The sequence below is a fragment of the Petrotoga sp. 9PWA.NaAc.5.4 genome (genome assembly GCF_002895485.1).
Classification (GTDB): Bacteria; Thermotogota; Thermotogae; order Petrotogales; family Petrotogaceae; genus AZRK01.
Window position 1 is genome coordinate 1 of record NZ_AZRK01000017.1, and the last position, 42643, is coordinate 42643.

Below are 42643 nucleotides of genomic sequence, written 5' to 3' on the forward strand. Positions count from 1 at the left end.
AAGGAGGTAAAACAGTTAGAGTGAAACAAAGCCAAGGGAAAGATTAAAACGCTGATAAACAAAGGAAAAACACACGATGTGATGACACTTTCAATAAAAAAAGAAAAGGCAAAATCGAATCTTTTCAAATATTCATGCCTATTTTAAGAATATTACATTCATGTAACTGTCAAAGTCAGGAGCCTGAATTTGTGTACTCACTGATAAATCAGAGACCTTGAGAACATAGCCGCCTTCTTTGGCAACCTGTTTCAATAGTAATTTTGCTTCTGAACTAACGGAAAGAGTCAAGTCAGGCTGAGAGCTCTTCTCTTCTCCGATTGCTTTTGGAACGGTTTAGCCCACTAATTTTGGACATTTTGCACTGAATTCTTTGATTCTCATACCGTTGCTAATGAATGCTCCATAAAACCCATCTGGTATCCTTTCATGTATCATGCCTAATTTTTCTACTGTTTCTTCAAATATCTTAGATACAAATTTCGGCCCAGTGCCTGTCCTTATCTTAGGTAGGTTCATATCGCTTCCAATATCTCTTTTTTCTAATGAATTCTTTAATACCCTGCAAGAGAACATCGTCAAGGCTGTGGTTAATGCCCGACGCCATTTCACTAGATGAAATGAATTCTGGCAAGACTGGAGGAACTTTAGGAGGAGCTCATCAAGAAAGCTAGTAACAAGCTGGACTACGACGCCATCGTTAACGAGATCTTCCAACTTCGGGATCAGAAAGAAAAGTCCGAGATCGACAGCCAAAGCCGTGAAGAAGCCATGAACCGGATCAAAGAACTGCAGAACTTCATTGGTCAGAAGGAAACCAACATCACGGAATTTGACGAGGCTCTGCTCAGAAGGCTCATCGAGAGAATCACTGTCTTCGCCGACCACCTTACAATGGAATTTAAGTCCAACGTGAGCGTGAATATTACAGAATAAAAAAACTTCTCACCACCGTGAATTTCCGAAGATGGAGATCTGTTTTTGTTTCCTTTTTATATAATTTCTTGAAGAGAATCAACAACTTCAGGAATCATGGCTTTTGAAATAGGTATTCCCATAAGATAGGTCACATTCTCACATTCATTAAGGCTGCTATGAGCTGTGGTTGAATAACACCTAAATTCATTGTATGGATATGCAATAATTGTCTTCTTTCTTTGCATAGTGTTGAATGAAGAATATGCTAGCACCTGGTGAAAATCCTCCTGAAACGTATTATGTAATTCTTCGGAATTACTATCCCAATTGTACATATGAGACTTGTATTTTGCATCAACGATAACTTGATTGCCTTCTTTAATCATCACTATATCGGGCTCTAAATACTTCAACGCCCATGCGGGTTTCTTTCCACTAATGCTATAGTGCGGATTATTTACGATTCTTGTTCCTCTTTTATGAGCCAATAGCGTAAAAAGATACTGTATGTATCGCTCAAAGAACCGAGAATAATCTATCCTCCACGCACATCGAATATCTGATGAATTCGCAAGAATTAGATTTGCAATATTCTTTAGTTCCTTAATAATCATTGGATCCGAAGAGTGTATAGTTATATGATCTGCCGGAATTATTGCACCTTTATCATAGCAGCGCCCGAGTCTCTTCAAATCATTAGCATAATGCATTCTCAATGAAATCGGCGTTTTTAAAGACTTTAGCTCTGAAATTGCTAAATCCAGTACATACTGAAGAACCATCCATTCGATATGATCGGTAGTCAAAAGATTGATTTTGTTAGGATATTTAAGCGCATTGGCAGGATCAAAGGAGTCTAATGAATATCGAACCCAATCAGTGTTCCGCGGTCGAGATTGCGTAAGGTTTCTATTAGAAAACTTCTGCCAATGGAAACGCTCCGCCTGTTCATAAATGTCTATATATTTTGCGCATTCGATATACTTTGGCGGAGCTACTGCCGCATCAATGCTAATAGGCATAGAATCATCAAATTCTGGCGTAAAATTTTCATCGCGAAGAAGGGGAAGGATATCATCTATTTCTTCTCCGTAGCGACCTGTAACTTTAAGATAACCGCTAACCAAGCCACTACCAGCAGAACGAATAGGAATTACCCCTGAATACTCCGAAGAAGCTAGACGCAGTGAATAGTTGAAGCTATCATCATAGTTTCCTCGTGCTTCAATACCGAGAAAATCAAACGCCTTTCTATTAAGGCTTATAAGCTTTTGGATATCTCTTTCAAATCTCCGCTTATCTCCAGACAGCAAATTTTTCAACTTATCCATCGAAAAGCCATCACTGCTTAGAACTTGAAGCGTTAAAACCGTGTTGTCACTCATATAAATCGATTCCTAATTTATCGTATACGTAGTCACTAAATTCTGATACAGCGTTCTTTAAATAGCCCTCGTCAAAATATTCCTTCATCAAAGGGACCAGTTCATATCTTAAACGTTGCCTCCATGCATCCTCGCTTTTAGCGACAAAATATGATTGTCCCGGCTGCAAATTTAGTTCTTCACTTGACGCATACCTGCTAAATATTTCAGAAAAACGATTGAATTCATCAGTTAAAAACAAATTATCTCCCTGGACTTCAATCACATGAGGCCTCAGAGTGATCCAAGAAAAACGGCGCCTAAGCGCGAAGTCCACTACAGCCAAACTACGGTCAGCAGTATTCATGGTTGCTATTACATATAAATTCTCAGGTAGCTTGGTGATTTCCTTGTTCCCAATTTTTACCACATTCTGCCTGTGCCCCGCATTCTTTTCAAACAAATAAAATATTGGTCCAAGAACGTTTGACAGGTTGGCTCTATTAATTTCATCAATGATCAATAAAGTTGCTTTGCCTGATTCATGTGCATACTCAATAGCGTCCCACAGAATTCCGTAATGCTCTTCATATGATAAATTATCTCCTGTTGTCTTGGGTTTAATTCCATATACAAAATCAGAATACGCCGTTTCAGCATGAAATTGTTCAAAATAAGTCTTTCCTGTCTCACCGCTGAAATGCAGCTCACCGATCTTGTTCGCGGTCCATGTTTTTCCTGTTCCAGGGGCTCCTTGGAGAACTATGAACCTTTCATTTAAAAGTTGCTGATAGATGGCAGCCTCTGTATAATCATCTAAATCCTTAATTGCCGGAAGATATTTATTTATTTCGTCTCTCTGCTTTTTGTTATTTCCAACATTCCTGAAAGTGGCATAGGTAGCTAACCATTGCCAGACAATTTCAAGTGCCTCTTCTTCTGCACCATTCTGTATTTCAACAATCTGACAAGCAGAAAGTACTGTTTGATATTTACCTATAACTTCGCGCAAATCATCAACATCCTCTAAATGATTTATGACGGCTGAAGAAGTCTCAATATCAGAGAAATCCACCTTAAAAAATTGTTTGCCAGCATATTTCCTATCACGAAGCCTGGAAAAAAGTCTTCTCAGCCAAGGCAGAGTTGCTACAGTGTAATCCTTATTAAATCCAAGAGAGCCAACAGCAAGGGCGATAACAAAGTGAGTACATTCCGCATTCGGAAAAATAACTAAACTAAAATCACTGTATGCGCCGGTCGACTCTTCATTAGCATTAACCAATCCAAAATAAGCACCCTTCCTGAAATCTTCTTCTTTTTCTGGATGGATGTTTTTGCGCCATACCGCATTCTTCACCTTCCTAGGTTGAGAATCGAAGCAAAAGCCCATGTCCTCGCTTTTTTGTTTTACACTTCTTATGAAGTTTTCTAATCTCATAATTGAAAAAGCCCCCTTTATTTGCCTAAATATATTTTTTGCCCGTGCTCTGCGCTAATATAACTTCCCAGCCTTGACATCCATCCTTGACACTCAACACCCGAAAAACATTTATCTTAGCGCCTCAACCCTTGACATCTATCCTTGCTACTCAACCCCATCACATTTTCTGTCTTTTCTGAAAAATGCTACCAACGTTGATACGTTCCCACGGACAAGTCCGAAAATCTGATGCCTACTTAATCCCGATTACCGAAACGTCTATAAATCAAGGGATTCCGGGCTCATTTTTCCTCAACCCTTGACATTAATACTACCGTCTCAACGTGGCGCGAGTTGATGGAATTGATGTCTGTGGGCTATTTTAGAAACCATCTGTATGTGGGAACATGTCAATAGCTTTTTGGCTAATTTTTGAAAAACCGCCGTTCAAGGAAGCATATCAACTATGATTTTTTTGATTTCCCCATATTTCAAAGTCAGCCAATCCTGCTGTAATTCTCTTATACGTAGGAATTGCTAATTCATAAACATTATTGTTACTTAGCTTTTTATTAGATACTTTATCAATATCAAAACCTGGTTGAGCAACAATTATTTTGCACTTCCATTGATTTACTTTAAAAGTTGCTGCAATTTCATCCAATAACTGCTAAGATCCAAATATTATTTTTGATTCACCATGAAGTCTTTCCTTAATACGCTCAAACATTAATTCCGAATATACCCAGTGAATACTTCTCATTGCTTGAGTAAATACAATATCACAGTCACTTTTTCGGCAACCCGGCTTGTCTGATTTAGATGGTTTACAATGAATAAAGTGAATAATATGGTTTGAGCCTTGTATCCATATCAAGTCAGATATTTCATGCGCACCATCATCAAGAATAAGAATATCAGACTGTTTATCAAAGTCGGCTTCTATAAATTTTATTGTTTTATTAATTACAGGTAGTTCTTTGGGATTCGGCTTTCTCTTATACGCTTCTGATTGAATGTTACAATTGCTCCAATCTTTCTTTATCCAAACTTCATCGGGTATATCCTCAATAGAGCTATTATGAATAATCTTTGTTCGTCCTTCAATTATGTAACCTTTTGGCATAATTAAAGTTGATGGGAAGGTGTTTATGATCTTCTCTAAATCTGCTGTAATAACATCATTTGCACTCTTGAACAATCTTATAGTTATTGCCTTATTTGAAATAACAGTCCACAATAACGTATTATTAAAGTTCATAATCATTTGGCATGAGAATGATTCCAGTGTTAAAACGCAAGTTAAAATGCCGCTAGTAGAATCAAATGATCGAACCTTAATATTGGGTACAACATTCGGATACGTTTTTCCACCTTCTATACTAATTATCAAAACTCCGTTCTATAAAACACATTAGCTTGAAGTATTGCTATTGGTGCTTCCTCAAGTTTATTAATTGGAGATGCGCTTGCAAGAAAAGATAAGCCCGGTAATGTAGAACAGTCGATATTCGAATCTAGTAAATCAGCTAAATTATCACACCAAATTTTATATTCATCGATGGTACCTCGCTTCATAGGCCAAACTTTGCTTCTCTTAGTTGCAATACCCCAAGTCTTCTTTTCTCCCATATTCATGAGAGCATGTCCAACTCCAAAAATCCTCCCCTCAGAATTCCGGATAGTATCTTGAACGCTATTTCCAATAAATGTTTTATAGGAAGGGTGTGCGGTACCCGGCATAACTGCATTCTTCATTCCAACCATAATATAATTTTGGTGATCAAATTCAGATAGTGCTTTATACAACTTTGAATATGAAATCCTACTCATACTTCCTATATATGGGCTCTCAGTAAAAGAATCAAGCGCTTCTTCACTGGAAGTCAACTCAAACAAAAGATTCTTTTCAGGAATGTGGTACAGAATATGAACATCTAGATAGTTCTCAATATAAATTTCTCTATTTGCCCACTCAATAGGTTTATCAATTACTGTAATCACTACTAGCGGACTATTGATGTCTTTTTGTGATACATATGAAACCCTATATGGAGATGCACTTTTGACTTTGAAGTCCGTATTAAATGAAAAGTCGTCGGAAACATCATAAATAAGAGCGCTAAAATAAATATTTAAGTCTGGTAAGATAAAATCTGGTTCATCGATTAAGGCAGAGCGATAATATTGTGCTCTCTTCATGCTCTCATCAATTAGTTGTGGTACAAGCTTAGCCCAAGTCCCATCAGAGTTATATAAACGGCTAACCTCTCCTTTAACCTCATCTTTATTGGCAATTAAAATAGCATTTCCACTTTGTTCTAATGGTTGGCGTGAGATTCTACCCAAAAATTGGATGGTATAAGGAATAGATTTCGGTGTTGCATGTAATACTGCGATTTTTAACAAAGGTATATCTAATCCTTCGCTGGCCATTCCAACACTTATTAATCCATCAAGTTTACCCTCCTTAACTTCATTAACAACACGTACATTATCACGATCTTCTCAATCCGAATGTACAATATCAACATTTAAACCTGAAGATTTATAGCGTTCGAGCAAGTACTCTGCATGATGAATTCTATCTGTTCTTATCATTATGGAAACTGGATTATATTTTTTTTGCTCAATGAATGTTTTCTTTGCAGCTTCTATTAATATTGAATCGCTTTCATATGTATCCAACCCAGCTTTAACCCCTAAAAAATCAACTGGCCTTAAGATACCACCATCAAAAGCTTGTTTAAGCGAATAATGATAAATCAATTTTGCTTCCATCGCTTTTCTATCTCGCCGAAATGGTGTAGCCGTTAAAAAAATTCTCTTTACATTATTATAATATGAGTTAATTGCTTTCCAAGTAGGAACTGCTTAATGGTGTGCTTCATCCATAAAAATAGCATCTATAAGTTCAGCTGAGATAGGAAACACTTTTTTATAATATGGGGATATACTATTAGGGTGTGCAACAATAACATCGTGTTCTTGAAAAATTTCCGCCCACTTATCTGTTGACTGAATATGCTTAACCTCAAATACTTTTACTTTCGGGAAATCTTCTGACAGGCATCCAATACGCTTTAAAATTTCTAAATTATAAAATTGTTCACTAATTTGTGTTCTTAATACTTTTGAAGGTTCTATAATTAGAATCTTCTTAAGATTCAACTCAAAACACGCCGCCATCATTATTGCACTTTTACCTGACCCAGTTGGTAAGCTAATAAGAGCTGCTACTTCAGGTGTATTTAAAATGAAATAACTTTTCAGAGCCCAAATAGCACCTAATTGGCATTTTCTTAAACCGCTTCCCGTTCTAGGCTCAAGAATAAATCTTTCTTTATATTCGCTAAAGACAGACATGCTCCCCCTCCAAACCAAATTTATATTTTGCTTACCCACCTAAATTCACTTACTGATATATTTCATCTGCTAATCCTTACTAAACTTATCTATCAAAGCAAAGATATAAGCTGTATTTCTTGATTTTCTACTGACCTCATGTCTAACGCCCTTTCTCCATTAGCCCAGCGATCATAATATGAATGTACAAATAAAAAATTTTTTTTTGATTGATGTTAGTATATTATAGTGGACAAAGAAAAAGGGGTGATTATGTTGGAAACCACAATGAAAAAAATGGCCAAAATAAAGATTAAGGTTCAAATACCTGGTTAAATCTTTCTGTTGGGTCAGAAAAATGGACTTTTTCTTTGTCGAAAAATTCAGGATTATAATCTTTTCCAACCCATTTTATAATTTCTTTATATTCTTCATTTTTAGGGTTTTGTAATATTTCTAACATTCTTAAATAAGCAGTTACTCCACCACAATCTTCTGGAAGGCAGGCCCTTTTTCCCTCTATACAAATAGGATAGTCTTTATTTTTCTCAGCAGAATGAATTTCTCGTAAAGTGATTTGATGAACTCATTCATCGCCAAAATCATAAATATATATCGCGTTTTTATTATTAGGCGTAAAAAACTGTGAAATTTTCATAAGAAACTCAGAAATTAAATTTTCATCATAATCTTCTAAAGATATGCCCAATTTCACTTCTGTTTTAAAAGCAGGTTCCTTCATGAAAAAAGTATGAAGATGATAATCACTCCATCCCATTGCATCCTGTATTGCTACATGAAAATCCAAAAAGTGTAATATTCAGGGACTTCAATTATTCTATATATTGGTGGTTTTATATTTTTCAGTTGAATTTTGAGCTAATAAGCATACTTAAACCTTTTTGCTGCCACATTTCTCCACCTCTATAATAATATTATTTTTGTATGGAAAACAACTTTTTCAAGATAAAATATAACATACTTTAGGTTCATTACCAAACTTCCTGTAAGTGCTATTCTTTATTACGGTTCTTTTTTCTTATCTTGAGAGTATATTACAATTCCCGGCTTATGGTTTGAATTTGAAAAACAGTAAATACTGACTGGTTCCCCTTTATTTGAGAATAAATAAGAAGGTTTTGTTTTTAACAAAAATACGTTGATCTCATTCCTTTAGTTTTATTTTACATTCTTTTTTCCTCCAATTCCTACAAAGGATGCTTGCTCGATATTTTCTAATTGTTTTACATAACTTTCAAAGGTTCTTTTTATTTTTTGGTATTTTTCTAAATTATCTATTTTATTTTGAATATTATCTTGATTTTCAAGCATTTTTGTTTTAGTTTTATTGTCAATATTTCTTATAAAGTTAGTGATTAAGACATCTAACATACTACTTAATTCTTTTTCTTGAAGTGAAATCCCTTCTTCTATAGCTTTTGTTATGGATCTTGTTATGTATATTCTATTAAACAAGGTCTTGTTTTTAAATTTTATAGATTTAAAAGTATCTTCTATAACTTTATCTAATTCTCTTTGAATATCTTGCTTAAAATCTTCGAAATATTTTTCTATGTCTGTTTGTAATTGTATTTTTAAATAAGGTTCATCCTTTACTTTTTGAGCGAGTTCTTCTTTAGAAAACAACTTTTCAATTCTACTACTATAATCTTTTAAAATATAGTTTAAATTTTTGTTTAGTGTATCTTTAATCATCTCATTTATGTCTTTTTTGAATTGAGTTAGCTCATCTTTAATTAAATCCTTCACTTTACTTTGAGTTTTATATAAACTTATAATTTTATTTTTCAACAACCCCAATTTTTTTGAATGATAATTTATAATTGGATCACCTATCGATCTTTCAATATTTTCTTTTAACAATTTATAGTTATCTTTTAAGAATATATCAATTGCTTCAAAATATTTTCGATAAGCTTCTATCGTATTTATTTCTTTTTCTAAGATATTTTCATTGTTGGTTATAGAATCACGAATTTTATTTATTATCGTTTTTAACTTCATACTCTTCTTTTCATCGCTTCCGATTTCTTTAAAGATATATTCTCTAACTTCTTTAAAACCGCTTCCTTCTTGAGATTCCATTTCTAAAGCTGCAGATGTTACAAAAATCTTGGGATCTTTTATGCCAATTTCATTACATTTAGCAATTAATTCTTTTTTTGAGGTTTCAATTTCTTCTTCTTTTGCTCTATCTTTTTGTTGTAAAATGAAGATAATGTCTTTTTTGAATTGATATACAATTTTTTTGATCAATTCCCAATCACTTTTTGTATATATATTTTTTGCTTCGAAGATAAACATGACTAAATTGCAGTTTTCTAAGAAGTCATACGTAATTTTTTCGTGTTTCTCCATAATAGAATCTGTTCCAGGAGTATCTATTATTTCTATTCCTTCTAAAGATTCAATATCTTTATATACTATTACAACATTGTTTTCTATTTCTGGTTCTTTATTGCCTTTTCTCGCTATTGTTATTTTGGAGGTTTCTACTGCAGCACCTGACTTAAAAATTTCTTCTTCACCTTTTTTAACACCAAGTAAGGCATTCAAAAAGCTACTTTTACCAGATTTTACTTTTCCAATTGCAACAAAATTAAAAGGAGTTTCAAACTCTTTTTTTATCTCAGCTATTTTTTCACTATCCAAAATATGGTTTTGATAAACTAAATTAAGATACTCATTTAATATCTTATTTAGCTGGGTTTCTTCTTTTTTGAATTTATTACTTACTAACGGAGTTTTCATTTTGCACCCCCCATTTATTGTTGTTTCAATACCCACTTTAGAAATTCTAAAATCCTTATTATATGTATGTTTTAGCGCTGATTTTTTTACAAAATACCTCTCTGCTTCTAATCCTCACTAATTCTTAATTTCTTTAACTTCTTTGCTACGTGTAGCTACGGAGAGAGAGGAGGGCTCCGCCCTGAACCCGTTATAAATTCAAAAGCTTATTTTTAGAAATGCTCCGTTTCTAAAGTTCCTATCTAATCTTCACTAATTCTTAATTTCTTTAACTTTTTCGCTACGTGTAGCGAAAAAGAGGGAGAGGGCTCCGCCCTGGACCCACTTTAAATTCAAATGCTTATTTTCTGAAAAATTATCATTTCTAAAATACCTATTATACCATAATAGTAAAGGTTTTGATTTTGAAAGTAAAATTCGTCTTCATTTAAGGGGTAGATGCGACCTAAATTTCAGTTCGACACTTGGAGACGTGTGTATAGTGTGGTTTCTAATTATGGTGATTACATTGAAAAATCTATTATGGTATAATTTATGTATCTTATATGGTAAATATGTTCCTTCGAAAATGGGCAAGATTATTTTTGATGCAATATTTACAAAGAGACATTTTTATAAGGTTTTAGAGTAAATGGAGGAAATAAATATGAGCAGCAACAAATTTGAAAGGTTAACTTTTAAAAAAGATGTCCTTGAAGAATTATATAATTTGATTTCGAGCTCAGAGATGTCACAGCCTCCAGAAACTTTCTTGAACGAAAATGGAAGTTTATATTATTTAAAAGCAAGTCAAGACCCGTTTTTTCAAGAAATTCTAAAGACCTCTATTGAAGAATTTCTGAATAACATAAAAACCAAAGATTTAATCGAAGTTGAAAGGTACGATGATTCTATTTTTGATAAAAAGTTTCTATATTTAGAAAAATCGGAAATTCCTGAAATAGCTACGCTTGAAGATAAAATACTCAATAACAAGGCAAAAAGAAAGTTAAATGAATCTTTGATCAAGGAAAAAAAGAGTTTTGATTTCATAGTCAAATATTACGATGAAAAGGTAGGCATTCCTATAATTGGCTTTCAAGATTTGAATTCGCGGTATATTTTTGATCTGAAAAAGGCATTCTTTTTTGAAAGTTCTATGTTGAAAGTTTTAAAAAAAGGAGTCATTTTAAAACCTAAAGAATATTTCGATTACTTCATTATCGGTGAGATTGTGTTTGTAAGAACGTTGTACTTTTTTGAGAATAAGTTTAAGTTTTATAAAAAGTATGAAGAATCAAAAGATCTTTTTTTCAATAAACTTAAAGAAAATAACAATGTCATTGGAAAAGATATAACTTTGAAAGGCACAGATTATTTTGACAAGTATGTCTCTGAAAGGAAGACCTTTGTGAAAAAGATACACAACATTTTTAAAATAGGCAATTATCAAAATTTCGATTTTGAAAGGTTAGAAAAAGTGATAAAAGATTTCAATCTAAAAATAAATATTGATAAAAATAATAAAGAGATTATTTTAGATAAAGAAACAAATATAAAAGACTTTTTAGAGTTGCTTAATGAGCTTTATTATGTTTCAGAACTTTCAAACAAAAAAATGAAAGCAAATGAGGCAAATATAATTTAGAGAATTATAATTTGATCGTGGTCTGGTCGAACCAAGTTGATACAAGTATACTATTTGTTAAGGCCGTTATATTTTTAAAGCAGTTTTTAAATGTATGGTATAATTTAGTTGAAAGGCAGAAGAACTAAAAGAGATATTAAAGTAATTTTATTTGGAATGGAAAGGTAGAGCGTTCTTACAATGAGTATGATAAAAAATCAAAGGAGGAAATTATGAGCGTTAATTATCCGGAATTTCATAAATCAATCATAGGTACTTTAAAAGACAGTGGTTTGATTCATCATGATCATGTGCACCCGATGCTAATCCTATGGGTCAACTTTACAGAAAAATCAAAAGATGAATTTCTTAAAAAAATCAAAGAACAAGATGAAGATTTATATAATGAATTAAAAGAATATTTGGAAGGTTTTGATATCGAAGAGGAATCAATTCCAATAGATTTTCCTATGGATTTCGCAAGTGAAGAAGAGTTTGATAGCTTTTTTGATTTCATAAATGAGATTCAGAATATAGTTTATATACCTGGGTACTCAGTAGTTAGTGAAATCAGTTTATCGCAAGAGAAAGAAGATCAACAAGATGATGAAGGGTTTCCTGCCTTGTTTAGTGAAACAGAAGATAATGTGTGCTATTTAACGGTTTTTGATTGGGATTTAAATGAGCTTGAGGAATATTCTGGTGAATTTGATGCTGATGATGAAAATATTGTTGGTTTGAGATTACCCATTTTTTAGTTTTCATTGATTGTGTTTTTCCTAAAATTTTAAAGTGGGCAATTGATATGCTTTTGTTAATGAAAAAGGTAATTGGAGTGTGGTAAAGCATGTCTGATAAAGTTACATTAAAAATACCCAAACCCTTATATGACAAGCTAAAAGCGATAGTTGAAAATACAGGATATTCAAGCGTCACTGAGTTTGTTGTGTTTGTACTAAGAGATTTAGTTTCTTCTGAAGAGATTCAGAAAACAAAAAGTGACAAAGAACAAGGTAAAGAAATAGAAAATCTCACAGAAGATGAAATAAAAGTGATTAAGAAGAGGCTAAAAAATTTAGGATATATAGACGAATGACTTGTTTTAAAAGATGACAAGGAGTTTTTTATGGGCAAAAAGCTAATTATAATTGGATTAGACTGTGCTTCACCTCAATTGGTTTTTGAAGAATTTTATGAAGACTTGCCAAACTTAAAAAGGATAATGGAAAACGGAATATACAATGAAATTGAATCAACAATTCCTCCGATAACAATTCCTGCATGGATGAGTATGTTTACTGGTAAGGACCCTGGGGAACTTGGAATATATGGTTTTACAAATAGGCAAGATTATGGGTACAATTCTTTATCCTTAGTTTTTTCCAAGCGTTTAAAAGTTAAAAAGATTTGGGATAAATTCAGCGATATTGGCAAAAGAAGCATTGTAATGGGAGTACCTTTAACTTATCCTCCACAGTCAATAAATGGATGTATGATCTCGGGCTTTTTAACTCCTTCTTACAAATCTGACTATACTTACCCAAAAGCTTTAAAAAATGAGTTGAAAAATGTTGTAGGCCATTACATTTTTGATGTTGAAGAGTTTAGAACAGATAATAAGAAAAAACTCTTAAAACAAATATATCAAATGACTGATAATCATTTTGCAATAGCGAATTACTTAGCTAAAAACAAAGAATGGGACTTGTTTATAATGATCGAAATAGGTAGTGATAGGATACATCATGGTTTTTGGTCTTTACATGATAAAACACATCCTAAATATGTTTCCAGCATATACAATTCAGCTATAAAAGATTATTACATTTATTTGGACAATTGTATAGGAGATTTTTTAAGAAATATAGATGGAAACTATGATGTGATAATTGTCTCAGATCATGGCATAAAACCTATGTATGGAGGCATAGCGCTAAATGAATGGCTTATAGAAAAAGGATACTTAGTTTTGAAAGAATATCCACAAACTCCTGTGATTATAAATAGGTTGATAAAAGAAGGTAAAGTCGATTGGAGCAAAACCAAAGCATGGGGATATGGTGGTTATCATGGAAAGTTATTTTTCAATATAAAAGATAGAGAACCACAAGGAACGATCGATAAAAAAAATATATATACTTTAAAAAATCAATTAATTCAAGAATTAAAAGAAATAAAAGGTGAAAATGGGGAATCATTGAATACAAAGGTTTTTGAGCCACAAAACATATACAAAGCCGTTAACAACATTCCCCCCGATTTGATAATATATTTTGATGACCTTTACTTGAGGTGTCAAGGTACTGTTGGAAGTAAGAGCTTATATACCCATGAAAATGATGTGGGACCAGATGATGCAAACCACGCTCAAAAAGGTATTTTTATAACTAACAACAAAAATCTAAAAGTAAACAAAATAACAGATTTCTTTGATGCCGTATTAGCATTATATGGATAAAATAATCATTCTAAGGCTTACAAAAGTAATTAAACATCCCACCATTGTCATAAGGGCTTTTGTGGGTACTTTCTTAGTTACCAAAGCAGCTAATGGAGCAGCGACGCCTCCACCTATTAATAAGCCAAAAGCTGCTGTCCAATTAAAAGCAGTAAGAAAAACGGTGAAGGTAATTACTGTGGAAACAGTTACAAAAAACTCTGCGGCATTGACTGAGCCTATGGTTTTTCTTGGATTTTTCCCATCAGAAACCAACGTTGCTGTTACAACCGGTCCCCAGCCACCGCCACCTATGGCATCTAAAAAGCCACCTACAAGGCCTAAAAAAGCGAAGTGCCTTCTTTTTGTAATTTTCTCATCCGAGTGTTTATGCATATTTATGACTTTAAATAATATGCGTATCCCCATGAGAAGTAAATAAATTCCTATAAAGGGTTTTATTTTGTTTCCATCGATGTTTGAAAGAATATATGTGCCCACAACAGCTCCGATTACACCAGCAACCACAAGTTTTTTAAATAAACTCTTATCAACGTTTCCTAACTTGAAATGAGAAACTCCTGAAATTAAAGTTGTGAAGGTCTCTGCAAAATGAACCGATGCACTCGATACAGCTGGAGGAATGCCAAAAGCTAACAATAAAGAGTTAGAGAATACTCCATATGCCATTCCTAAGGCTCCATCGATTATCTGAGCAACGAAACCAACTATAATATAAATCCATATAGAATCCATTTACTATCCCTCCTGTAGTATGCTGAAGTTATTTACTTTAGAAATTCTAAAACTTAAATTTTATTTATATTCTAAGTTTAAATTTTTAAAAAAATATCTCTATAATTCTAATCCTTACTAACTATGAATTTCTTTTAACGTAATTGGTATGCTGCGGTGAAAAAAGGGATAGGGCTCTGCCCTGAATCCATTTAAATTCAAAAGCACTTTTCGATATTAATTTTCCTCGTAAAAGGGGTGTCAGGCTGAAAGTCTGATATGTATGGAATTTCCTTCGTTAGAGGTTTTGATTCATCTTTGACCTGTTTTAAATTCAAAAGTTTATTTTATTAATTAATTACCAAATTGGACAGGCATGCTTGAAGTGCAGGGTATAGTTTTATTTTTGATTTTTAAATTAAAGCGAGGTATGCAACTGCCGAATCAGACCTTATAATAAGTATCACTGTGCAAAATAAAAAACTCTTATAAGAATATTATACTCCAATTGGAGTGTTGTGTCAATTTAAAAAAATTATGAACAAGAACAAAGTCACGGGCTCAGGTTTAGAGTAGGTGCTATCAATTTGAGTATTTTCTTTTGTGTTATGTAAAGATACTATAGGGACTTTAGAAATGAAACTTTTTCAGAAAACAAGCATTTGAATTTAAAATGGGTCCAGGGCGGAGCCCTCCCTTCTCTCTTTTGCTACAAATAGCGAAGAAGTTAAAAAATTAAATAGGAACTTTAGAAATGATAATTTTCAGAAAACAAGCATTTGAATTTAAAATGGGTCCAGGGCGGAGCCCTCTCCCCTCTCTCTTTCGCTACACATAGCGAAGAAGTTAAAGAAATTAAGAATTAGTAAGAGTCAGAAGGGGGGAGGTAGTTTTGAATTTCTAAGGTAAGTAAAAGATGCTGATATTGGAGGAATGAAGATGGTCTATGCGATTATAGTAGCTGCAGGAGAAGGAAAAAGAGCGGGATACGAAATTCCAAAGCAATTTCAAAAATTGAATAATAAGACAGTTTTACAATTAACTGCAGAAAAGCTGCAAAATTCGAATGAAATAGATAAATTTATCGTTGTGACTCATAAGGATTATCTACAAGAATCGAAAATGGAAGTTTCTCATCTAAACAAATGTTCTACAATTTTGATCGGAGATAAAAGTAGGCAAGAAAGTGTCTTTGTTGGGCTTAACTACTTGAACAATTTACCAATAAAACCAAATTTTGTAGCTATTCATGATGCAGTGAGACCTTTCACAGATAAAAAGAAGATACAGGAGGTTGTAGATAAAGCTAAAAATTTAGGCGGAGCTATTTTGGCTGAAAAGGCACAATATACTATGTCTATAGCAAAAGAAAGTAAGTTATTTAAAATGCTCGATAGGAATAATATTTATTTACACCATACTCCACAAGTATTTGATTTTGAAAAGCTTTTTTACGCATACAAAGAAGTAGAAAATAAGCTTGAATATTTTACTGATGATGCTTCAATTTATGTATCAGCTGGTTTTGAAGTTTATATTGTAGAGGATTATAAAACTAATATTAAGCTTACTACTAAAAATGATTTTGAGATTGCCCAATGCCTTATAAAATCTGTTTATTGACTTACTCTTCTAAAAATGTTTCGAAAAGTTTTACTCCTAAATCTATAGCTTCATCTGGCGGTAAAAATTTAGGAGTATGTAAACCGAAATGTTCTCCTTTGGAAGTTCCAAGCCAACACATTAAACTTTTATATTTTTTAGAAAAAAATCCAAAATCTTCAGCCGTCATTTTCAAGCCACAATCGATAAATTTAAATTTTTCTGAAAGTTTATGAGAAAAGTTGTCGAATAACTCTTTGTTGTTCAGAACTTCGGTGTAAAAAGAGCCTTGACTTATACTAAAATCCACACCTGTAATTTGAAAGATACCATTTAGAATGTCCTTAAGATTTTGAAAATATTCTAAAGCCTTTTCTGAATTTGTTGTTCGAACGCTACCTTCAAGATTAGCTTTGTCAGGTACTATATTTATAGCTCTACCGGCAGATACTTTTCCGATACCAAAAACAAATGGGACCAGAGGATCTTTCGGGATTTTTTCAATTGAATCTAAAAAAAGCCTCAGGGCATTTAAAGCATTTTTTGAATTTTGTGGAAAAGCTAAATGAGAGGCTTTCCCATGAAAATCTATAAAAATTTCCATTGATGAGGCAAACATTACACCTGCAGTTGTAGCAACTGTTCCTAAGGGATATTCATCAGTTACATGTAGTGCAAAAGCGTTTTTGATATTAAACTTTTCTAATATACCGCTTTTAAGAATTTTTTCAGCTCCCCCACCACTTTCTTCAGCAGGTTGAAATAAGAATAGTATATTCTTTTTTATTTGTTTTTCTAAAACATTTATAAGGAATCCATACAATATCGCAGTATGAACGTCGTGTCCACACGCATGCATGAAATCATTTTTCGATTTAAATTCTACGTCAGTTTCTTCTTGAATATTTAAAGCATCTATATCTGCTCTAAATAATAAATATTCGTTGCTATCTAAAGGCGCATATTCAACTATCAGTCCTGTTTGAAGAGGTTTATAAATTCTTAATGACTCATTGTAATATTGAGAAAGTTCTTTTATGTTTTTTTCTAACAACTGAGTAGTTTCATATTCTTGAGCAGATAATTCTGGATTTTCGTGAATTACATGTCTTATTTCATAAGGACTTAAACTCAACTCAATATCAACTCCAGTTTATTAAGCATTTCTTGAATTTCTTCGGTTTTAATAGTTAAAGGAGGCAACAGTCTAATTATTTTGTTTTTAAGGACATTTAGTAACAAGCCAACTTCTAAACCTTTTTCTTTAAGATGAGGATCTTCCTCTTTCAATTCTATTCCTAACATTAATCCTTTTCCACGAATATCTTTTACCTTTTCAAAGTTTTTATTTTGTAGCCAATTAATTATTGACTCTCCTTTTTCCTTGACACTTTCAAGTACATCGGGTATATGGGTTAAAACAAATTTTGCTCCTGCTAAAGCTACAGGATTTGGAGCAAAAGTGGATCCGTGTTCACCCTTTTCAAAAGCTTGAGAAATATTTTCTAAAAATAAAGTAGCTCCTAAAGGTAAGCCACCACCTAAGGATTTTGCTAACGTTATTATATTAGGATTAAGGTTAAAATGTTGGTGTGAAAAGATTTTTCCTGTTCTTCCAAGACCCGCCTGTATTTCATCACAAACCAAGATGAAGTTGTACTTTTCTTTATAAGATTCAATAGCATAGGCAAATTCCTGTGTGATTGGTATTAAACCACCTGAACCTAATATCGGTTCTACAAATACAGCTAAAGTTTCTTCTCCAAACGTTTGAAAATATTGAGTAAGAGTTTCAATATCATTAAATTTTAATTCAATGGTATTTGGGATCAATGGCTCAAATGGTTCTCTCAAATTTTTGAAACCATTTACAGATAAAGCACCAAGTGTTCTTCCGTGGAATGCATTTTCAAAATACACGATTTTGTTTCTTTTAGCAGTCACTCTCTTTTTTACAGCTTTTAAAGCGGCTTCTGTAGCCTCAGTTCCAGAATTGGTAAAATAAACAGTCCCATTTTTGCCAGTAAAAGAAATTAACTTCTCAGCAATTTCTACGGCATCCTCATCAAGGAAAAAATTAGATAAATGCATATATCTACTCATTTTGGCTTTTAGTACTTCAAGTAGTTCGAGATTAGAATGGCCAAAATTAACGACTCCTATGCCAGCAAAAGTATCTAAATATTTATTTCCATTTTGATCGTATATATAACATCCTTCTGCTTTCTCTAGTTTTAAAGGAAATGCATCGTACATTTTTAATAAACTCATAAATTAAACTCCTTTACTAAGGCTTCTATTGCCTTTTGTTTATGTTTCTGTGGGATTAAACAGGAAATTTTAATTTCAGAGGTTGTGACCAGAGAAATAGGAATATCGTTTAACGCTTTAAAAAATCTTGAAGCTACACCTTTTGCTTTTCTCATTCCTATACCAACAACAGAAATTTTAACTAAACCGTTTTTGAAATCTATACTTTTCTCATCGACATCTTTTAAAATTTCTTTCAATTTATTTTCTAAGTTTTCAGCTACATTTTCTACTATACTGAAAGAAAAGTTTATTTTGTCGTTATTATTTATTATTGAAATCATGTCAATGTTAAGATTTATCTTTGCTGCAATTTCAAAAATTTTATTTACTAACAAAATATCAGAAGGTATATTTAAAATTGTAACTTGAGTTTGGTTATCATCAGCACTCAATCCGGTTACAACAGGTTCTTCCAAAAAATAATCAGAATAATTGTTTACCACGTAACTTCCCTCCTCCTCACTAAAAGAAGACGCACAGTATATTACTATGTTAAATTTCTTTGCAATTTCAACAGATCGTGAATGTAAAACTTTTGCGCCTAAAGCAGCCATTTCAAGCATTTCATCGTAACTGACATATTTTAATTTTTTGGCTTGCGAGTAGAGCTTCGGATCTACAGTATATATACCTGCATAGTTGCTATATATTTCGCACGGTACTTTCAGTGCTGCAGCCAAAGCTACAGCAGAAGTATCTGATCCACCTCTTCCTAAAGTTGTTAAATCTCCTTCTTCTGTAATACCTTGAAAACCTGTTACAACGATTACATCATAATTTTGAAGATTACCTAAAACGATATCTTTATTGAAATTCTTTATTTGTGCCTCATTAAAATCAGAAGTAGTTATTATCCCCAATTGGAAAGCATTAAAAGATTTCGCTTTTATACCCATTTCGTTTAATACCATAGCTACTAAAGAAGCACTAACTTGCTCACCTGTTGTTAAAAGCATGTCTAACTCTCTTGGTTCAGGATTTTGAACGAACTCTTTTGCTAAATTAATCAATCTATTTGTGGTATCCCCCATGGCTGACACAACTGTAATTACTTTAAATCCTTCTTTTACTCTACTTTCAATTCTTTTGGCTACATTTCTTACCTTTTGTACATCTGCTACAGAAGTTCCTCCATATTTTTGTACAATAAGCTTCACGAATATTCACCCCGGATCACATAAGTATAAATAAGATCAATCGATTTTTCTTAATATTTCTATCAATTGAGTTTTTGATTTCGTTTTTTCATCAACTTTTTTAATGAATTTAGCTGGCACACCAGCAACAACAGAATATGGTTCTACATCTGAGATAACTACAGAACCAGCAGCAATTATTGCGCCTTCAGCTACTTCTACTCCTTCCAATACAACTGCATTTGCTCCTACCAACACATTATCTTGGATAATTACAGGTTTGGCACTTGGAGGTTCTATAACACCTGCTATAACAGCTCCTGCTCCTATATGACAGTTTTTACCTATAATAGCTCTTCCTCCAACAACTGCGTTCATATCTATCATCGTGTTTTCTTTTATTACAGCACCTATGTTTATAACAGCACCCATCATTATCACGCACCCATCACCAATTTCAACCATGTCTCTTATAATAGCTCCTGGTTCAATTCTTGCGTTGTATTTAGAAAGATCAGCTAAGGCAATAGCAGAATTTTTTCTGTCCATTTCTATTCTATATCTTTTTATGAAATTTTTATTTATTTCGTAGAAAGTGTTAAATTCTTTCAATTCACAAAATAAAATACCGAAATTGTTATTTCCATAGTATTCAAAATTAGAAAAATCAATATTTTCTAAATTTCCATTAATATAGACCTTTATTGGAGTCTTTTTTTTAGCATTTGCAATGTAGTTTATTATCTCGTTTGTATCCATATTGTCCTCCTTATATTCAAAGTCTATGCTCACTTTAGAAATTCCAAAACTTAAGTTTTGCCAATATTTTAGTTTTAAATTTTTTCAAAAATACCTCTGCAGCTTTAATCTTCGCTAATTCTTAATTCTTTTAACTTTTTAGGTACTTGTACCGAAGAAGGGGAGAGGGGCTCCGCCCTGAACCCATTTTAAATTCGAATACTTATTTTCTGAAAATTTTCATTTCCAAAGTATCTATCAAATACTTACTAACTATGAATTTCTTTAACTTCTTCACTGCGTGTAGCTAAAGAGAAGGGGAGAGGGGCTCCGCCATGAACCCATTTTAAATTCGAATACTTATTTTCTGAAAATTTTCATTTCCAAAGTATCTATCAAATACTTACCAACTACGAATTTCTTTAACTTCTTAACTGAGTGTAGCGAAGGAAAAATGAGGGCTCTGCCCTGGACCCGTTATAACGTCAAAACCTTGTTTTTAGAAACGCTTCGTTTCTAAAGTATCTCTTTAATCTTCGCTAATTCTTAATTCTTTTAACTTCTTTGGTACTTGTACCGAATAAGGGGAAAGGGGCTCCGTCCTATAATTTCAAATGTCTGGACTGCAATTGAATGTCTCTACGTTTTACAAGGATATAAATCGACAAAATTTATTGATAATTTTCTCCGAATAACACGTCTGTAAATGTATAAAAACCTTTATCTTTATTAATTATAAACTCAGCTGATTTTAAAACTCCTTCTACAAAAGCCCTTCTTGATAAAGCACGATGAGAGATTGAAAGGACTTCTCCTAAATTTGCCATATAAAGAGTATGATCACCTGGGACATTACCAAGTCTGAGCGAACTTATAGGAACTTCTTTATTAAAATGTTCTACTATCATCTTCGCGGTACCAGAAGGTTTATCTTTTTTGAATCTATGATGAATTTCTGAGACCTCAAGATCCCAACCTTCTTCGTATCCTTTTAATAAATCTACGATTTTAAGGAACAATTGAATGCCAATCGAAAAATTATAGCTTTGAACAATTGGTATATCGTTTGAAATATCCTTTAATTGTTCGAGTTGCTCGTCAGTTAGTCCTGTAGTTCCTACGATCAATGGAATTGAGAAATTCTTTACATATTTAATGGAGATTTCTAACACTTCTGGCAAGGAAAAATCTATAATAAGTTCAGGTATATCTTTATAAGTTTCTCCATCTTTATCGTATCCCCATACAAAAGGATGTCCTTTTTCTTCAAAAACCTCTTTTATCTCCTTTCCCATCCTACCTTTATATCCAACTATCCCTATCTTCATATTAAACCCAACCTTTTTAGTTCTTCATCAATAATGTTTTGCGTTTCTTTGGTACATGTTGTCAAAGGTAGTCTTAGAATGTTTTTGCAAAGATGTATCTTTGATACAGCATATTTTATAGGAATAGGATTCACTTCTTTGAATAAGAGTTTATGGAGTCTCATGTATTTATTATTTAATTTTCTTGCTTCTTCATAGTTATTGTCAAGAAGGTGATGAGTTAAATCGACTATTGCTTTTGGAACTACATTAGACGTTACAGATATGACACCATCGCCACCTAAAGCCATTATTGGTAAAACTTGATCGTCATTACCGGAAAAAACTTTGAGAGAATCAGGTTTTATTGCAAATAGTTCTGCAATTTGAGAAATATCTCCGCTCGCTTCTTTAACTCCAATAACGTTTTTAGCTTTTTCATGAATTTCTACTACTGTAGTTGGCAAAATATTCAAACTTGTTCTTGACGGTACATTGTAGACAATAATTGGTAAAGTGGTTCTTTCAGCTATGTATTTATAATATTCTACCAATCCTTTTTGAGTGCTTTTATTATAATAAGGTGTCACTATTAATAACCCATCAGCACCAAGTTCTTCAGCCATTTTGTTGTTTTTTAAAACATGGTTTGCATTATTTGTCCCTGTTCCAACTATTACTGGGATTTTTTTATTTACTGTTTCTAAAACTAATTCGATGATCTTTCTTCTTTCGTCTTCTTCAATAGCTGGAGCTTCTCCTGTTGTACCTAAAACTATTAAGCTGTCTATCTGATTTTCAATCTGAAATTTAACGAAAGATTTTAATGAATCGTAATCAACTGATTTATCTTCATTAAAAGGAGTGATCATAGCTGTACCTGTACCTTTAAACATGAGTTTTCCTCCTTTAATTTTAGTTTTTGCTCACTTTAAATTTTTATAAAATGTCTCCGACATTCTAATTTTGAGCTTTTGTCTGTTCTTTAGCTTGGTTGACACTTCGATACGGGAGAAAGAGCTACACCCCGGATCCATTTAAAATCAAAAGATTATTTACCGGTTAATTTTCTAATTTTGTAATTGGTATCTTATAAATTCAACCTTATATCTTTAAAGTAGCAAAATAGTCATCCAAAGTTTCAGCTCTTCTTATCATTTTAAAAGTTCTTTCGTGTGTAAATAAAAATTCTGCAGATCTCAATTTCCCATTATAATTAAACCCCATAGCATGTCCATGAGCTCCAACATCATGAAAAATCAAGGTATCTCCTACACCTAACTTTGGCAAAATTCTATTTTCCGCTAATTTATCGTTGTTTTCACACAGCGAACCAACTACATCATAAGATTCTGTCTCTTGTTGAGAATATATTTTATTCAGAACAGTGATATGGTGGTAAGCTTTGTACATGGCCGGTCTTAAAAGATTCGCAGAATTAGCGTCTATTCCTACGTATTTTTTATAGGATTCTTTTATATGTAAGACTTTTGATATTAGATAACCGTTTGGTCCAGTTATATATCGACCGTGTTCCATGTAAATTTTGGGCTGATTGATGTTGTTTTTTATTATTATATTATCGTACATTTTTTTGATCTCGCTGGCAACAAAGTATATGTCTAATTCTTTTTCTCCCGGTTTGTACGGGATTCCAAATCCTCCACCAAGATCAATAAAATCAAAATCTATTTTCAAATTTTTATTTAATTCTACGGCCAAATTAAACATAATTTCTGCGATTTTAACAATGTTTTGAGGATTTAATTCGTTTGATACGGCCATAATATGCATGCCAAAACGTTTTGTTCCATATTCTTTTAGTTTTTTAAAGCCTGTTATCAAGTCTTCTTTTGTAACTCCAAATTTTGATTCTTTAAGATTACCTATAATATAATTGCCAAACTCTCCTCCAGGATTATATCTTATGGAGACCAATTCAGGAATTTTAAGGTTTTGTTTTAATGCTTCGATGTGACCTATATCATCTAAATTCAATGTAGCATTTAAAGATAAAGCCTTTTCATACTCTTCAATTGGTGTATCATTTGATGTAAACAAGATGTCCTCATTTTTAAAACCTACTTGTTCAGCTAAGACTAATTCTGCCATAGAACTACAATCTACGCCACATCCTTCTTCTTTTACAATTTTGAGAATATGAGGATTAGGAGTAGCTTTTACAGCAAAAAACTCTTTGAAATTAGCCCATGAAAAAGCGTCTTTTAAAGATTTTATTCTTTGCCTTATGCCATTTTCATCATAAACATAAAATGGAGTCTTTGTTTGACTTATTAATTTTAAAAGTTCTTGCTCTGTAAAAGGAAGCACTTTTTTCAACACTTACACCTCAATTACCTTTAATATTTAATTCTTTGTGTTTAAACAATATTCTCAAGGCATTTGTAGCTGCTCCAACTCTTATGTTATCTGCTACTATCCACATTAAAAAACAATTTTTTTCGGGTTTTCTCAATCTTGATACATATGTTGTATCACTGCCTGCCACTTCGTAGGGAGTTATAATTTCTTCTGTGAATTGTACATTGGGAGTTGAATTTATAAGCTCAATTAATTCAGAAAGTTCTACATCACTTTTAGTTTTAATTAGAACTGATTCTGAATGCCCATAAACAACTGGGACTCTCACTGTTGTTGGATAAACCTTTATATTATTATCAGAAAAAATTTTATGGGTTTCATTTATCATCTTGACTTCTTCAGAAGTAAACCCATTATTTAGTTCATCGCCTATCAAAGGTATAACGTTATTTTTAATTATTTTAGGAAAATGTTTTATCTCATCTATCCCTTTTTGTTGATTGAACAACTCTATTATGCCTTTGTTACCTGCACCTGAAACGGATTGATAAGTAGATACTACTATTTCGTCTAATCCAATTTTTTTATAAATTCCATTTAAAGCTAACACCATTTGTATTGTGGAACAGTTTGGATTTGCAATTATACCTTTATAATTTTTAAGTAACTCTCCGTTTATTTCTGGAACAATCAAAGGAATTTTTGGATCCATTCTAAATTGAGAAGAATTATCTATTATCGTGTTGCCATATTCTTGGGCAATGGGAGCAAATTTTGCTGAAACTTTTGCACCTGCAGAAAAAAATATATAATCGTATTTTTCTTTCATATGATCTTCGGTCAAAGTCTCTACTCGATATTCTTTTGAACCTACTTTAATTAACTGACCTTGAGACCTTTCGGAAGCGAACAAACGTAAGTCAGTTATATCTTTTGCAAGGCTAAACTCCTCAAATAGTTTCAAAAAAGTTCTTCCGACTTCTCCTGTTGCACCTACAACTGCGATTTTCAATAAAAGGCACCTCCATTATCTGTTAAAAATAAAAACCTCTCAAACTGGGAGAGGTTTTCGTTAAAAATTATCTTTTAACTTAGCGGCTCTCCACGTTTTTTACGTGACAGTTATGTAAGTATTCCTCACATACCCAGGAATATAAAGATGAGGCTTCTTTTATATTCCTTCGGCGACCTCGCCTTTCACTTCTTTCTTTGCCTCAATTATGAAAGAAGTTACTCTTCTTGGCCGCACCTCCGCTTCTTTTGTTCTTCCTTTAGAATAACATAATCAAGTAACTAATTTATTATAATTTGATTAAAATATATTTTCATAAAGATATTAAATTTTTCTAAAATACTTGACCAAAACCAAACCAAAATTGGCCGTCCAAATCTTTATCCCATCCGTATCCAAAGCTGATTTGTCCAAATAAAGGTACTGTTATCTTTAAACCTCCACCAAATGACCATAGTGGATCGGAAAATATATCGGAAAGCTCTGTTGCATTTCCATAATCAAAGAAAGCAAAAGCATCTAAAGGAATTTGCCCTTTTGAGAGTTCATAAACTAATTCTGTATTGAAAAGTAATAATGAATCTCCCTGTTTTTCATAAAAATTATAAGTTCTTATTGAGTTCATACCTCCAACTCCAAAATCTGGGTATAGATTACTTTGATCTGTAACAGAAGCAAATCTAAGCCGCGACCCCCACGTGAATTTATAAAAACTTTGAAAATATTTGGCTTCTATATTAGCTCCTAAGTAATAATTATCCATATTGTCTAATTGAAAACCCAGCAAGTCGTTGACTCTAAAGTAAATACCTTGATAAGGCCTGTAAGGACTGTCAACAGTGTTATATAAATATCCTATCGATGTATCTAAAGTATTCAATTTTTCCGGTTCATCTTTAAAAGTATAATTATTGTACCCTAAAGAACCTGTTAAATATGAAAAATCATAAATTTGATATCTTGGAGAAACAGAAATACTAAATTGGTTGGTTAAAAGTTTGTTCTCAAATCCAGAATGTAATATTCCATCGTTTGTCAATGTGTACTTAATTGTTGCTCCTAAATCTAAGTCACTACCAAGCAACTTTATTATATTGTAGTTGAACCCAAATTCATATCTGTTATTTAGCGGAGTTAAATTAGTATAAACGTCGAATGTTTGTCCATATCCAAATGGATTAGCCCACTCAACTTCTAATTGTCCACTAAAGCCTTTATACCATTCTTCTCCATCCGGCATAGTCCATGTTATTCCTCCAATTAACTTTCCTAATTTCTCTTTTTCAACGGGGGTAATTCTAAACCCAAAAATGTTTTCTTCTTCTTCAATGAGAAATGGAACTATTTGAACATTATCAAAGAACCCTGTACCAACAAAAGAAATATAAGTATCCTGCAATTGTTTTTGATTGACAACATCACCGGGTTTTATTTTCACTAGGGATTCTACAATATACCTTTGTGTTTTAGCGTCTTCTTCTTGCGTTATTTCAACTTCTCCTACTTTAGCTTCCTTTATTTCAAAGATCAAGGTTTCATCTTGAAAATAGGGAGTTATCTGTGTAAATATGTATCCTTCGTTAAAATATAACTGCTGAATTGCATCATAGGCATATAAAAGATCTAAATTATAATTACGCATACCTATTTTTAAATGTTTTTGAATTTCTTCGTCTAATCTAAATTTTGGAATACTTTCATTACCGTTATAAACCACTTGGGATAAGAAAATTGGTTCTGTATCAACAATTTTTCTTAAATTTCCTTCAAGTATTAAAATTAACTCTCCACCTTTATTTTCTGGAATATCTATTATTTCAAAATATAACTTAGTATCAGGAGTAAAAAAAGGCATTTGATTTAGAGAAGAAAGAATTTGTTGAATCTTTTGAAAACTAGGGTATGTTTCTTTAACGTTGGGTCTAAACAAGAAAAATTTTTGATTCCAATCTTTTCTAAAATTAAAACCAAGTCTATCCTTTATTAATGATTTATCTAATTGAGAGATTTCGCCTCTAAGTTCTAAATCCCAAAGAGTATACTCTTTTACAATAAAAACAAGAGTTGTATTATCATATTTCTTTTTGTTTATTTCAGTTGATTCAAGAGTTAATCCTTCACTATTTATTTTTAGGTTGGATGATACATCGACAAATTGGTAACCATTTTTTATATAAAGGTCTTGAATATTTTTTAAAGAATTTTGAAAATCATTTAAGTTAATAGGAATTCCTGGTTTAACAGTTATCGTAGACTCTATATTCTTTTTGTCAATTAATTTATCTCCCAATATTTCGATTGCTATTTTTTGTGGTGTAGGATTTGGTACAAATATAATTTCTAACAATCCCAAGTCTTCATTGAAATTATAGGAGACCGAAGTAAAATAACCTATATTTAGAATTTCTCGTACAGCTAACCTAATATCAATTTCACTAACGTAATTCCCTTTTTTGATTCCAAAATTTGTTAATACTTTCTCAACATCAGTAGCAGCATAAGAAATATCAATATTATAGGTTATTTCGTTCAAAACAGTTATGGAAAAACTAACAGTAGTTAATAGCAAAACCATTATGAGGAATAAAGCAGCTTTTTTCACTTAAAAAACCTCCTAATTAAATTTGATTTTAATATTAGTCTGAACCCGTTTTAAATTCAAAACATTATTTTTTAAAGTCTCTAAATTTCATTTTTTAAAACATCACCTTTATATTCATACTTCAAATATGCTTCGTATGTCCAAGGACATAACTTTTTGAAAAATTGTGCCAATGCTTTGGCATATTCTTGAATCTCCCATTGTGCATGGGTACTAGCCCTTAAATCTAAAAAGTGCATTAAAGCCCTTACATTTGTGGTTAAATAAAATTCTGTATATTCTCCAACAGGCAAAACAATTCTTGCCATTTCTCTTGCCACACCTAATTTTAAAAGGTTTTCATAGGCATTATAAACTTGAGTATATGTTTCTTGAATAATTTTTAAAGCTTCATTTTTTGTATTTTCATCTTCATACTTTATACTGCTTTGTTTATCAGTAGGATCTTCAATTCTTATATGTTGCGGGACATAAAACTCATTAGCATTTTTTGATGTGTATCGTCTACTCATTTCATTAGGAGACATACCAATTCTATGTCGAAACCATTGTCTGACTACAAATATCGGAGCTTTTACATGAAATGTAAAAGTGATATGTTCAAAAGGAGACAAGTGACCGTGTTTCATGAGATAACTAATGAGATTTTTATCTCGCTCTTCTGTAGAAATATCTTTGCCATGAGAAACACGTGCGGCTTTCACTGCTGAGCGATCGTTACCCATATAATCTACGAGAATTACAAATCCTTTGTCTAAAACTTTAATATAGTTATTTTCTTCATTTAGCTGCATTTTCTTGTTCTTTCTCCTTTCCAAATATATAGATAATAAAAATTATAAATATTGATAGAATAAATAAAGGCAATAATGTTGAAAAGAAATTTCTTAATTCGTATTTTTTATCAATTTCTTTTAATATTTGCAAAGCAGCTTCGTTGGTTGGATCAAAAATAACAGCTTTTGTTAGAAAGATTTTTGATAATTCCAGATACTCTTTACTATTATCTTGGTATAAAGTTGTACCGATTTTGGCAAGAGCACCGGCATTTTTCTGATCGTAATTCAACGAAGTATAATAATAGTTTACCTTCTGAGTAAAGGTGTTAGAAATATCTCCTAAAAGTTCATAGCTTTTAGATAAAATATTTTTTTTGTCAGAGTTTTTAACCAACCATTCGGCTATTCTTCTGGCTTGAGTTTTTTGATCAAGATAATAATAAGAATAAGCAATTATAAGCATTATATTTTCTTCGGTATAAGGTTGATTCGTATAAACAGGCGCTATTTGTTGGATACGTTGATAATCTGACAGTTCATAAGCCTTGGTTATTAACAATTGTTGAATTTTTTTGTTATCTGGAAATAAGGAAAATGTTTGGTTCAACTGTGAGTATATTTCCTGCTTTTCTTGTATCGAAGCATTGTTCCATCTTATAATAGATTCATAATAAGAAGAAAATGGGTTAATTCCAACATTTTCTTTTATTATATCAATAGAGCTTAAAATATTCTTAGATAGTTCATAAGATTCAGTCTTTTTCCATTCATCAAATAAAAACCACACATTTATTGCATTAACAATTACAGAATTTGGATAGTTTTTTAATAATAGATCAATTTTATGAATGGTTTCTTGAGAATTTCCCCATCTATATTCGCTTAAAACATTTAAAATAGCTTTTTCATCAGCTTTTAAATCTTGGTTTAAATATGGAACTGTTTGATCAGCGATGTTTTTGTATTGAATGTTACCAGTTTGATAGTACTTTAAGTAAAGACCTAACACGTTTAATGATTGAATAGAAGAATTTAAAAGTTCTTCAGGATCTAATACAAAAACAAATTGGTCTAATACTCCTGAATAAAAAGTTATAGGAATTTGTAAGAAAAAAATAATCAAAAGTAAAAAAAATAATAAACGTTTCATTTTTTCCTCCTGCTAAAGTATAAATTTTACTCACTTTAGAAATTGCAAAATTCTTATTATATGTATGTTTTAGTGTTATTTTTTTACAAAATACCTTTCCAATTCTAATCTTATTTAATTCTTAATTTCTTTAATTTTTTTGCTACGTTTAGTGAAAGAGAGTGGGAAGGGCTCCGCCCTGAACCCGTTATAAATTCAAAATTTTTCTTTTAGAAAATTCTTATTTCTAAGTTCCTATCTAATACTTACTAAATATGAATTTCTTTAACTTCTTCGCTACGTTTAGTGAAAGAGAATGGGAAGGGCTCCACTCTGAACCCGTTATAAATTCAAAATTTTTCTTTTAGAAAATTCTTATTTCTAAGTTCCTATCTAATACTTACTAAATATGAATTTCTTTAACTTCTTCGCTACGTTTAGTGAAAGAGAGTGAGAAGGGCTCCGCCCTGAACCCGTTATAAATTCAAATGCTTATTTTTAAAAAATTATCATTTCTAAAGTCTCTACCTAAAACGCTAAATAACCAAGAAATTATTGATGAATTTCTGTTTGATAACCATGCGGTACTATTTCGTCGCCTTCCAATTTAAATATTACTTTTGTAACAGGAACATTAGGCACAAACTTCTTTTTGTGAATAATAATCTCAACACCGGGATAGACAATGCGGCGAGCAACTATAAATGCACTTTCTTTTGAAGATTGAATTTTTTGTTTTAACAATTCTAATCTTTCTTTTATTTCTTCTAATTCTTCCAACAAAAGTTTAAAGGTATTAACAGATTTTTTATAATACTCCAGTTTTTGAGTATCTAACATATTTTTTTCTTTAAGTTTTTTTAAGCCTGTGAGAATAGAACTTAATTTTTTCAAATTATCTGTAATCAAAGCTACTTTCGTTTCTAAGTCTACCAATTCTTGATTCAATTCTGGAGATATACCTACTTCACATATAGTCTTAACATTCCCTTCGCTACCCAAGATATCTGCTTCTATAAGGTTTGTTGCTAAAACAGTTCCACCAGAAATACGCCCATTGTTACCTTCAACAATTATGCTTTTCCCAGATTTAACGTTTGAATTAACTATGGAAGTCTTTACTATAACAGATTCAGAAACTTCTACTTGTACGTTTTCAATGTAATTACAGTATAAGCTTCCAACTTTAATTAAACCTTTTCCCCCTCCCTTTATCCCAAAAATATGTGCTTCTCCTTCACAAAGTATCTTTGCAGCTTCAACTACACCTTTAATTTCAATGTATGTTTTAGCTTCTACTACAAAACCAGGTTTAACATCACCATTAATTACAATCTTTCCTGGAAATCTTATATTTCCAGTAGAGTAATCAACATTTCCATCAATTTTATGCTCATCTGAAACATCTAAAAAGATTTCTCCATTTTTTTCTTCCTTGCTAATAAATTTACCATCGATTTTTGATATTACTTTGTTTTCTATTAATTCAACATTTTTCCCAAGTTTTAGTTTTAAATCTTTTCCTAGTATTCCTTCAACAACTTCGCCTCTGACATTTTTACCGTCAGGACCTTTCTTAGGAGGAATAACTTGTGCTAATTCTTCTTCAGTATATACAATTATCAATTGATTAGTTTCTTTTAAATCGATATCTTTTTGAATAAAATCTGTATTATTTAACTTTTGTAATAGTTTTTCGTGATACACTAACCTTGCATCTTCACCAACTCGAGGGGGATCTCCGTAAGCGATGGGGTATTCAATATTATACTTTGGAGCTGATATTATTTCATCTATGACTTCTCTCCTTATTCCGTGTATTATTCCTTTTTCTTTTAGAAAATTCTCGATTTCTTCAATTGTAGGAGGTTTACCATCATCAATAAGTTTTAAAGAAGCTACCATCGCATCTTCTGATACTTTAATTTCATATTTTGACATGGGAATACTCCTTTGTTCACCATAATATGATTTTTACTTTCCAATTGTCAACTTTATATCTTCCATTTTTTTTAATACCAAATTCTGCTGCAATATTCTTTTTCATTAATATTATTTGAGGTTTTAAGCATTTTAGAATTGAATAACCCTCATTTTTTAACAAGTTGTAAGATATATCTTCGGGGATTTTTAAAAGATCTTTTTTGTAAAGCTTTTCAAAAAGTTTTTCCGTTATAGTTTCTCCTAAAATTTCCTTAATTTTGGCATAATTTTTTTTCTTAGATTCTTCTTCGTATTTTTCAGATTCTACGGATGAAAAAAAGCATCCACAATAATTTTGACGATAAATATTATAACTTTTGCATATTTTTGATGCCTCTTTTATGCCATTGTTAGATCTAAAGTTTTCATATACAAAATTTGTTTTATTGTTATTAATTTCTTGAGTTATTTTCATTATGTCTTTATGAGATTTTCTTGGAGAAGCTAAAAGGGTAGAACTATAAAAATCATAGTTAAACTTTTCGGCGAAAGCTTTTGTTTTGCTTATTCTTAATTCCATGCACTTCACGCATCTTAATGCTTTATCGTTTTCCAAACCCTTTATTATTTCATAATATTTCTCGGGTTCATAAGGACCTTCTAATAACTTAAAATCCCAAAATTTTTGGAGTTTTTTCACTTCACTTAATCTTTTATAATATTCTTCTTGCGGATAAATATTTGGGTTATAAAAGAAAACAGTTGGCTCAAATAATTTTTCTTTAAGTTTTTTATAAGAAATTGTTAAATCAGGAGCACAACAAGTGTGAAGTATTATTTTCAAAAAATTATCATCCCTTCTATTTTTTCGATAGTAGAATTAGGAATACCTATTTTTTTTAATTCATCTACGGATTCTATATTCTTAATGGACCTGTATTCAACAATTCTTTGTGAGGTTACTTTACCAATACCAGGCAAACTCTCTAATTCTTCTGAGGAGGCAATATTTATATTAATTTTATCAGTTTTAACTGTATAAGAGTTTTTTGAAACATAAATATAGTCTTTAATATTTGAAAAAGTTTTTTCTCCTATTCCAGAAACATTTTTTAAATCTTCTATTTTATTGAAACCATAACTTTCTCTATACTTAATAATTGCAGATGCTTTAGATGGTCCTATACCTGGTATCTTAATTAAGTCTTCTACGTTTGCAGTTAACAAATCTATTTTTAATGATTCTTGATTCATATCAGAATTCAGAGTGTTTTGATGTTGATTAAGCGTTATAAAACTGATTGTAAAAACCAAAATTATACTTAAAAAGGAAAACAGTAATTTCTTTTTCACATTTTTTCAGTTCCATTAAAATAAACGCCTTTAGTAAATCGGTCTTTTATACTTAGACCAGTTAGTTCGTATATTTTTTCTTCATCCATGTTTCTCATATATTGCTGGGCTTCATTTAGAGTCTCAAATATTCCTACTAATATAGACCAGTAATCTTCATTACTTGTTTGAAATTTTCCATTGAATACAATAGCAGGAATGCCCGCTTTTCTTAAAGCGATTGTAGGAAACATTGCGGGAGCAGGCGTGGTGTATAAATAAATTTGGATGGAGAACATATACTGTTGAACTTGATTTTCTTCTAAACTGTAATCTTCTCTGTATACATAGTATTTATTTCCATTTTGAAAGATGAAATAAGGTATACTTTTTTCTAAAGCATATAAAGCTTCCTCAAAAGCTTTTTGTTTATTATCATATATCTTAACGGCTCCTTGATTTACCGGTTTAATTAGTGTTAAAGAGTTATCTAACAGTTCTTCATAAGTTAGTTCTTTTATATTATATTGTTTTTTTGCTTCTATTTTACCTATGTTTAATTCAGGTAACGTTAGAATAGGTTCAAGATTCAAGCTACTACCCTCTAAAGGCTCATAACTTGATAGCAAAGATTCATTTTCTAAAGCAACTATTTTCAAAGACAAATTATTCATCTGATTTTTTAGAAACAGAGTATAAATAGTTAGTAAAAAAGTAACTAACGGCAAAATAAAAACAATTAAAATAACGATAGTAGCTGGGCCTGTTCTGCTTTTCAATATTACACCCCTTTCATCAATACCTTAAATTCGGGAACGAATTCCATCAACTCGGATAAATTTAAATGCAAATTAACAAAACCATTTTGCGTGATCAAAGTTTCAAAAATAGGAATATTTTGACTTTTAAGTTTTATTATCTGAGAATAAAAAGATTTGGATAAACCAAAACTTTTAAGATCTTTATATATGTTTTCAAACATATCTTCGTCAATATATCCTAATTTAAGACTTACATATGAAAGGAAAACAAATGTAATATATTCACTTTCAATGAATTCCACATTTTTTTTATGTTCTGTATCTATTAAATACTTTACAAGTTTAGTTCCTGGAAAAACCAAATCGTTTGAATAAAGCGATAAAACAAATTTTATTGCTTGGTATAGATACTCTTCCAAATCTAACCTTAAAAAATTCTTTGAATACTTAAAAGACAATTCAGCAAATTTCTTATCGAATAACAATCCTAAGATGTATCCTAAAATAAAGTATTTTTTCATGTTGTCTTTTTCCAAATATTTACAAAAATATGGATCAACATAAACTATATCTGGATATCCATTAACTTTCAAGAAATTTTTCGTATAATTCATGTCTAAATAAAATTCTCCAGAAACTGGCAAATATATCATAGATGATAATGTCGTGGGAACAATCGTTAATCGACCTTTCGGGAAATCCAAAGTATGAAATGTATAACCTACTTGATCTATTAAAGAACCTCCACCTACCACTACCAAATCATTATAATTGCCTTTTATGATAGTTTTACACAAATCTAAATATTTATCAAAATATTTAGCTTCTTGCCCGCCGGGAATAAAAACAATGTTCTCATCTTCAAGAAAGTTCATATGTTTTTTTAATTTAGAGTCGATTACCATTAGTGTGCCATATTTAGAAACATACTTATTTAAGTAATCTTCGTAATAAGCTAAGTTAATATTTATATTAATTTCTTTTTCTATACCCTTTGAAAAATTGATACTCTTCATAACAAATCTTCCTTCAATTTTGCTTTTCTATTCTCGCAATTTTTTCTATCCGCTTTTTATGTCTTCCACCATCAAAATCAGTATTCAAAAATGTGTCTACTGTAAGCTTAGCTAAATCACTCCCCATAAGTCTTCCTGCTAATACTAAAACATTAGCGTCATTATGTTTCCGTGCAAATTCTGCCATAGTGGGGTACAAACATAAAGCGCCTCGCACACCTTTTACTTTGTTGACAGCAATAGACATACCAATGCCTGTCCCACACAGCGCTATTCCAAAATCTACCTCTTTGCTTGTAACCATAAGTCCTAAAGGTTCTGCATAATCTGGATAATCAACACTTTCTGAAGAATTTGCTCCCAAATCGATAACATCAATACCCTTTTCTATTTTTAGATAATTTTTTATAGTTTCTTTCATTTCATAAGCAGCATGATCAGATGCTATCGCTATTTTCATATTTTATCCTCCAATTATTATGTTTATAGATCACACTTTTAAACATCGTTTTTACAGTATTCTAATCAATCCAACCATTTTACCTTGTATTTTTAATCTATCGAAACTTATTTTTATTTCTTTCATCTCTTTGTTTTCTGGAATCAGCAAGACTTCTTTTTCGTTTATTTTTTTGTATCTCTTTAAAGTAGCTTTATTGTTATCTATTAAAGCAACTATTATATCTCCGTCTTCTGCATAATTTTGTCGACGAATGATGACAAAGTCTCCGCTTTTTATTTGAGCATCTACCATAGAATTTCCTTCCACTCTTAACGAAAAATATTCAAAAGTTTTAGGAAAGAAAGTCGTTGGCAAAGAAATGTAGTCTGTAATTTTCTCAATAGCCTCAATGGCATCTCCAGCCGCTATTTTTCCGGAAACAGGAACTTTTAATTCCGTTGTATAAGTTTGACCAGATTTTGAAGTCAAGGTTATACTTCTTGAAACATTTTTTCTCTCGATATATCCTTTGCTTTCTAATGTAATTAAATGTTTATGGGCTGCTCTTGGACTTTTGAAGTTGAAATGTTTCATTATATCTCTAATACTTGGAGCAAATCCATTTTCTTCAATATAACTTTTTATATAGGTTAATATCTGTGCTTGTCTCTTTGTCAACTCTTCCATCTTAGATTCTCCTTTTTCAATTCTTCAATCGTCTTCGTTTTTTACTTCAATTGCGTTTACTACGTAGTCATCCTCATCTAATCGAACTACAATTACACCTTGCGTTATTCTTTGTAAAACATTTATATTATCAACATTAACTCTAATTGCCTTACCTTTTTTTGTGAATATTAAAATATCCTTACCGTCCTCAACAGCCATAGCAGTAACTATTTTTCCGATTTTATTAATATCTCGGACCGTTTTTAATCCGACTCCCCCTCTGTTTTGTGGTCTGTAAGAATCGAATGCTACACGTTTTCCATAACCCTTTTCTGTTATTAAAAGCAATTTTTTATCATTTGTTATTTTCACAACATTTACCACTTCATCGCCTTTTCTCAATCTTATAGAAGTAACTCCCATTGCTGCTCTTCCCATCTTTCTTATTTGAGATGACGTAAAATTTAAAGCCATTCCTTCTTTAGTTATTACTAACAAATTGCTTTCTTTGCTATCTTCTAATAGTATAGCATCTACTACAGCATCGTTTTCAGATAGATTGATAGCTTTTATTCCAGAACTTCTGGCATTAACAAACTCTCTTAAAGACGTTCTTTTAACCTTTCCCATCTTTGTAAAAATAAGAATATCTTTATCATAATCGCCGTCTAAGGAAATAGAAATAAGGATTTTAATAGTTTCTCCCTCAGTTAAACCAATATAGTTGGCTATGTGGATACCCTTTGAATTTTTGGAACTCGTTTCTATTTCGTAAGTATTTATTTGGTATGCCTTTCCAAGGGAACTTATAAGCATAAGCTTAGACAACATATTTGTAAAAACTATTTCTTTAACGTCGTCGTTTTCTGAAATCTTGATTCCTTTAGATCCTTTGCCGCCTCTTCCTTGAACTTTATATTCTGATATGGGAATAGCTTTTATATATCCCCATTTAGTCAATACAATAACTACATTTTCATCTTTAATAACTTCACTCTCTTCTTCAAAATTTGATTTGTTGAATAAAATTTCTGTCCTTCTTGGATCACCAAATTTTTTGCTAACTTCATCTAATTCTTCTTTTATTATACTCATTAATCTTGTATTATTTTGTAATATTTCATTTGCTTCGTTTATTTTGTTGTATAAATCTGTCAATTCATTTTTTAAATTATCACTTTCCAACCGAGATAAACTTATCAAACGCATGTCAGCTATAGCTTTTGCTTGTTCTTCACTTACACCTATAGTTTCTTGAAGATTTTTTAGAGCTTCTTGTGGATTTTGTGAATTTCTTATTATTTCTATGACGGTATCTATACCTTGTACCGCTTTTATCAATCCTTCAACAATATGGGCTCTTTTCCTTGCTTTATCTAAGTCAAAATTAGTTCTGCGTGTTATAACTTCTACTCTATGGTCTATGAATGATTGCATCAATTCTTTTAGATTCATCAAAGTTGGTTGAGACTTGTTAATGACGTTCATTTGAACATAAAAATATGATTGCAGATTGGTATGTTTGAACAAATCATTTATTAATCTCTTTATATTAGCGTCTCTTTTTAATTCAATAACTAACCTTGTTCCGTCTTTATCGCTCTCGTCCCTGATATCCTTGATACCCGACTCTTTCTTTTCTTCCTTTTTCTTTATCTCATATTTTACTATCTGCTCTATAATATCTGTCTTAGAAGTATTATAAGGGATTTCATAAAATACTATAGCAGTTCCTTTGTCGTTTTCTTCTATTTTATACTTAGCCCTTATTGTAATTTTTCCTTTGCCATTTTCATATAATTCTTCTAAATTTTCACCATCTACAATACTTCCACCTGTAGGAAAATCAGGACCTTTTAAATACTTCATAAGCTCTTTCACAGAAGCTTGTGGATTGTCTATAAGATATTTTAATGCGTTAACTAATTCAACCAAATTATGTGGTGGAATATTGGTAGTCATTCCAACTGCTATACCACTTGAACCGTTCATCAACAAATTTGGAACTCTTGTCGGCAAAACAATAGGTTCTTGAAGGGATCCATCAAAATTATCAAAAAAATCTACAGTTTCTTTTTCTATATCTTTGAGCATGTATTCTCCAACTTCATCCATGCGGGCTTCCGTGTATCTCATCGCTGCAGGTGGATCTCCGTCAATAGATCCAAAATTACCTTGACCTTCTACTAAAGTATACCTCATAGTAAAAGGTTGAGCCATTCTCACTAAAGCATCGTAAATAGCAGCGTCTCCATGTGGATGGTATTTCCCCATAACTTCTCCCACAATACGGGCACATTTTTTAAAAGAAGAATTATGTTTTAGGTTCAGTTCACTCATTGAATATAAGATTCTTCTTTGTACAGGTTTAAGGCCATCTCTAACATCTGGAATAGCCCTACTTATAATAACACTCAACGAATATAATAAATAAGAATTTTTTAATTCATCTGTAAGGTCTTTCTCAAATATTTGATAATCCATTTATTACATAACCTCCGTTACGAAATTTTGGAACCTGGTTCTAAATCTCTATCCAAGGTTAATAAACTTAAATTTCCTTGGGAGTCTTTTGCTGCCAACAGCATCCCTTCTGACGTTTCTCCCATAAGTTTAGCCGGTTTAAGATTAGTAATTACAACAACTTTTTTACCAATTAATTCTTCAGCAGAATAATAAGATTTAATACCAGCTATTATTTGTTTGTCTCCCAACTCTCCTAAATTAATAACTAATCGTATCAATTTGTTCGATTTTTCAATATTTTCTGCTTTTATTATTTCACCAATTCTTAAATCAACTTTTTTAAAGTCATCTATTTCTATTACGTTGTTAGCATTGTTAATAGTTTCCATTTTTTCCTCCTTACCTGTTTTTTCTTGTTGAATAACTCTTTTCCATTCGTTTGAATCAATTCTTTCAAAAAGAGGATTACCTTTATCTATCTTTATTCCTTTTCTCAAAAGTCCTAATTTTATATTTTCAAAATGAATGTGTGCCGAATCATATCCAATCTTTTTTAATATGTCTTGAGATGTTTCTGGCATTATAGGATAAATTAAAATCGATATAATTCTAATGCTATCAGTTAAATTATATAGAACCGTTGATAATCTTCCTTTTTTGCTTTCATCTCTTCCTAAGATCCATGGTTCAGTGAGGTCTATATATTTGTTTGAAAATCTTATTATTTCCCACAAATTTTCTAAAGCCTGAGTAAATTGGTAAGTTTCCATGAAGTTTATATATTGATTTTTCTTGTTTTCTATTAGTTCAAAAAGTTCATCATCTATTTTATCAGATTTTTCTGAAATTGGAATTACACCTTCAAAATATTTTTCAAGCATTGTTAAGGTTCTGTGTATTAAATTACTCAGATCATTTACTAAATCAGCATTATATCTAACTATTAAATTCTCTTCGGAAAAATCTCCGTCTTTTCCGAAGTTAATGTCTCTTAAAAGATAATACCTAATAACATCTTTTCCATATACTTTCATCAAAATTCGAGGGTCTATTGCATTTCCTAAGGATTTTGAAATCTTTTGACCATTAACTGTTAACCATCCATGAGCAAAAACCTTTTTTGGTAAAGGTAGCCCTACCGACATTAACATAGCAGGCCAAATTATGGAATGAAATCTATTTATTTCTTTTCCAATTAAGTGTAAATCTGCAGGCCAGTATTCATTGAACTTTTCTACATTATCAGAAAAACCTATGGCGCTTACATAGTTTATTAGAGCGTCTACCCATACATAAATCACATGTTGAGGATCGCTCGGTAAAGGTATACCCCAGTCAAAAGAGGTCCTTGTTATACTTAAATCTTTTAATCCGTTTTTAAGGATCTGAAGCATTTCATTTTTTCTGAAAGATGGTTCAACAAAATCCGGATGTTCTTCATAATACTTTAAAAGAGGTTCCGTATACTTTGAAAGTTTAAAAAAATAATTTTCTTCTTCAACCCATTTGAGTTCTCTATGACATTCAGGACAAAGCTTTTTATCGTCTTCTTGAATAATATCTTCTTCTGCCCAAAAGGTTTCATCGTGCACACAATACCATCCTGCATATTTTCCTTTGTATACATCTTTATTTTCAATCATTTTTTGAACAAATATCTGGACAGTTTTAATATGGTAATCATCGGTTGTTCGAACAAAATGATCATAACTTATACCCATTTCGTCCCATAGTTTTTTGAATTTTGATGAAAGATTGTCAACATACTGTTGTGGAGAAATATTTTTTTCTTTTGAAGCTTGTAAAACCTTTTGGCCATGTTCATCTGTTCCGGTTAAGAAAAAAACATTATATCCCATCATTCTTTTAAATCTCGCTATAACATCTGCAACAATTGTGGTATATGCTGATCCTATATGTGGTTCACTGTTTACGTAATAAATTGGAGTTGTTACATAAAACTTGGGCAAAACTTCCACCTCCGGAAAAATCACACTTATAAAATATTTTAAAGATAGAATCATTTTTAATTATTATATCACAAAGATTAGTCAATTCTTTTTATTTGTAAAATATCAAGAAGTAAAAGTGCATATGGTATAATATATTAAATTTTGCGATATTTTTTCTTTCTTGGGTTCTCTCAAAAATGGTGCGGAATTCTCTTGAGCAAAGTGGTATCAGACTGAAAATCTAACAGGGTGTATCATGTACTTGGTTACAAATATCTGAGGAGTTAAAGAAATATGTGATTAGTAAGTATTAGAACTATAGAGGCAATTTAAATCTAAAACATTGATAAAAGATAAGTTTTAGAATTTCTAAAGTAAGTAATTATTAAACATACTGGAGGGATTGTTTTGAGATATTCTAAACTTTATGCTCCCACTTTAAAAGAGTCCCCTGCTGATTCTGATATTAAAAGTTATGAATTGTTAATTCGGGGTGGATTCATAAGAAAAATATCTTCAGGAGTATATTCTTATCTTCCATTAGGTTGGAAGGTTATAAGAAAAATTGAAAACATTGTGAGAGAAGAAATGGAAAGAATTGGTTCTCAGGAAATAATGCTGCCTATCATACATCCAGCTGAATTGTGGCAAATGACAGGAAGATGGGATGATTATGGTCCCGAATTAATGAAATTAAAAGATAGGCACAATAGAGAGTTTACACTTGGTCCGACTCATGAAGAGATAGTTACTTTTCTGATGAAAAACGAGCTAAGGTCATATAAACAATTCCCTGTAAATGTTTTCCAAGTTGCTACAAAATTTAGAGATGAAATTAGACCAAGGTTTGGTGTACTAAGGGCAAGGGAATTTATTATGAAAGATGCATATACATTTCATACAGATTATAATTCTCTACACGAAACGTATAAAGAATTTTATGGCGCATATGACAATATTTGCAAAAGATTAGGAGTTAAATATGCCATTGTTGAAGCTGATACTGGAGCTATTGGGGGTAGTTTTTCACATGAATTTCATGTACTTGCCCAAAATGGTGAAGGGAAAATCTATTTTTGTGAGAATTGCGGTTATGCAGCAAGCGACGAAAAAGCCAAATCATCAGAAGATTTTCAAGGTGTTGAAGAAGAAACACTAAAAGAAATTCAAATGGTTGACACAGGTGATTGTAAAACGATAGAAGAAGTTTCAAACTTTTTAAATGTTCCCAAAACAAAATTGATAAAATCAATATTGTTAAAATCCAACAAAGAATGGATAATGGCATTAATTCGTGGAGATAAAGAATTAAATATTTCAAAAATCCGTTCTTTCTTTCAAGATCAAACTATAGATTTAGCTCAACCTGAAGACGTTCTCAAAGCATTTAAAGTAAATGTAGGATACATAGGTCCGATAAATGTTCCAAACGATGTAAAAATAATAGCCGATTTTAGCGTAAGTTCAATGAAGAATGGTGTTATAGGGGCTATGCAAGAAAAGAAACATTATATAAATGCTAATCCCTATAGAGATTTTAGAATAGATGAAGTATGTGATATAAGATATGTGGAAGAAGGTGAAAAGTGCCCTACTGAGAATTGTGAAGGAAAACTAAAAATGGCAAGAGGAATTGAAGTTGGGCAAATTTTTGAATTGGGAGATAAATATTCAATAAAAATGAAAGCATACTTTACCGATGAAAATGGAGAGCAAAAACCTTATATAATGGGCTGTTATGGTTGGGGTGTTTCCAGAACTTTGGGGGCAATAGTTGAACAGTTAAACGACGAAGATGGAATAATTTGGCCAAAAAGTATAGCACCTTTTGAAGTAGCTGTCTTACCGTTGATAAAGAACGATGAATCAATAAAAGATTTTTCCGAAAAAGTTTACGATTTTCTTATTAAAAAAGGTGTTGATGTGCTTTTAGATGATAGAGAGGTTTCAGCAGGAATAAAATTTAAAGATATCGATCTTATAGGAGTACCTCTAAAAATACTAATTGGGAAAAGCTTTAAAGATGGTAAAGTGGAATTGAAATTAAGAAATAGCAAAGAAACCTTTTTTGTGAATTTTTCAAATTTTGAAAACCTCTATGAGGAAGTTATTAATTATTTGGCAAAATATGAACAAGATTTAAAAATCAAGTTTTAGATTGTTGACAAAAGTTTGTGAAAATAGTAAAATATTAACAGAATTAAAAATAAAAGCCGAATAAAATTCGGCTTTTATTGGTGGGCTCGGGTGGATTCGAACCACCGACCACCCGGTTATGAGCCGGAAGCTCTAACCAACTGAGCTACGAGCCCAAATCCGTAGATTATTATAACATTAATTATTATCTTTGTCAATACATTTTATAAAATAATCATAGTATGAGAAGATATTATATATTTTTTTACTTACTTTAAAAATGACAATTTTCTAAAAATAAGTTTTTGAATTTAAAATGGGTTCAGAGCAAAACCCTTTCCCTGTCTGGCTATGCGTAGCGAAAAAGTTAAAGAAATTCATAGTTAGTAAGTATTAGAGTTATAGA

Annotated in this window: 36 protein-coding genes, 1 tRNA gene, 1 pseudogene and 1 riboswitch; of the genes and pseudogenes, 6 read left to right on the plus strand and 32 right to left on the minus strand. The window is 31.5% G+C overall.

The annotated features are described in order from the left end of the window. Positions 1-336: 336 nt before the first annotated feature. The 10 genes and pseudogenes from X924_RS10480 to X924_RS06415 form a co-directional block, all read right to left on the minus strand. A complete protein-coding gene (locus tag X924_RS10480) occupies positions 337-888 on the minus strand; it encodes a hypothetical protein (RefSeq protein WP_121958100.1) in 552 nt (183 codons plus the stop codon). A gap of 104 nt (positions 889-992) precedes the next feature. After that, a complete protein-coding gene (locus X924_RS06370; protein WP_158245336.1) occupies positions 993-2249 on the minus strand; it encodes a hypothetical protein in 1257 nt (418 codons plus the stop codon). 46 nt (positions 2250-2295) lie between these two features. Next, positions 2296-3723 (minus strand): McrB family protein, encoded by a 1428-nt coding sequence (locus tag X924_RS06375; RefSeq protein WP_121958102.1) that lies wholly within the window; start codon positions 3721-3723, stop codon positions 2296-2298. 442 nt (positions 3724-4165) lie between these two features. Then, positions 4166-4369: a hypothetical protein gene (locus tag X924_RS06380; protein ID WP_121958103.1), complete on the minus strand. Its 204-nt coding sequence runs from the start codon at positions 4367-4369 to the stop codon at positions 4166-4168. A 6-nt stretch (positions 4370-4375) separates the two neighbouring features. Continuing rightward, the gene (locus X924_RS06385) at positions 4376-5098 is read right to left on the minus strand and encodes a hypothetical protein (RefSeq protein ID WP_121958104.1); all 723 of its coding nucleotides are present in this window, start codon (positions 5096-5098) and stop codon (positions 4376-4378) included. Continuing rightward, positions 5095-6141 (minus strand): hypothetical protein, encoded by a 1047-nt coding sequence (locus tag X924_RS06390; protein WP_121958105.1) that lies wholly within the window; start codon positions 6139-6141, stop codon positions 5095-5097. The genes X924_RS06385 and X924_RS06390 overlap by 4 nt, the downstream gene beginning before the upstream one ends. Positions 6142-6213: 72 nt before the next feature. Continuing rightward, a complete protein-coding gene (locus tag X924_RS06395; protein WP_121958106.1) occupies positions 6214-6486 on the minus strand; it encodes a hypothetical protein in 273 nt (90 codons plus the stop codon). A 93-nt stretch (positions 6487-6579) separates the two neighbouring features. Beyond that, positions 6580-7071, minus strand: a complete 492-nt coding sequence (locus X924_RS06400; RefSeq protein ID WP_121958107.1) for a DEAD/DEAH box helicase family protein — start codon at positions 7069-7071, stop codon at positions 6580-6582. Between the two features lie 292 nt (positions 7072-7363). Next, a pseudogene (locus X924_RS10320) lies at positions 7364-7828 on the minus strand (plasmid pRiA4b ORF-3 family protein). Positions 7829-8229: 401 nt separating this feature from the next. Then, positions 8230-9822, minus strand: a complete 1593-nt coding sequence (locus X924_RS06415) for a dynamin family protein (RefSeq protein ID WP_121958110.1) — start codon at positions 9820-9822, stop codon at positions 8230-8232. 646 nt (positions 9823-10468) lie between these two features. Here X924_RS06415 and X924_RS06420 point away from each other — a divergent pair. From X924_RS06420 to X924_RS06435, 4 genes are all read left to right on the plus strand, one after another. Further along, on the plus strand, positions 10469-11449 hold the full coding sequence (locus tag X924_RS06420; protein WP_158245337.1) for a Kiwa anti-phage protein KwaB-like domain-containing protein: 981 nt from the start codon (positions 10469-10471) through the stop codon (positions 11447-11449). Positions 11450-11661: 212 nt separating this feature from the next. Next, entirely contained in the window at positions 11662-12186 is a 525-nt protein-coding gene (locus tag X924_RS06425; RefSeq protein ID WP_121958112.1) for a hypothetical protein, read from the plus strand. 89 nt (positions 12187-12275) lie between these two features. Further along, a complete protein-coding gene (locus tag X924_RS06430; RefSeq protein ID WP_121958113.1) occupies positions 12276-12524 on the plus strand; it encodes a ribbon-helix-helix domain-containing protein in 249 nt (82 codons plus the stop codon). A 30-nt stretch (positions 12525-12554) separates the two neighbouring features. Continuing rightward, the gene (locus X924_RS06435) at positions 12555-13886 is read left to right on the plus strand and encodes an alkaline phosphatase family protein (protein WP_121958114.1); all 1332 of its coding nucleotides are present in this window, start codon (positions 12555-12557) and stop codon (positions 13884-13886) included. On the opposite strand, the gene X924_RS06440 is transcribed toward X924_RS06435, so the two are convergent. Beyond that, positions 13875-14621, minus strand: a complete 747-nt coding sequence (locus tag X924_RS06440; RefSeq protein WP_121958115.1) for a sulfite exporter TauE/SafE family protein — start codon at positions 14619-14621, stop codon at positions 13875-13877. The genes X924_RS06435 and X924_RS06440 overlap by 12 nt on opposite strands. Before the next feature lie 918 nt (positions 14622-15539). On the opposite strand from X924_RS06440, the gene ispD reads away from it, so the two are divergent. Further along, complete coding sequence (ispD, locus tag X924_RS06445; RefSeq protein WP_158245338.1) at positions 15540-16223, plus strand: 2-C-methyl-D-erythritol 4-phosphate cytidylyltransferase; 684 nt, start codon at positions 15540-15542, stop codon at positions 16221-16223. 1 nt (position 16224) lies between these two features. On the opposite strand, the gene X924_RS06450 is transcribed toward ispD, so the two are convergent. From X924_RS06450 to metG, 20 genes are all read right to left on the minus strand, one after another. Then, entirely contained in the window at positions 16225-17337 is a 1113-nt protein-coding gene (locus X924_RS06450) for an amidohydrolase (protein WP_121958117.1), read from the minus strand. Beyond that, on the minus strand, positions 17334-18473 hold the full coding sequence (locus tag X924_RS06455; RefSeq protein ID WP_121958118.1) for an aspartate aminotransferase family protein: 1140 nt from the start codon (positions 18471-18473) through the stop codon (positions 17334-17336). The genes X924_RS06450 and X924_RS06455 overlap by 4 nt, the downstream gene beginning before the upstream one ends. Further along, the gene (locus tag X924_RS06460; protein ID WP_121958119.1) at positions 18470-19672 is read right to left on the minus strand and encodes an aspartate kinase; all 1203 of its coding nucleotides are present in this window, start codon (positions 19670-19672) and stop codon (positions 18470-18472) included. Before X924_RS06460 ends, X924_RS06455 begins: the two co-directional genes overlap by 4 nt. Before the next feature lie 36 nt (positions 19673-19708). Then, entirely contained in the window at positions 19709-20410 is a 702-nt protein-coding gene (gene dapD, locus X924_RS06465; protein WP_121958120.1) for a 2,3,4,5-tetrahydropyridine-2,6-dicarboxylate N-acetyltransferase, read from the minus strand. Between the two features lie 650 nt (positions 20411-21060). Next, positions 21061-21717: a 4-hydroxy-tetrahydrodipicolinate reductase gene (locus X924_RS06470; protein ID WP_121958121.1), complete on the minus strand. Its 657-nt coding sequence runs from the start codon at positions 21715-21717 to the stop codon at positions 21061-21063. Continuing rightward, a complete protein-coding gene (gene dapA, locus X924_RS06475; RefSeq protein ID WP_121958122.1) occupies positions 21714-22592 on the minus strand; it encodes a 4-hydroxy-tetrahydrodipicolinate synthase in 879 nt (292 codons plus the stop codon). The genes X924_RS06470 and dapA overlap by 4 nt, the downstream gene beginning before the upstream one ends. A 208-nt stretch (positions 22593-22800) precedes the next feature. Then, positions 22801-24039, minus strand: a complete 1239-nt coding sequence (gene lysA, locus X924_RS06480; protein ID WP_121958123.1) for a diaminopimelate decarboxylase — start codon at positions 24037-24039, stop codon at positions 22801-22803. Positions 24040-24046: 7 nt separating this feature from the next. Further along, a complete protein-coding gene (locus X924_RS06485; RefSeq protein ID WP_121958124.1) occupies positions 24047-25030 on the minus strand; it encodes an aspartate-semialdehyde dehydrogenase in 984 nt (327 codons plus the stop codon). 75 nt (positions 25031-25105) lie between these two features. Then, a riboswitch (Lysine riboswitch) is annotated at positions 25106-25280 on the minus strand. Positions 25281-25364: 84 nt separating this feature from the next. Beyond that, a complete protein-coding gene (locus tag X924_RS06490) occupies positions 25365-27632 on the minus strand; it encodes an outer membrane protein assembly factor (RefSeq protein WP_121958125.1) in 2268 nt (755 codons plus the stop codon). Positions 27633-27712: 80 nt separating this feature from the next. Beyond that, positions 27713-28426 (minus strand): FAD-dependent thymidylate synthase, encoded by a 714-nt coding sequence (thyX, locus tag X924_RS06495; RefSeq protein ID WP_121958126.1) that lies wholly within the window; start codon positions 28424-28426, stop codon positions 27713-27715. Beyond that, positions 28413-29561, minus strand: a complete 1149-nt coding sequence (locus X924_RS06500) for a hypothetical protein (protein ID WP_121958127.1) — start codon at positions 29559-29561, stop codon at positions 28413-28415. The genes thyX and X924_RS06500 overlap by 14 nt, the downstream gene beginning before the upstream one ends. 531 nt (positions 29562-30092) lie before the next feature. After that, entirely contained in the window at positions 30093-31481 is a 1389-nt protein-coding gene (locus X924_RS06505) for a DUF342 domain-containing protein (protein ID WP_121958128.1), read from the minus strand. A 16-nt stretch (positions 31482-31497) separates the two neighbouring features. After that, complete coding sequence (locus tag X924_RS06510; RefSeq protein ID WP_121958129.1) at positions 31498-32307, minus strand: epoxyqueuosine reductase QueH; 810 nt, start codon at positions 32305-32307, stop codon at positions 31498-31500. Continuing rightward, positions 32304-32816, minus strand: a complete 513-nt coding sequence (locus X924_RS06515; RefSeq protein ID WP_121958130.1) for a ComEA family DNA-binding protein — start codon at positions 32814-32816, stop codon at positions 32304-32306. Before X924_RS06515 ends, X924_RS06510 begins: the two co-directional genes overlap by 4 nt. Then, a complete protein-coding gene (locus tag X924_RS06520) occupies positions 32813-33574 on the minus strand; it encodes a hypothetical protein (protein ID WP_121958131.1) in 762 nt (253 codons plus the stop codon). The genes X924_RS06515 and X924_RS06520 overlap by 4 nt, the downstream gene beginning before the upstream one ends. 2 nt (positions 33575-33576) lie before the next feature. Beyond that, positions 33577-34572 (minus strand): hypothetical protein, encoded by a 996-nt coding sequence (locus X924_RS06525; protein ID WP_121958132.1) that lies wholly within the window; start codon positions 34570-34572, stop codon positions 33577-33579. A 13-nt stretch (positions 34573-34585) separates the two neighbouring features. Next, entirely contained in the window at positions 34586-35032 is a 447-nt protein-coding gene (rpiB, locus tag X924_RS06530) for a ribose 5-phosphate isomerase B (protein ID WP_121958133.1), read from the minus strand. Between the two features lie 51 nt (positions 35033-35083). After that, the gene (gene lexA, locus X924_RS06535) at positions 35084-35701 is read right to left on the minus strand and encodes a transcriptional repressor LexA (RefSeq protein WP_121958134.1); all 618 of its coding nucleotides are present in this window, start codon (positions 35699-35701) and stop codon (positions 35084-35086) included. Positions 35702-35725: 24 nt separating this feature from the next. Beyond that, complete coding sequence (gene gyrA, locus X924_RS06540; protein WP_121958135.1) at positions 35726-38167, minus strand: DNA gyrase subunit A; 2442 nt, start codon at positions 38165-38167, stop codon at positions 35726-35728. A gap of 17 nt (positions 38168-38184) precedes the next feature. Next, on the minus strand, positions 38185-40119 hold the full coding sequence (gene metG / locus X924_RS06545) for a methionine--tRNA ligase (RefSeq protein ID WP_121958136.1): 1935 nt from the start codon (positions 40117-40119) through the stop codon (positions 38185-38187). 390 nt (positions 40120-40509) lie between these two features. Between metG and X924_RS06550 the strand changes: the two genes are divergently transcribed. Further along, complete coding sequence (locus X924_RS06550) at positions 40510-42258, plus strand: proline--tRNA ligase (RefSeq protein ID WP_121958137.1); 1749 nt, start codon at positions 40510-40512, stop codon at positions 42256-42258. A 78-nt stretch (positions 42259-42336) separates the two neighbouring features. Here the strand turns inward: X924_RS06550 and X924_RS06555 are convergent. Continuing rightward, a tRNA-Ile gene (locus X924_RS06555) sits at positions 42337-42413 on the minus strand. Between the last annotated feature and the right edge of the window lie 230 nt (positions 42414-42643).

Bases quoted from the DNA above. Each gene is read 5' to 3' on its own strand.
- X924_RS06390 (WP_121958105.1), bottom strand. From the start codon at position 6,141: ATGGCCAGCGAAGGATTAGATATACCTTTGTTAAAAATCGCAGTATTA.
- X924_RS06400 (WP_121958107.1), bottom strand. From the start codon at position 7,071: ATGTCTGTCTTTAGCGAATATAAAGAAAGATTTATTCTTGAGCCTAGA.
- X924_RS06430 (WP_121958113.1), top strand. From the start codon at position 12,276: ATGTCTGATAAAGTTACATTAAAAATACCCAAACCCTTATATGACAAG.
- dapA (WP_121958122.1), bottom strand. From the start codon at position 22,592: ATGTTTAAAGGTACAGGTACAGCTATGATCACTCCTTTTAATGAAGAT.
- ispD (WP_158245338.1), top strand. From the start codon at position 15,540: ATGGTCTATGCGATTATAGTAGCTGCAGGAGAAGGAAAAAGAGCGGGA.
- thyX (WP_121958126.1), bottom strand. From the start codon at position 28,426: ATGCAGCTAAATGAAGAAAATAACTATATTAAAGTTTTAGACAAAGGA.
- X924_RS06505 (WP_121958128.1), bottom strand. From the start codon at position 31,481: ATGTCAAAATATGAAATTAAAGTATCAGAAGATGCGATGGTAGCTTCT.
- X924_RS06420 (WP_158245337.1), top strand. From the start codon at position 10,469: ATGAGCAGCAACAAATTTGAAAGGTTAACTTTTAAAAAAGATGTCCTT.
- X924_RS06470 (WP_121958121.1), bottom strand. From the start codon at position 21,717: ATGAAGATAGGGATAGTTGGATATAAAGGTAGGATGGGAAAGGAGATA.
- lexA (WP_121958134.1), bottom strand. From the start codon at position 35,701: ATGGAAGAGTTGACAAAGAGACAAGCACAGATATTAACCTATATAAAA.
- X924_RS06375 (WP_121958102.1), bottom strand. From the start codon at position 3,723: ATGAGATTAGAAAACTTCATAAGAAGTGTAAAACAAAAAAGCGAGGAC.
- rpiB (WP_121958133.1), bottom strand. From the start codon at position 35,032: ATGAAAATAGCGATAGCATCTGATCATGCTGCTTATGAAATGAAAGAA.
- X924_RS06440 (WP_121958115.1), bottom strand. From the start codon at position 14,621: ATGGATTCTATATGGATTTATATTATAGTTGGTTTCGTTGCTCAGATA.
- gyrA (WP_121958135.1), bottom strand. From the start codon at position 38,167: ATGGATTATCAAATATTTGAGAAAGACCTTACAGATGAATTAAAAAAT.
- X924_RS06415 (WP_121958110.1), bottom strand. From the start codon at position 9,822: ATGAAAACTCCGTTAGTAAGTAATAAATTCAAAAAAGAAGAAACCCAG.
- X924_RS06370 (WP_158245336.1), bottom strand. From the start codon at position 2,249: ATGGATAAGTTGAAAAATTTGCTGTCTGGAGATAAGCGGAGATTTGAA.
- X924_RS06455 (WP_121958118.1), bottom strand. From the start codon at position 18,473: ATGAGTTTATTAAAAATGTACGATGCATTTCCTTTAAAACTAGAGAAA.
- X924_RS06395 (WP_121958106.1), bottom strand. From the start codon at position 6,486: ATGGAAGCAAAATTGATTTATCATTATTCGCTTAAACAAGCTTTTGAT.
- dapD (WP_121958120.1), bottom strand. From the start codon at position 20,410: ATGGATACAAACGAGATAATAAACTACATTGCAAATGCTAAAAAAAAG.
- X924_RS06425 (WP_121958112.1), top strand. From the start codon at position 11,662: ATGAGCGTTAATTATCCGGAATTTCATAAATCAATCATAGGTACTTTA.
- X924_RS06435 (WP_121958114.1), top strand. From the start codon at position 12,555: ATGGGCAAAAAGCTAATTATAATTGGATTAGACTGTGCTTCACCTCAA.
- X924_RS06500 (WP_121958127.1), bottom strand. From the start codon at position 29,561: ATGAAACGTTTATTATTTTTTTTACTTTTGATTATTTTTTTCTTACAA.
- X924_RS06525 (WP_121958132.1), bottom strand. From the start codon at position 34,572: ATGAAGAGTATCAATTTTTCAAAGGGTATAGAAAAAGAAATTAATATA.